This window comes from Ramlibacter albus (assembly GCF_014297445.1).
GTDB classification, from domain to species: domain Bacteria; phylum Pseudomonadota; class Gammaproteobacteria; order Burkholderiales; family Burkholderiaceae_C; genus Ramlibacter; species Ramlibacter albus.
In genome coordinates this window covers 228,677-282,727 of sequence record NZ_JACORU010000001.1, presented here as the reverse complement: position 1 = coordinate 282,727, position 54,051 = coordinate 228,677, and the positions used below count along the sequence as shown (strand labels likewise).

Sequence of the window (54,051 nt, the reverse complement as noted above, 5' to 3'; positions counted from 1 at the left end):
ACACCAAGGCCTTCGACCTTGCCGTGGAATTTCACTCGGCGTCCATACAGATCCGCTGTCAGCTCGACGGGCTGCCCAATTCGGATCTTGCGGACCTGGATCTCCTTGAAATTCGCCTCGACCCACACTTGCCGCAGCGGTACGACGGACATCAGAGGAGCACCTGCGGCCACCCTTTGGCCCAACTGCACGACGCGCTTGGCAACATAGCCGTCCACCGGCGCAGGGATGCTCGCACGACGCGCTGCGATCCACGCCTCCCGCAGCCTTGCAGCGGCGGCTTCGACCTGCGGGTGCTCTTCCACGCTTGCGCCCTGCGTCAGAGCCTGGTTGGAGGCAAGCTCCTCGCGGGCGGTGGCCGTTGACGCCTGCGCGGCCTCGAACGCGCTCTGCGCAGTTGCGAGTTGGGAATGAGCGTGCGCGAGCTCCTCCTTCGATATGGCGCCATTGGCCGCCAAGGGTGCGCGGCGGGCAAGATCATCTCGGGCACGCTGAAGTTCTGCGCGCGCTCTGTCGGCCTCCGCCTGCCGCAGTCTCACCTGCGCGGCCAGCTTGGCGTTGTTCGCGTAAACGGTCTGCACTTGGCGCACAGTCACCCCCAGATTGGCTTCAGCTTGCCGAAGCGCGATCTGCACGTCGGCCGGGTCGAGCTTCACCAGCGGCTGACCCGCCTTCACGTAATCGGTTTCCTCCGCATAGATGGCCAAGACCGTGCCGGCGATCTGCGGCGTGATCTGCACGACATTGCCCTGCACATACGCGTTGTCGGTGGACTCGTAGCGGCGCGCGACGAGCCACTCATACGCGCCCCAACCCAGTGCCATGAAGATGGAAAGTGCACTCACCAACAGCAGTCCGCGGCGCCGCCTCGGGTTGCCCAACTCGACACCACGTTCCGGCTTCGCAGCGCTGGCGTTTTCCATGGCGTCTCCTTTTCCCGAGAGGGCTTCAATGAGGCACGTCCGGGGAGCGGCCAGGAGCCTCTCGCCGCGCGATTCGGATCAAGGCAAGCAGCGGCATCGCCAGCAGCGCGAGGGCCATCATCATCCAAAAGTCGTTGACGTAAGCAATGAGGCTCGCCTGCCGCGTGACTTCGGCATAGAGCGCTGCCAGCCCTATTGGGGAGTCGACCCCCAGGCCAGGCGGCAAGTCCTGCAGGCCGTGGTTGCCCAAGTGCACGGTTGCCGCGATCTGCTCGTGTGCTTGCGCGGTGCCACGCGACAGCATCACCTGGACCATCGAGATGCCGACACTGCCCCCAATGTTGCGCAACAGACTGAACATCGGCGTGCCCTCGTTGCGAAGGTGGGGAGCAAGGGTTGCGAATGCCGCGGCAGACAGCGGAACAAAGGTAAAGCCGATGCCCAAGCCCTGCACGAAGCCGGACACTACGAACAGGGTACTGTCCGTCTGCAGCGTCACGCGCGTCATCTGCCACAAAGCCGCGGCGGTCAGCGCAAATCCAGTGGCCATGATGAGGCGCAGGTCCACGCGCTGCACCAGGCGTCCGACGACGACCATGGCGATCATCGTGCCGATGCCACGCGGCGCCGTGACTTCACCGGTGTACACCACGGGGTAGCCCATCAGGCTCTGGAGCATCGTGGGAAGAAGCGCCATGGTGCCGTACAGCACGATGCCGACCACGAAACCCAAGAACGACCCCGCGATGAAGTTGCGGTCGGTGAGCAACGCGCGGTTCAGGAACGACGGCCCGCGAACGGTAGCTGTGTGCACCGTGAACAGCGCCAGCGCACAGACGCAGGCGGCTGCCTCCAGGCGGATCTCCCAGGAGTCGAACCAGTCCTCGAGTTCGCCGCGATCCAGGAACATCTGCAGCGCTCCGATCGCCACCGAAAGCGTGACGAAGCCGAACACGTCGAGTGGCGCCGCTGCCGGCTTGTTCTCCGGCAGGTAGCGCACGATGCCCCACAGCGCGAACGCACCCACCGGCACGTTGATGAAGAACACCCAGCGCCAATCGAAGTTCTCGGTGAGCCAGCCTCCCAGCAGCGGACCGAGGATCGGCCCCACCATGATGCCCGCGCCCCAGATCGCCATGGCCTGGCCGACCTTGTGCGGCGGGTTGATGTCCAGCAGGACCGCTTGCGACAGTGGCACCAGCGCCGCGCCGAAGATTCCCTGCAGAAGTCGCGCAGCCACGATCGTCCCCAGGGACCCTGCCAACCCGCACAATGCGGATGCGGCCGTAAACCCGATGACCGAAACGATGAACACGCGCCGGCGGCCCCACTGCGCACACAGCCAGCCCGTGATGGGCAGTGCAATGGCGGCGGCGACGATATAGGAAGTCAAGACCCACGTGATCTGGTCCTGCGACGCCTGCAGACTGCCCTGCATGTGCGGCAGGGCCACGTTCGCAATTGTGGTGTCGAGTGCCTGCATGATCGTCGCCAGCATGATCGACAGGGTGATCATACCCTTGTGCGGGTGCGCAGCGTCTACGGCTTTCATCCGCGGGGCTCTTTCGGAGACTGTGCGTCGTCGCCGCGAATCAACTGCTCGCGAATTCGTCCGAGCATCTGGAGCAATTGCCTGCGCTCGGCCACCGACAGGGGCGCGAGCACCTCGAGCGTCAGCCGGTCGCCAATCTGCAGCGCGTCCTGCAAGGCCTTGTGCGCCTTGGGCCGGATCCGAAGTTCATTGACACGCCGATCGGTAATGGAAGCTTGCCGGGTGATCCAGCCACCCGCCTCGAGGCGCTCGCACATCGTCGCAATCGCCATCGCGCTCACGCCGACACGGTCCGCCAGTTCCGCCTGCGACAGGGGCGTATCTCCTTCGTGGGCGGCCAGACTGTACAGCAGCCGGCATTGAGCCTGCGACAGGCCCAGCTGGGATCGCGCCCGCTCGTCGAAGCTGCGCGCATACAGGCGCGACAGCTCGGTGACCAGGAAGCCGAAGCGGCGGGAGATTTCGGGGGCACCGCGAAAAGCCATGGTCAAAGCCGGAAAAGCGTCAGACCCAATCCGAGGGTCGTTTGCCGATGGTTTTCGTCAAGCAGCACCTGAGGCGAGTCTGCGGAAACCTCAGCGTTGCTGGCACATCGCGTCATCTCGTGGCCATCTTTCCTGCTGCCGTCGACGCGATGGAACACCTGCGCGACCCAGCCTCCGTTGCCGCGGTCGACGCTGGCGGCCGCTTGCCTCCGGTTCCCGCTTGCGGCGCCATACTGGCAGGTGCTCTGTGCCAACGCCGCACTGTTGAGAGTATCCGTCATGGGCTAGGGCCTTGAAAGCCGACCATCGTCATCCCCGTCTTTGGACTGCGCCGCGCGATGCTGCAGATAGACGTCACGCGTGAAGGTATACGGATCGAATGCGTCGCGAAGCATCGCGTCGAGGGGCAGCAGCGTTGCGCGCGTGTCGAGCAGGCGCGCCGCTTCGAGCGCATTGCGCTGAGGAACTGGATGGATGCGGGCGATGACGTCGCCCTGGCGCTCCACCGGCAAGGCGGCGGCGTCGCGCAACGTCGAAGGACCCAGCAAAGGCAGGACGAGATACGGTCCGGCCGGAACGCCCCAATGCGCCAGCGTCGAGCCGAAAGTCTCCTTGTGCCGTTCGATTCCGACCTCGCCAGCGATGTCGAGAAGGCCCCCCAAGCCAAGAACGGTGTTGAAAGCGAAGCGCGTCGCGTTCTGTGCCGCGTCGCCCAGTTTCAGCTGCGCAAGGCTGTTGACCGCCGACCAGGCGTCGCCCAGATTACCGAAGAAATTGGAGACGCCTCGCCGGATCGGCGAGGGCACGTCGCGCGAATACGCGATTGCCACTGGCTTGATCACCGCCCTGTCCAGTCCGACATTGAAGTGATGCACGCGGCGGTTGAGCGGCTCAAGCGGATCGCGAGGGTCGGCATTCGGGCCGGTTGCGCAGCCGGTACAGACTGCACAAACTGCCGCCAAGCCAACCCAAACCGAGCGTGGAAGGCTGCGCTGCGCTCTCATGCTGTCTTCCCCTCGGGCGCCGAGCCCTGGCTGGCTGGCTGTTTGTCAATCGACCACCCGAAAAAGCGGACGATCTGATCGCGCTTTTGCAGCGCATCGGCTTCGCCAAGCGTCATGAGTTCGCGCGTGAAAGGCGCCTGAAAGAGAAGGTAGCTGGCAAGTGCTTGTCCGGGCTCGTGCGCGCACGCGGCGCCGAGTGCCGATAGCAAAGCGCGGATGGTTCGGGGCAGGCTCGCGACATGCTTGGCAGCGATCTCGTCGAGACTGAGGCTGGGCGCGATCAACAGCAGCTCGACAGTGCGCCGAGGTTTGCCATCGCGGTCGCGCTCGGGCAGTTCTTGCAGGGCTTGGTTGATGCGACTGGCGCGTTCGACATCGGTGGCCAGAGCATCCAGAAAAATGCTTGAGAGCGCGTGGCCGGCGACCCTTGCGAGGGACGGGTACTCCATGGAAGGCGGCGACTCAGGCGACGACTCCTGCCTGCGGTCAGACCCAATGACAAGCAAGCGCCGAGCTCCCAGGTGGATCGCTGGAGCGATCGGCGCCGTCTCCCGCATGGTGCCGTCTCCCAGCCATTCGGCTCGCCCCTGAACGACCGCTTGTGTCGCTGGAAACACGAACGGTATCGCTGAAGACGCGAGCAGGTGAGCCACCATAAGCTCCGTGCGCTGGGACATGCGCTGGGACCGCAGCCAAGGCTGCAAAGTCGCATCCCCTTCAAAGAATGTGACGTGCCAACCGGTGGAATAGCTCGACGCGCCGATGGCCAGCGCACGAACTTGTCCCGACGAAACCATCTCGTGCAGGCGATTGAATCGGACATTTCGCGCTAGCAGGCGCTCCAGCGGGGCGTTGTCGAGCAGCGAGCGTGGTTGCCGGCGCCACCGGTCCGGCAGTGCCCAACCTAGCGCGAACATCGCCACCCATCGGGCAGCGTTCCTGATCAGGCTGGAGGCGTCGGTGCGGTAGACCTGGCCGGCATCGATACGCCGCCACATGTCAAACAGGTGCGCGACGCCGGCGTCGAAGTCGTCCGCTCGGGAAGCGAGGATGGCCGCATTGATGGCACCGGCGGACGTGCCGGTGTAGATGTCGAACGGAGGTTTCGAGGGAGCGCCCAGCTCGCGCCGGATGCGCAAGATCCCGAGCAGCACACCGACTTGGTATGCCGCACGCGCGCCGCCACCGGTCAGCACGATACCGAAACCGGTCGGGTCGGGCGATGCAGGCGCGGCGGCCGTGCCCTGACGTTCGTTGTCGCTCGTCATCGGTGTGCAGCGTACCCGAAAATGATAAACAGGCTTATCATTTTCGTGACCTCGACGGTGAAAGCGGTAAACCGAACCCCGAGCGCCACCCTCCGCCCGGTGCGCGGTAAAACTGGAGCTGGTTCTGCAGGCGGGCCAGTCGCGTCTGAAAGAGCACCAGGCCGGAGAGATCGGAACTCGCCGTGCCGATGCCGGCGGTGAGTGTGATGCGGGGAAAGAACGCGGCGCGCGCGGCCCCGATGTTGGCGTTTGCCGCAAGGAGTTGCTGCTCGGCCTGGCGCACGTCGGGTCGTTGGACGAGCACGTCCGATGGAGTGCCTGCTGGCAGGTCGGGAAGGGAAGGCGCACGGCTTGCGTCGTCGCACCTGTCTGGAACTCGGGCGGCACAGGCTCTCCGAGCAGCAAACCCAGCAAGTTCAGGTCCCTGGCGCTTCGAAAACGGCGTCGCCAGCGAAATCGACTATTGGCTGGCGCAATCTTGGCGGACCCGGCTCGTGCGACGTTGGCCCAACTGCAACGGCAGATCGCAAGCGCCTCAGGAACAATGAGTCCTCACGCGTGTGCAGGTACTTGACGATCTCGATGATCAGAATCGTGTTCTTCGCCGACACTTCGATGTGGTGCTCGCGCCGACCTGGAAATACACGTAGCGTGCGCCGAGTTGACACCCACGTCGGAGGTTCGTCGCAAGGGCCGACCGCCGTTGTGAGCAACTCTGCCCGTTGGCACGGAGTCCACTTGATCGGCGAAAGCTGTTTAGACAGGCAGGATTCGATTTGGCCGGCGCGTAGATGAAGCGTCGTTCGACGGAGGCGGCATCGTCAGCGACGGCGGAGGTTGCTGCTGAGGCAAGTGGATGGCGGCATTGGACTGACACGAGCGGCTGCGGCCGCTGTGGGAGATGGGCGCGCGCGTGGAGTGTGCAGCACGACATACGTTTTGCTGCTCGCGCAACGCATCTACGGGCTGTTGCGGCTGGGAAGACGTCCGTGACCACAACTGGCTGCGCAACGACCTGCTGCGCCAAAACAGCCGTGCGTCGAGCCGAGCCGCTCGCCTCCGGCCCGATGCCTTGGCGGCTGGGGACAAGGAGATGGGTGCGCTCAACGCGGTGCGGGTGGACAGCTTCATCGTCAGCCGGAAGCAGGCGCCGCGCGAGTCGTACTGGACTTCGATGCCACGCACGTGCTGGCTAATTGGCAACAGCAGCAAGATGGAAAGCGGCGCCTGATCGGCGAGTTCAACTACGCGGCGCGCACGTGGGATCGCCAGCGCAGGGTGATCGCCGGGCTGAAGCACGATACAAAGAGAGCCAAACCATGCTTCATCGTTACGATTACAGCAATGCAGCGAAGTTTCTGCGCGCTGTTTCGAGCTCGGGCAATAGCTGGGCGATGGCCTGCTCACGCGTCATGCGGCTTGTCGACACTGCGAGACTCATCGCCGCGATCAGCCCCCCCCTGCCATTGCGGATGGGCACGGCGATGGAGCGCAGGCCGATCTCTAGCTCCTCATCGCTGATCGAGTATCCCCGGGAGCGAACCAGCGCGATCTCGTTCATGACCTCCTGTGTACCGGTCAAGGTGTGCGGCGTGAGTGCAGGCCGCATCATGCGATTGAGCATGAACTCCACCTCACCGGCAGGCCGTTCGGACAGCAGCACGCGTCCCGTTGCGGACGCATAGGCTGGCAGCCGCGCACCGACACCCAGCCCGCTAGATAAGCTGCGCCGATGCGTAGAGCGCGCCACGAACACCGCGTCCTGCGAGTCGAGTACAGCGATCGACGATGACTCCTGCGTGCGTTCGCTCGTCATCTCGAGGATCGGTTGCGCCACCTTGGTAAGCGGATCGGATGCGACGTACGCGTGACCGAGGCGCAAGGACCGAGGCGCCAGTTGGAAGTGGCGCCCATTCTGTACTGCGTAGCCCAGCTTGCACAACGTCAGGAGGCTTCGGCGCACGGCCGCCTTCGTATGTCCGGTGATTTCAGAGGCTTGAGTCAGAGTCACGGGGCCCTTGCTGATGCCGAATGCCTCGACGATCGCAAGCCCCTTTTCAAGGCCCATTACGTACTCCTTTTCTACCTTTTGTACTCCTTTCGAATCCACGACCTCCGACATTTCAACTCCGATTGTTCGCTATTCGAACTATATTATCGAGTTTGTTGACTCAAATCAATCGCTGGTCGAGACTTGCGGCTATCGCACAACGGCCGTAAGCCCCGAGGACCAACGATGACCAGCGCGCAGACGCTCGAGCGAATCGAGACCCACGCCCCGGCTACCGACTTCGACCCATATGCGGACGAAGTCCTGGATGACCCTTACCCGCACTATGAGATGCTGCGCGAGCTGGGCCCGGTGTTCTACCTGTCCCGGTACAAGGCCTACGGCATCGCGCGTCACGCGGAAATCGACCCGGTGTTGCGTGACCCGGCTACGTTCTGCTCCAGCGCCGGGGTGGGCTTGGCCAACTTCCACACCGAAACACCTTGGCGCAAGCCCAGCATAATCCTCGAGGTCGACCCGCCGATGCATGCGCGCACGCGCAAGATCATGGCAAGCCTGCTGTCGCCTGCGTCCATCAACAAAATGAGGGGCACCTTCGAAAGTGAAGCGAAGGAGCTGGTGGAGCGCCTGCTCGCGAAGGGCAGCTTCGATGCCGTGACCGACTTGTGCGAAGCCTATCCGCTGCGCGTGTTCGCAGACGCAGTGGGCATCCCGCGAGAAGGCCGCGAGAAGTACCTGTTGCCCTACGGCGACATGGTGTTCAACGCGTTCGGCCCGGTGAACGAGCGCTTCAGGAAGTGCCTGGCCAAGGCGCAGGAGGGGGCAATCGACTGGATCGCCGAAGTGTGCAAGCGCGAGAACCTCACGCCCGACGGCTTGGGGATGCAGCTGTACAAGGCGGCGGACGAGGGCATTCTCGAGCCCGATGAAGCGCCAATGCTGGTGCGCACGATGCTGTCCGCGGGCCTGGACACGACAGTGTTCACGCTGTGCAACGCGATGCTGTCCTTCTCGCGTTTCCCCGCGCAATGGGAGAAGGTGCATGCCAGCCCGGCGCTCGCGCGCCCGGCGTTGGAAGAGGTGCTCCGCTATGAAAGCACCTTCCACTCGTTCTACCGCACCACCACGCGCGAAGTGGAAGTGGCCGGCGTGCGCATGCCCAACGAGCAGAAGGTCTGCGTGTTCATCGGTTCGGCCAACCGAGATCCGCGCCGCTGGGGCCCCACCGCCGACCAGTTCGACGTCACACGCAAGGCAGCGGGCAACCTCGCGTTCGGCACCGGCATCCACGGCTGTGCCGGGCAAATGATCGCGAGGCTCGAGGGCGAGATCGTGCTCACGGAACTGGCCAAGCGCGTGAAGCGCATCCAGCTCGAAGGCAAGCCCGTTATTCACTACAACAACTCGGTGCGCGGCTACACCTGCATGCCCGTAAGCGTCAGCGCCGCTTAAACCACTTCTCCACAGCACAGAGGCGAACATGCCCCAGATCACGTACGTCCAGCCGGACGGCGAACGTCGCTCCATTGCCGTTGACGCAGGCGCAACCGTCATGCTGACCGCCGTCGCCAACGGCGTCCCCGGCATCGTGGCCGAGTGCGGCGGCGCAGCCATGTGTGCAACGTGCCATGTCTACCTCGACGAAGCCAGCCAGCCTTTCGTGCCGCCAGTGAGCGAAGTCGAAAACGAGATGCTGGAAAGCGCCGCCGCCGGACGCCGTGCCAACAGCCGCCTGGGTTGCCAGATCGCCGTGCCGGCGGGCGTCGACGAAATAGTCGTCCACATCCCCTCCCACCAGGTCTGAAGCGCATGCAGCCGGCGGGCGTCATCGTCGTGGGCGGCGGGCAAGGCGGCTTCCAAGTCGCGGCCTCGTTACGCGATGAAGGCTACCAGGGCCCTGTCACCGTGATCGGGGACGAGCCTTGCCTGCCCTACCAACGGCCACCGCTGTCGAAGGGCTTCCTCACTGGCAAGGCCCAGCTGGCAGAGATCCAATTGCGGCCCGCGCAGTTCTATTCCGACCAGCGCATCGACATCATGCATGATCGTGTCGAAAGCATCGCGAGGTCCGCGAATCGCGTGAGGCTGGCTTCGGGCCGCGCGCTCGCCTACGAGCATCTTGTGCTTGCCACCGGTGCGCGCCCGCGAATGCCTTCAGTACCCGGCGCCCACGTGGCAGGCATCCTGCCCGTGCGCACGGTTGTAGACGCGCAAACCCTGCTGCCGCAATTGAAGCAGGCGAAACGCCTTGCGGTCGTCGGCGCCGGCTTCATCGGACTCGAAGTCGCGGTGGCGGCAATCGAGATAGGACTCGAAGTCGAGGTGCTCGAGTACGCAGACCGCGTGCTGAAGCGCGCAGTCTCGGCCGAGGCCGCCGACTACTTGGCTCGCGCGGAAATGCAGGCCGGCGTCCGGTTCCGCTTCAACACCGCTGCCTCCGGCTTCGTGGAACGCGATGGCCGAGTCGCGGGTGTGCAGACCACCGTCGGTGAAACGATCGCCGCCGACCTCGTGGTCGTGGGCATCGGCGTGCAGCCCAATGCCGAACTTGCGCAGGCGGCGGACCTCGCGGTGCACGACGGCGTCATGGTCAACGCGTACCTGTCGACCAGCGACCCGCACATTTCCGCGATCGGCGATTGCGCGCGTTTTCCGGCGACCTATTCGAAAACCCCGGTGCGGCTGGAGTCCGTGCAGAACGCGGTCGACCAGGCGCGCTGCGTCGCCGCCCGCATCGCCGGCAGAGCCGAGGCCTACGCGAAGGTGCCGTGGTTCTGGAGCGACCAGGGCGCCAACCGGCTGCAGATTGCCGGCGTGGCCGAGGCCGGCGACCTGGCCGTCGTGCGCGGCGATGTGGCTGCCGGCAAGTTCTCGGTGTTCCGGTTCCGGGACCAGCGCCTCACCGCCGTCGAGTCGATCAACAGCGCGGCCGACCACATGGCGTCGCGCAAGCTGCTCGCTTGCGCCGCGCGAATCTCTCCCGAGCAGGCCGCCGACACCCGCATCAAGCTGGGCGCGCTGACCATCCCATGCTGAATGTCCACCCACAGGATCCCATGAACTCCGAACAACCGAAGACTATCATCGTGACCGGCGGCGCCAGCGGCATCGGCTACGCCTTCTGCGAGCATTTGGCCGACCTCGGCCACAGCATCGTCATCGCCGACCTGAAGGGCGCCTCTGAAGCCGCCGATAAGCTGCGCGTCGCCGGGGCCAAGGCGATCGGCGTCACCTGCGACGTGGTCAGCGAGGACGACGTGAAGGCAATGGCCGCCGCAGCCGTCGAGGCCTTCGGCGGTATCGACGTGCTGGTCAACAATGCGGGTCTGTTCACCACGCTGGCGCTCAAGCCTTTCGACCAGATCACCAACGCCGAGTGGATGCGCGTGATGGAAGTCAACACGCTCGGGCCGTTCAACTGCGCCAAGGCGGTGCTGCCCCAACTGCTCAGGAGCGGCCGCGGCCGCATCGTGAACATTGCTTCCACCGTTCCGATTAAAGGGCCGCCAAACATGGCGCACTACGTCGCGAGCAAGGGCGCCGTGATCGCCTTCACACGCTCGCTGGCGCGCGAGCTCGCCAAGGATAAGATCACGGTGAATTCGATCGCGCCCGGGTTCACGCTGAGCGATGGTGTGCTGCAGGCCGACCTGCAGAACCGGATCGGCGATAACGCCCGCACTACCGGCCGCTGCATCCAGCGCGACCAGGTGCCGGCAGACCTCGTGGCCGCGCTCGCGTACTTCGTGGGCGACGGCGCGGGCTTCGTGACGGGTCAAACCCTGGCGGTGGATGGCGGCGGGGTTTTCCTGTGAGCTACGAGCAACTCGCGCTGTACATCGACGGGGAGTTCCTTGCCACCGACGGCCGCGTTGAGCAGGACGTCATCAATCCCGCGGATGGGCAAGCGTTCGCCAGGCTGCCGCACGCGACGAAGCAAGACCTTGATCGCGCCCTGACGGCTGCAAGCAGGGCGTTCCAGTCCTGGCGTTTCACTTCGCCGCTGGAGCGCTCGGGCATCCTTCGCAAGGTGGCCGCGCTGATTCGGGAACGCGCCCCCGCAATTGCACGCAACATCACGCTCGATCAGGGCAAGCCGCTCGCGGAAGCATTGCAGGAGGTGACGACGTGCGCTGAGCACGCCGAATGGCACGCGGAGGAATGCCGCCGCATCTATGGCCGCGTGATCCCGCCGCGTTTCGAAAGCGTGCGCCAGATGGTGATCCGCGAGCCCATCGGCGTGTGCGCGGCCTTCACGCCCTGGAACTTCCCGTTCAATCAGGCGCTGCGCAAGGCGGTCGCCGCGCTCGGCGCGGGCTGCACTCTGATCCTGAAGGGCCCCGAGGATTCACCCAGTGCGGTAGTGGCGATGGCGCGGATCTTCCACGACGCCGGCCTGCCACCGGGCTGCCTGAACATCGTCTGGGGGGTGCCGTCCGAGATCTCCTCGCACCTCGTTGCCTCGCCCGTCGTGCGCAAGATCTCCTTTACGGGATCGACCGCCGTCGGCAAGCAACTCGCCGCACTGGCCGGCTCGCACATGAAACGCATGACGATGGAGCTGGGCGGCCACTCGCCGGTTCTCGTCTTCGACGACGCGGACATCGAGGGCGCAGCGCGCTTCATGGCGCGCACCAAGGCGCGCAATGCTGGTCAGGTGTGCATGGCTCCCAGCCGCTTCTTCGTGCAGGAGAAGGCATATAAACGCTTCGTCGATGCTTTCGTGGGCGAATACACGCGCCTTCGCGTAGGTGACGGACTGGAAGCCGAAACGCAGATGGGCCCGCTCGCGCATGAGCGCCGGGTCGAGTCGATGCAGTCACTGGTGGCCGACGCGCGGGAACGCGGCGCTGCCCTCATCTGCGGCGGCGAGCGCATGCCGCGCGAAGGCTACTTCTTCCCGCCGACGGTGATGAGCGGCGTGCCGGACGACGCGCGCTTGATGAAAGAGGAACCCTTCGGGCCCGTTGTGCCCATCTCGAAATTCACGGGGACGGAAGAAGTGCTGGCACGCGCCAATTCGCTGCCGTTCGGCCTGTCATCGTACGTGTTTACAAGTTCGATCGCGACGGCGACGCATGTCACCAACCGGCTCGAAGCCGGGATGGTCGGCATCAACCACTTCGGCTTGGCGCTGGCAGAGACACCGCTTGGCGGCGTCAAGGACAGCGGCATGGGCAGCGAAGGCGGCACGGAAACCTTCGACGGCTACCTCGTGACCAAGTTCGTTTCGCAGGCATCGATGGTGCCTTGACCTTGTTGGACGCATTACAGGAGACTTCCATGTCCAAACTCTCTCTTCGAAACCTGGCGCGCACCGCCGCCGCTGTGGCGGTTGCCGCAGCCGGCGCCTGCGCCCATGCCCAGTCGGGCCCGGTGAAGGTGGGCCTGATGCTGCCCTACTCCGGCACGTTCACCGACCTCGGCAAGGGCGTCACGAACGGATTCAAGCTGTACGTGCAGGAGCAGGGCGGCAAGCTGGGCGGCCGTCCGGTCGAATACCTCCAGGTAGACGACGAATCCGACCCGTCCAAGGCCAATGAGAACGCCAACAAGCTGGTCAAGCGTGACAAGGTCGACGTGATGGTTGGCACCATCCACTCCGGCGTGGCTTCCACCATGGCCAAGGTGGCGCGCGAAACGAACACACTGTTGCTGGTGCCGAACGCCGGCGCCGGCGAGATCACGGGCGCGATGTGCTCGCCCAACGTGTTTCGCACGTCGTTCAGCAACTGGCAGCCTGGCTACGCCTCCGGCCTGCTCGCGGCGAAGAAGCACAAGACCGCCGTCACCATTAGCTGGAAGTACGCGGCAGGCGACGAGTCGGTCAAGGGCTTCCGCGAGGGCTTCGAGAAGGGCGGCGGCAAGGTGCTGAAGGACCTGAACCTGCCGTTCCCGAACGTGGAGTTCCAGCCGCTGCTGACCGAGCTGGCGACCATCAAGCCGGAAGCGGCGTACGTGTTCGTCGCGGGCGCCGGCCAGGTGAAGTTTGTCAAAGACTACGCCGCCGCGGGACTGAAGAACAGCATCCCGCTGTATGGTGCCTTCATCACCGAAGGCACGCTGGCCGCCCAGGGCGACGCTGCTCAGGGCCTGCAGACGGTGCTGCACTACGGCGACGGCCTGAAGAACCCGAAGAACGATGCGTTTATCGCCGCCTACACCAAGGCCTACGGCGCCAGGCCTGACGTCTTCGCGGTGCAGGGCTACGACGCCGCGCAGCTGTACGACGCCGGTCTGAAGGCCGTGAAGGGCGACACGAAGAAGAAGGCCGAGATGATCAAGGCGATGGAGAACGCGAAGATCGACAGCCCGCGCGGCCGGCTCACCTTCTCCAAGTCGCACAACCCGGTGCAGGATTACTACGTGCGGGTCGCCAAGGGCACCGAGAACGTCGTGACGGACACCATCGTCAAGGCGCTGGCGGACCCTTCGCCCGACTGCAAGATCCAGTGATCCGCCGCAGGACGCCATGGACCTTGCCCTCATCTCGATCCAGACGCTGAATGCCGTGCAATACGGCCTGCTGCTGTTCCTGGTCGCGAGCGGCCTCACCCTCATCTTCGGCGTCATGGGGGTGATCAACCTCGCGCACGGAAGTTTCTACATGATGGGGGCGTACCTGGCGTTCACGCTAACCTCGCTGACGGGCAACCTGCTCTTCACGATCATCGTCGGCACCGTTCTCAGCGCCCTGCTGGGCGCGGTGCTCGAATGGGCTCTCTTCTCGCACCTGTACAAGCGCGACCACCTGCAGCAGGTGCTGCTCACCTACGGCCTCATCCTCATATTCGAGGAGATGCGCAGCATGCTGGTGGGCGACGACGTGTATTCCGTCAAGGTGCCCGCTTGGCTGGACTTCGCAGTGCCGCTCGGTAGCGTCATGACCTACCCGGCCTACCGCCTGTTCATGTCGGTCGTCTGCCTCCTTGTGGCTCTCGGCCTGTATCTCCTGATCCAGCGCACGAACATCGGCGCGCGCATCCGCGCCGGCGCGTCCAACCGCGACATGGTGCAGTTGCTGGGCATAAATATCGACTGGCTCTTCAGGCTGGTGTTCTCCCTCGGTGTCGGCCTGGCCGCTTTCGCCGGCATGATCAACGCGCCCGCTTCGACCGTGTCACCCGGCATGGGTACCCAGGTGCTGATCGTGAGCTTCGTGGTGGTGATCGTCGGCGGTATCGGCTCCGTGTGGGGCGCGTTGCTGGCATCGCTGCTCATCGCCTTCGCCGATACCTTTGGCAAGGTTTTCATTCCCGACTACGCAGGCATCGCGATCTACGTCGTCATGGCCGCCATCCTGCTGTGGCGCCCGGAAGGGCTCTTCAAATCATGACCCGCCTCATCACGTCCCGCGCACGAGCAGTGATGGTCGCCGTGTTCCTGCTTGCGCTGGCCGGCTTCCCCCTGCTGAAGCAGGAGTTCTACAGCGAGCTGGTGATCCGGGTGATGGTGCTGTCCATGTTCGCGCTCAGCCTTGACCTGCTCGTCGGCTACACGGGCCTCATCAGCTTCGGCCATGCCGCCTGGTTCGGCATGGGCGGTTACGTGTTCGCCCTGCTCGGGACCAAGTACCAGCTGACCAACAACCTCTGGCTCACGCTGCCGGCGGCGATGGCGGTCACCGCGTTCTTCTCGTTCGTCGTGGGCCTGTTCGTATTGCGCACGCGCGGCATGTTCTTCATCATGGTCACGCTGGCCTTCGCGCAGATCTTCTATTTCTTCTTCCACGACGTCAAGGCGCTGGGCGGCAGCTCCGACGGCATGAACCTGCGCGGCAAGCCGGTGGCGAACATTGGCGAGTGGGTGCCGTTCGAGCTCACCGACGTCAACACGCTCTACTACTTCGTGCTGGCGCTGATGGTCGCATTGCTCCTGTTCATGGCATTGCTGCTGCGTTCGCCGCTCGGCCGCGCGCTGCAGGGCATCCGCGAGAACGAGCACAGGATGGAAGCCATCGGCTTCCCCGTGCTGCGCTACAAGCTCGCCGCCTTCACGATCGCCGGCTCGTTCGCAGGGCTGGCGGGCTACCTGTTCGCGGTGTTGAACAGCAGCGTCAACCCCGAGATGCTCTCGTGGCACCAGTCGGCCGATGTACTGCTCATGCTGATACTGGGCGGCATGGGCCAGCTGTGGGGCGGCGTGGTCGGCGCGTTCACCTTCGTGCTGCTGCAGGAAGTGCTGTCGACCTACACGAAGATGTGGCACCTCTGGCTGGGCATCGCGATCATCCTGCTGGTGCTGTTCCTGCCCGGCGGCGTGATCTCCATCGCGCAGCGTGTCCGCGGCCTGTGGCAGCGGAGGCCGGCATGACCAACGAAGTGCTGCTCAGGACCGTGAAGCTGCGCCGCACGTTCGGCGGGCTGGCGGCCAACGACCGCGTCTCGATCGAGCTCAAGCGCGGCGAGGTGCACGCGCTGCTCGGGCCCAACGGCGCCGGCAAGTCCACGCTGATCAACCTGCTGTCCGGGGACATTCCCGCCACTTCCGGCGAAGTGTTCTACTGCGGCCGCGACATCACGAAGCTCACGCCGCACGAGCGTTCGCTGATTGGCATCGGGCGCAGCTACCAGAAGACAAACATCTTTCCGGGCTTCACCGTGCGCGAAAACGTGCGCCTGGCCGCCCAGTCACGCGAGCCGCGCGCCGCGCGCATTTTCAGCGACGCCGCCGCGTTCGGCCCTTATTGCGAAGTCGTCGACGAAGCCCTGCACCTCGTGCGACTGGCCGGAGTCGCGGATCGCAAGGCCAGCGAACTCAGCCACGGGCAGCAGCGCCAGCTGGAACTGGGGATCGTGCTCGCGACGAAGCCCCGGGTGCTGCTTCTCGACGAGCCGTTGGCGGGCATGGGCCACGAGGAGTCGCTCAAGATGATCGAGCTGCTGCGCGGCCTGGTGGCTTCGCATGCCATCCTGCTGGTGGAACACGACATGGATGCCGTCTTCGCCATCGCCGATGTGCTGACCGTGATGGTCAACGGCGTCGTGCTGATAACGGGTACGCCTCAGGAAATCCGCGCCAGCCGTGAGGTGCGGGAAGCGTACCTCGGCGCCGAGGAGCAGCAGGATGCATGAACCCGTTCTCGAGGCGCGCGGGCTGCATTCGTTCTACGGCGACAGCCATATCCTGCACGGTGTGGACTTCACGCTGGCGCGCGGCGAGGCGGTCGGCCTGATGGGCCGCAACGGCATGGGCAAGTCGACGCTGCTGAAATCGCTGGTGGGCGTAGTGACGCCGCGCCGCGGTGAAGTCGTTGCCTTCGGCCGGCGGACGCGGGGCATGAAGGTCCACGAGATCGCGAGGCTGGGCATCTCCTACGTGCCCGAGGGCCGCGGCATCTTCGCGAACCTCAGCGTTCGCGAGAACCTGAACATGGCCGCGCGCGCCGACGCCGACGGCAGGTGCGACTGGACCTTCGAGCGCGTACTCGACGTTTTCCCGCGGCTGGCGGAACGGCTCGGCCACGGGGGCCAGCAGCTATCCGGTGGCGAGCAGCAGATGCTCACCATCGGCCGCGCACTGATGACCAACCCGCAGGTGCTGATCCTGGACGAGGCGACGGAGGGCCTTGCACCCCTGGTCGCGCGCGAGATCTGGCGGATCATCGGCGTCATCCGCGACACGGGCATTGCCACCATCCTCGTCGACAAGAACTGGCGCGCGGTCAGCGACATCACTGACCGCAACGTGATTCTGGTGAAGGGCCGCGTTGTATTCGAAGGTTCGGGCGGGGCGCTGCGCGCGCAACCCGAACTGCTCAGCGAGCACCTCGGCGTATGAACCCGAACGAGCTCGTCTCGTGAAACTGCATGGAGCCAATCATATGAACCCCACCCTTTCGCGCCGCGCTGCGCTGTGCCTGGCCGCGACCGTCGCGGCGGCGGCCAGCGGCCTGGCGAGCGCACAACCCGCCAAGCCGGTCAAGTTGATCGTGCCCTTCCCGGCCGGAGGGACTGCGGACGTCCTCCCGCGCATCCTCACAGAGAAAGTGCGTGCCGCCTACCCGGCGGGCATCGTGGTGGAAAACAAGGCGGGCGCCGGCGGAAACATCGGCGCGGAACTGGTCGCGCGCGGCGATTCGGACGGCACGACCTTCCTCGTATCGCCGCCGGGCCCGATCGCGATCAACCATTACCTGTACAAGTCGCTCAACTTCGATCCGACGAAGTGGGTGCCTGTGACCGTGATCGCCACGGTCCCGAACGTGCTTGCCGTCAGCAATAAGCTGCCGGCAAGGACCGTTGCGGAACTCGTGGCCTACGCAAGAGCCAACCCGGACAAGGTCAGCTACGCATCGCAAGGCAATGGCTCCACGTCGCACCTCACAGCCAGCATGTTCATGCAACAGACCGGCGTGAAGATGGTGCACGTGCCGTACAAGGGCACCGCGCCCGCGCTGGTGGACCTGCTAGCGGGCAACGTGGACGTTTTCTTCGACAACATCAGCTCCTCCGCGCAGCACCACACGGCGGGCAAGATCAGGATTCTGGCAGTGGCCGACGACGAGCGCTCGCCCCTCCTGCCGCAGGTGCCTACGCTCAAGCAGGCGGGCGTCGACATGGAGGCGGTCACCTTCTTCACGATGGTCGCGCCGCCGAATACGCCGAAGGATGCCATTGCCTACGCTCACAAGCAGTTCAGCACGGCACTAGCCGCGCCGGACGTGAAGCAGAAGTTCTTCGAGCAGGGCGCGGTGCCTGGCGGCTGGTCGCCGGAGAAGACGGCGCAGTTCATCCGCGCCGAGTCTGAGCGCTGGGGCAAGGTCGTCAAGGCAGCCAACGTGACGGTGGAGTGACATGCAGGAACAGACTATCCATTGGAAGGGCCCGGGTTTCACGCGCGTCCCGTTTCAGCTGTATGGCGACCGCGACGTCGCGCAGCGCGAGCAGCAGCGCATCTACCGCGGCGCGACCTGGAACTACCTATGCCTCGAGGCCGAGCTTCCCGAAGCGGGCAGCTATCGCACCACCTTCGTCGGCGAAACGCCGGTGGTGGTGGTGAAGGACGGCGACCGCGAGATCTACGGCTTCGAGAACCGCTGCGCGCACCGTGGCGCGCTCATCGCGCTTGAAAAGTCCGGCCGCGCCGAGAGCTTCCAGTGCGTGTATCACGCCTGGAGCTACAACCGCCAGGGTGAGCTGACCGGCGTTGCGTTCGAAAAGGGCGTTAAGGGCCAGGGCGGCATGCCGCCTTCGTTCTGCAAGGAAGACCACGGCCCGCGGAAACTGCACGTCGCCGTGTACTGCGGCCTGGTGTTCGGCAGCTTCAGCGACGACGTGCCGCCGATCGAGGACTACCTGGGTCCGGAGATCTGTTCGCGCATCGAGCGCGTGTTGCGCAAGCCGGTGGAGGTGATCGGCCGTTTCACGCAGGCGCTGCCGAACAACTGGAAGCTTTACGTCGAGAACGTGAAGGACAGCTACCACGCGAGCCTGCTGCACCTGTTCTTCACCACCTTCGAGCTCAACCGCCTCTCGCAGAAGGGCGGGGTGATCGTTGACGAGTCCGGCGGCCACCACGTGAGCTTCTCGAAGATCGACCCTGCGGCGGCCGACGCTTCATACAAAGAACAGGGACTGCGCTCCGACACCGACAATTACCGGCTGAAGGACCCGAGCGTGCTCGCGGGATTCCACGAGTTCGATGATGGCGTGACGCTGCAGATCCTGTCGGTGTTCCCGGGCTTCGTGCTGCAGCAGATCCAGAACTGCCTGGCTGTGCGGCAGGTTCTGCCAAAAGGCACGGATCGCTCGGAGCTCAACTGGACTTACATCGGCTACACCGACGACACGCCCGAACAGCGGACCGTTCGCTTGAAGCAGCTGAATCTGGTGGGGCCGGCAGGCTTCATCTCGATGGAAGACGGCGCAGTGGGCGGCTTCGTACAGCGCGGCATCGCCGGCGCGCACGAGCTGGATGCGGTCGTCGAAATGGGCGGCGACGAGACCGGCTCCAGCGAAGGCCGTGCCACCGAAACGTCCGTACGTGGCTTCTGGAAGGCGTATCGCGCGCACATGGAAGGATGATGATGATCGACCTGATGACGCTGTGCGCGTTCAACGCCGCGTACGCGCAGGCAATCGACAGCGATTCGCTGGAGGAGTGGCCGTCGTTCTTCACGGAGCGCTGCAAGTACCGCATCACCAACGTGGAGAATGAGCGCGAAGGCCTGCCCGCGGGAATCGTCTATGCCGATTCGCGCGCCATGCTGCAGGACCGGATCGCGGCATTGCGGGAAGCGAACATCTACGAAAGGCAGCGCTACCGGCACCTGCTCGGGGTGCCGCTCCTGGAATCCGCGGACGATTCCTCCGCGGTGGCACGCACACCTTTCATCGTCGCGCGCATCATGCACACCGGCGAGACAAGCGTGTTCGCCACCGGTGAATACCGCGACCTGTTCCAGAAACTCGACGGCAAGCTGCTGCTGGCCGAGCGCATCGCGGTGTGCGACAGCACGGTGACCGATACGCTGCTGGCGCTGCCGCTGTGACCACGCGCCGCATCGCCCTTTCGGTCGGCGATCCGAACGGCATCGGGCCGGAGATCGTCCTGAGGGCGCTTCAGGCCTTGAAGGGCGAAGATCGCGTACGCGTTACCGTATTCGGCCCTCCGGACGTGATGGCCGAAACGGCGGGCAAGCTAGGGTTCCAGCAGGTGCTGCGCGCCACCGAGCTTCGCCCTGCGGGTGACATGACTCAGGCTGCATTCAGGCCCGGCGCGGTCAGTGCTTCCGCAGGCGCCAGCGCCGTGGCATCGGCGACCGCCGCGATCCAGGCGTGCCGCACGGGCGATTTCGATGCCGTGGTGGCGGGCCCGCATCACGAGAGCGCCATTGCCCAGGCCGGCATTCGCTTCAGCGGCTATCCGTCGCTGTTGGCCCGCGTGTGCAAGCAGCCGGAGGACAGCGTGTTCCTGTTGCTAGTAGGCGGCGGCCTGCGCATCGTGCACGTGACGCTGCACGAGAGCGTCGCGACCGCGCTGGCGCGAATCACGCCCGAGCTGGTGGTGGCAGCGACCAGAGCCGGAGTCCGCGCATGCGCCACAATGGGAGTGCGTGAGCCGAAGGTCGCGCTGTTCGGGATCAACCCGCATGCCTCGGAAGGCACCCTGTTCGGCCCTGAAGACGAGGACCGTGTCGTGCCTGCAGCGAAGCGCCTGCGTGACGCGGGGATCGTCGTGACCGGCCCGCAAGGCGCCGACGTGTTGCTGGCGGATCGAAAGCACGATTTGTACGTGGCCATGCTGCACGATCAAGGCCACATTCCCGTCAAGCTACTCGCGCCGCAGGCCGCCAGCGCGATTTCGATCGGCGCCGAGGTAATGCTCGCGAGCACGGGCCATGGCAGCGCGATGGACATTGCGGGGCAAGGCATCGCGAAGCCGGACGCGCTCTTGCGCAGCCTCCGGCTGGTCGCGGGGCTCGGCTAACGGTTGGATGCGCGCGCGCGCTTCCAACCTCCCTACGAATTGTGTCATCCCAGCGGCGCGGGAACCCAAGGTTTCAAGAATGACTTTCAACGTTCATATCCGCGGCACCGAAGTCCGTTTCCCCTGCGAGGCGGACCAGAACATCCTGGACGCGGCGCTGAAGGCGGGCATCGAGATGCCTTACTCGTGCCGCAAGGGCGTTTGCGGCAACTGTGCGGGCGCCGTTTCGTCCGGCGAGGTGCGATGCCCGCCGGCCGGCGAAGTCACACCGGCCGGCAAGCACCTCTATTGCCAGTGCCTGCCTTTGGGCGACCTCGAGATCGTGCCCGAGGCCTGGCATCGCGTCGACCCGCGCGCACGCAAGACCTTCACGGTGAAAGTGTTCAAGAACACGCAGGCCGCGCCGGACGTGAACGTGCTCATGCTGCGGCTGCCTGCGGGTCAGCGCGCGAAGTTCAAAGCCGGCCAGTACCTGCAAGTCGCTTTGGCAGACGGCAGCCGGCGTTCGTACTCGATGGCGAACCCCCCGCATGAGAGCGACATGCTGCAGCTCCACATCCGCCACGTGCCGGGCGGGAAGTTCACGCAGATCGTGCCGCACCTAAAGAGCGGTGACACGTTGCAGGTGGAGTTGCCGTTCGGCAGCTTCGAGCTGCGGGAGGAAGCGACCGCGCAGATGCTGTGCGTGGTCGGCGGCACTGGCTTCGCGCCAGTGAAATCGGTGCTGGACGACATGGCGAAGAAAGGCATCAAGCGTCCGGTTACCTTGATTTGGGGCGGGCGCGACCGCAATGGCCTTTACCTGATGTCGGCCGTGGAGAAGTGGAAGAAGTCGCTACCGGGCTTCACGTTCGTGAGCGCGATCGAGGACGCGGACGATGCAGCGGCGCTGGGCGGCTTCGCGGGCCGCGTCGATGAAGCGGTGCGCGCGACTTGCGCGTCGCTCGCGGGGCACGAGGTTTACTGCTGCGGATCGCCTGGAATGGTGGCGGTGGTGAAAAAGGTGTGCGTCCAGGAGCGCGGGCTCGATCCGCATCATTTCTTTAGCGATGTGTTCGTACCGGGACCTGCGGCTTAAACGGCGGGATGCGCTTGCATCAACCCCGCCTTTCGGATCGCACCTGCAACCCGCACGTAGTTCACTTAAAGATCAGGGAAACTGTCCAGACAGACGGAGCCCCTTCTTTCAGGTGTGTGAAGACTTTCGTTGCCAGCAGTCCGCCGATCGGCGGATCGGCGTCGCTCAAACGTCCAACACCAGCACGCGCCCCTTGGACCTCGAGCAGCACGGCAGGATCACGTCGTTGCGGGCTTTTTCCTCTTCGGTTAGATACAGGTCCCGATGATCCGGTTCCCCCCGAAGAACTCGCGTGAGGCAGGTACCGCACACACCTTGTTCACAGGAGGTCGGCACGTAAATGCCTGCAGCGCCGAGTGCCTGGACGATCGACTGGTCTCCAGGTACTTCGATCACGGCGCCGGAACTTGCCACCACGACCTCGAACGGTGGACATGCCGAATCGCCGCCGAGCGGCGCGCCGGCGAAGAACTCGAAATGCAGTGAATCTTCGCTCCATCCCATGCCACGTGCCTGCGCAAGGACTGCATCCATGAACCCTTTCGGTCCGCAGACATACAGGTGCTTGCCATCCATCGGCGCTGAAAGGACCTCTTCCAAGCGAATGCGCTGGGTGACGTCTTGGTCGTCGAAATGGTAGTGCACACGATCCGAGAACGCGGATGCGGCAATCCGGCCGCGAAAGGCCGTCTGACTTTCGCTGCGGGTGCAGTAGTGCAGGTCGAAGTCCGCCGCGAGTAGAGAAAGGCGCTCCGCCATGCAGAGCAACGGAGTGATCCCGATGCCACCCGCGAGCAGCACCGAGCTTTTCGCCTCCGGCACCAAGTGAAAATGATTTCGCGGAACGCTGATCTCGACTTTGTCCCCAACCTTGAGCCCATGCATCGCGACGGAGCCGCCGCGGCTGTTGGGGTCCCGAAGAACCCCGACGGTGTAGTGGCCCGCACTGTCTTGCGGATTGCACAAGGAGTACTGACGGGTAAGACCATTGGGCAAGTGCACATCGATGTGGGCACCCGCAGAAAACGCAGGCAGGGGATCACCTTGGGCCGCGACCAGGTCCACCGTGCAGATGGTGTCCGTTTCCTCGGTGCGTGACGCGACGATCGCCCAGCGTGTGTCCAACCCTGTTTCCTCCTGCTCTCACTCCACCGAGCGGATTCGGCTCCGATGGAAAACGACTGGCTTGCCGCCATAGGCACGCTTGCACATCCACGCCGCCAACGCAGAGTCCAGGAAGTCGAGATGGCCTGGAAACCATCGCGCGAGCTCGGCAACGAATGCCGGTGCAGCATCGAAGTTTCCCATTCGCGACATGCTCAGAACGTCCTCGGCAGAGCGGAGCACCGCCGCATGTTCATCCATATGGCACGCCCGCGGCGGAAAGTCAGTCTCCACCATCCATTCGTCTTCATCCCTGAAGTGGCTTACCAAGTGCGACTTGAGCGTCTCAAGGGCAGCTAAGTCCAGATTCGTGCCACGACTGAGGAGGTCTGACAGCAGCGTGGCGAATTCATCGTGCGTGCGATCCATGGGATCGAAGCCGACATGTGCTAGTTCGAACGAATTTTCCGTAGAGTCGTGGGGTGCGTTACTGGCTGGCGAAGACACCGCCAAATTGTATTTCCGAAAAGTGGGTGAATGTCGAACACGTGCCGAAGGTCGAAGCGTTTGTGCGGTCATCGAACAAATTCCATTGAATGGTTAATCAACGCGCCGAGTGCCGCCGACAATATGGCCGGACGGGACTCAAGGGCTACATGGAAGCTGTCACGATGTTCCTGCCACCTGTTGCCAGACCTGCCTAAACTGCCCTGCATCGAAGCGTCGATTGCTACCGAAACGGGTTGAATGTTCGCCGCGACTGTGCGCAGGCGCTTATTCGCGCCATCAGCGTCGGCGTGGCGAGCAACTCCAGCTCGCCGACCGGCTGCGCTGCCATTGTCATCCGCGTCGAGGCCCCAGCCTGCCTTGCAAGCTCATCGAATTCGGCCCGCAATTGCGAAGCGATGTCCACATTGCCGGCGAAGATGACGTGGGCGCAAGGAGGCTTCACTGCAAACGCACTGACAGGAATCAGAGCGGGGCAGCGCAAGAGCTTTCCAAGGCTGGGGAACTCGCCCTCTAGGAATGCCTGGCTCTCGCCGAAACCATGCCACGCCGGAAGGTCCAGGAGTTGCACTACGCCGTGCTGCTGCTCGATCCACCCAGTGAGCGCCAATTCCTGAACTCGTGGACTGGATGCGGTCACCGCCCAAGCAGGAAGACGGTCCCTCGCGGCGCTGTCCAGCAGCAGCACGGAGTGCGCGGCGCTCATCGGGCCGCGAATCTCCAGAAAGCTCCACCCGCTCCACACCGCCGCGTGCCTTGCGAATTCCGCGGCGTCGTGGACTGCCAGCATTTCGCCAGCATCCAGGCCTATCTCGAAGGTGGCTGCATTGACCCGATGGTCCGTACGCACGTAGCTTTCGAGGTGCTGCGGATCTGCCTGCGGGTCTGACTCCATCTCGCAGAGCACCCGCTCGACGCCCGCACTGCTTCCGGTCAACTGCCAAAGGCGCAACATCGATTGCGCGGTGATTGCGGCCCGCTCGTAATCCCAGCTGTCGTGGGTCAGAACCTCGACGCCCCAGCGAAACAGGAGATCAGCCGCTACGGGGTGCACTCGTTCTCGCGGATCAAATGGATGCGATGGCGCCGCCGTCCACACGCAGGATGGTTCCCGTGATGTACGAGGCGCGGGCGCTTGCAAGAAACGCAGCAGCGGCCGCATATTCCTCGGGGGTGCCATAGCGTTTGGCGGGTATGGCACCTTCATTCGAATCGACGACGCTCTGGACCGGCAAGTCCTTCTTGCCGGCGGTGAATTCGTCGAGAAAGCGCAGCCTGTCGGTGAGAATCTTCCCCGGCACCAGGATGTTGGCAGTGATGCCGTGCTTCGCGACCTCGGTCGCAAGAGTCTTGGACCAGTTGACCAGTGCCGCGCGCAAGGTGTTGGACATGGCTAGCGCCGGAATGGGCGACACGACTCCGGACGATGTGGTCGTCAAGATCCGCCCCCAGCGCTGCTCGCGCATATGCGGCAGGGCACGGTCGGTGATTTTGATGACGGGCAGAACCATGGCATCGAACTGGGTTCGCCATACCTCTGCGCTCTGGCCCTCCGCGGTACTGGGCGGAGGGCCTCCTGTGTTGTTGACCAGGATGTCGACACGGCCCAGTGAACGCTCGATCGTTGCGAAGCGCGATTCGATGACGTCCAGATCCGAAAGGTCCCAGCCGATGACGCAGGCTTGTCCACCAGCCGCCGCGATCGATTGGGATGTACGTTCCAGGGCATCGATCCTGCGGCCTGCCAGCGCGACCTTGGCCCCTTCAGCTGCCAGTTCGCGTGCTATCGCCGCGCCCAATCCGCTACCGGCACCGAAAACCAATGCGGTCTTGTCGCGAAGTCCGAAATCCATGGCGTGCCCCGTGATGAACTTGGGCCGATTCTAGGCGCCGGGCGGGCCGGTTCACGCGAAGAAAGTGCCATCGCGGACCTGCTGCGCCAGTTCAGCCCAGCGCTGCCCGGACTTCTGGGCGCCTTCCAGAAGACCGGTAGGCAACTCGTGGTAGGGGCGGCGAGCCGGTCCTGCATTCATCCATCCCCCCGCATTGGCGCGCGCCTTCTCCAGTCCCACGTTGTAGCGCGCGAATTCTGCAAAGCCGCCGGGCGGCATGAAGAGCGCCGACGCGGCTGCCGCAGCATCAGACAGTTTGCGCGCTCGCTGCCAGTCGCCGGTCCCGCGTGCCTTTGCAACCTCGTCGCGCAGGCTGGTCACCAGCTCAGGCCCGCAGACGGCGCCCCCGCTCCAGAACGCTGTGCAGAAGTCTGGCTCCATCCGGGCGGCGCCATAGTAGTCGTTGTTGACAGGCAGGAACCGAATGCGCCGTTTGCTCGCGTTGATGTCCCTTAGAAGCGTTCCGATACCGAGATACTTCGCACAGATCACCTGCGGAATTTCGGCAACCTGTGCCCAGAAAGCGGCGGGATAGTCGAAGCGAAACGCTTCCGCGTTCGCATAGACGCAGATTGCCGTTTCGGGGCAGGCGTTCGCAACGTCGCGGTAGAAGTCCACCGCCATTCGCAGCGTCGGCGGGCACCACATCGGCAACCCGAGCATCGTGCCATCGGCGCCGAGCTTGCGAACGGCACGCGTATGCTCGATGGTCTCGCGCGTGCTGAGCGTGGTCGTCCCCGCAAAGAACGGTACCCGGCCGCGTGCTGCTTCCACCGCCGCGCCGACGAAGGCCTGCTTCTCGTCCCAGCTCAGCGTTGCGCATTCTCCGAGTGTCCCCAAGCTCATGATGCCATCGACGCCTGCCTGGATGAGCGCATCGACCGTGCGGGCCGTTTCATCCAGATCGACCGTATCGCGAGCGAGCGGATCGTCGGCACCCTCGCGTGCGGGTGTCGGCATGATCACCCATGCACCGCGAATGTCGTCCAGGGACAAGGTATTTCGACTCATGATTCACCTCTTGATCGGCAGCCCTCGGCAGCCAATGCCTCTTCCAGAAAGTCCAAGCGGTCGTTCCCCCAGAACATCTGTTCGCCAAAGGTCATGATGGGCACACCGAACACACCGATTTCCCAGGCGGCGTTCTGCGACGCCTCGAACTTGTCCTTCAAGAGCGGCTCTTCCACCGCGCGGAGAAATCCGTCGGCATCCAGGCCGCAAGTGATGCACGTATCACGGATCAACATTTCGTCATCTGGATCGCCGCCCAGGCCCCAGACGCGGTAAAACGCGGCGTCCACGTAAGCTTGGGCCACGCCGGCTTCCTTCGCCAGCAGCAATCCGGTATTGAGGCGGGGTGCCTTGAAACTCGCCGGATCGGCCATGGGGATGCCGTAACGTGACGCCCACGCCAATCGATCGCGGCGAATGAAGCGTGCCTTGTCGGCAATGCTGCGGGTCGACGGGGCAGTGTTGCCGGTCGCCAGTTTTGCGCGCTGGACGTCCAGTGGCCGGTGATCGATCACCGCGCCGTATCTGGCGGCGATTGCCGGCAACTGGCTGTTCGCAAGGTAAGCGAACGGACTGATGAAATCGAGGTAAAAACCAATCTGCTGCATCGCGGATTCAAACGTGATAGATGTCCAGCACGGTATCGATCACGTCGTTCATCAGGACGATCTTCTTGCGGTCGATGCGCCACCGGTCTGTGTCCCGGACGATCGAATACTCGTATGAGCCGAACAACGTCGATACCTGAGCGAACCGGCATGCCATGACCTGCCAGTTCGCACGAACCTCCAGACGCGCATCGTCTCGCTGCGCGATCCGCACGTTGGTGACCATGTGAGTCGTGCGCGGCAATGGCACTGACGCAGCGGAGAGGCCGGCCGTGATGCGCGCAACGCGCTCTTCCAGCCGCGCACGCCCCTTGAAATACAACAACGAAATTTCCCGCGTGGGTTCCGTCACGAGCGTCAGTTCGTCGCGCCAAGCAGGAATCCAGTATTCGCACTCCGGCGTGAAGAGGCCGAGCCAATCGTTCCACCTGCGTTCGTCCAGGCTTGCCGCCTCGGCAAAGAGAAGTTCACGCGCTTGGTCCAGTGCGGATTCCACGGTCACTCGCCCTCCTGCATTGCTGCCAGCCAGCGGCGATAGAAGCCGTGGTACATCGTTTCGTCCTGCGCGTCGTCGCCCTGCTTTTGCACGCCCGCCCTCGTCGCCCCGCGGTCATAGCCGTGGCGAATCTCCGGCGCAGTCTCGCAACCCCGTTGGACCTGCTCGAACACGGCGAGGTCGTCCGGCGTCGCGAACCCGCTGGCATTGAAGAAATCCTCGAATTGGCGCACGCGCTTCTCGCGTGCCGCCGCTGGCTCTCCCCGGGGCGCGAAGCAATAGCTGCGTACCTCCGTCAGGTCGGGCGCAAGCGGCACGATCACGCGGATCTGCGTCGAGTTCTGATCCATCAACTGGACATTCGGGAACAGTGAAAGATTGCGTTGGCGTTCGACCATCCAGCGCGCTCGATCGGGGCCTACGCGTTCGGCGAGCGCGTCGCGCTGTTCCCACAGGGGGCGGTCGGACGGAGCGGCGCTGACCAACCACAACAGCATGTGGCCCTGACCCAAGTCGTGCCATCCGGCCTCCTTGCCCCAAGCCTTCTGGTCGAATCCGGTGCGAACGTTGTCGTGGATCCCGCTCTTTTGCGCGCGAATCTGTCTCTGCTGCAGGATACGCACGTAGTTGTTGTGCACCACCGGGAAGTGATATGCGTCGACGCCGTTTTCGACCTGGAGCTTCCAGTTCCCGTGAAATCGATACGCCGCGCTGCCGGCCACCACCTCCAGCCCATCGGGCGCCTGGTCAACAAGCAGGTCGATGAAGAACTTTGCCTCCCCGAGGTGTTGGTCAAGAGGAGCTACGTTGTTTGCCAGCGCGCCGAAGACGAAACCCCGGTACACCTGGACGTGCGAGAGGGCCTTGAGGTCGACATCCGCGGCGTCGAAAGCCTCCGAATAAGCGCCGGTTTCCCGCCCTTTGACAAGGCGATTCTTGCCGCTCGAATCGAAACTCCAACCGTGATACGGGCAGGTCAGCATGCGCCTGTTGCCTGCAGCCGTGCGCACCAGCGCCGAGCCGCGATGGGGACACGCGTTCAGGAAAGCTCGAACCACCCCGTCGCCCCCGCGTGCCACGATGACCGACCGACGGCCTAAGGACACGTTCACGAAATCATCCGGCTGCGGCAGTTGGCTTTCATGAGCGAGATAGACCCATCCTCCTTCGAAGATGGCCGCCATCTCGCGGTCGAATACATCGTGATCCGTGAAGATGCTGCGTTCTACGAGAAATCGGCCAGGGGGTCCGCCATCCTGAACCAGGCCATCGATGCGGGATTTCAACTCTTCACTCCACCGCGATTCCGGATGCCTTGACGATTTCGGCCATCTTTGCGACTTCGACTCGTAGGAAGTCCGAGAACTCCTTGGGAGAACTACCCACGACGACTTGCCCGAGTCCATCGAGCCGCTGCTGGAGTTCAGGGGCGGCGAGCGTTGCGCGAATCTCGCGGTTCAGCCGGTCAACGATCGGCTGCGGCGTCCCTGCAGGCGCGAGGATTCCAAACCATGCTTCAATGTCATATTGAGGCACGCCGCTCTCGGCGATGGTCGGAACGTCCGGAAGTAGAGGCATGCGGCGTTTGCCCGTTACCGCCAAGGGCCGCAATGTCCCGGCATTGATGTAGGGGAGCGCCGAGGCGACATCGCTGAACATGAGCTGGATGCTTCCTCCGACGAGATCGGTCTGAGCGAGCGACGCGCCCTTGTAGGGCACGTGCAGCAGTTCGACGCCCGCCTTGTGGTTGAACAGCTCTCCCGCCAAGTGAAGGATGGTCCCATTGCCGGACGAGCCGTAGCTGAGCTTACTTGGATTGGCTTTCGCATACGCAACCAGTTCTCGGACATTCTTGGCAGAAACCGTCTTGTTGGCCACAAGCACATGGGGGCCTGACGTGACCTGCGTCACCGGCGAAAAGTCTTTCAACGTGTCGTAGCGACGCGCCTTGAAGAGACTCATGTTCGTTGCGATTCCGGTGGTCGCAAATATCAGCGTATAGCCATCCGCCGGCGATTTCGCCACGGCCTCATACGCGATGTTGCCACCGGCCCCCAGCTTGTTCTCGACCACGACCGACTGGCCGAGCCGGGTGCCGAGTTGCTGGGCAATGCCCCGAGCCACGATGTCCGGCGCACCGCCCGGCGCAAAGGGAACAACCAGGCGGATCGTCTTTGCGGGATAGTCTTGGGCGAATGCGGTCGACCCCAACACCGACAGCGAGCACGCCAACGTAGCCAGCCAAAGAAACGGTCTCATGCGATCTCCTTCAGTTTGACGATAGCGCGGAAATGGCCGTCGCAGACTCTTCAATGCGCATCCGCTCGGCCACTTGGTCCAATCGGTCATTGCCCCACCAGAGTTCACCGTGCAGAACGAACGTCGGCGTGCCGAAGACACCGGCCGCGCGCGCGCGCGCAAGGCAATCATGCAACTGGCATTCGGCTTCGGCCGAGCGGGAATAGTCGATCAAGCTTCCGGCGGGCCATGACAAGCGGGAACAGACGAGGTTCAGGAAGTCGCCGTTTGGATCAATGCTGCCGGGCGCGCAATTCCGAAGGACCGCGCGCAGGTAGTCCCTTTCAATACCGCGCTGCCGCGCAAGAAACACGCCGGCATTCAGCGCGCGGGCGAAGGCAACTGGCGGCTGAAGGTCGGAAATTCCGTCGCGTCTGGCCCACCGTGCAACGTCCTCGCGCACATAGCGTGCCTTCTGTGGGAGATCCCCGAGAGGCGGACCATCGTTGCCGGCGCCGCGCTTCACGGCCTCGACGTCCACGGGGTGCCAAGCCACAGGGTGGCTTGCGAACCCGGGATGCGTCAGCAAGCGGTGGACCGACAGCAGGCTATACGGACAGGCAAAATCGAAGAAGCAGTCCAGCGTCATGGTCGCGCCGACTCTACGGCCGACAAGGCGTGCCACGAAGGATCGTTTGGTTATCTCGCCATGCCTGCGGGTTATGGTCCGGGTGTCCCATAACGGGGGATGCTAGGGCGATAACGATCGGTTCCTGTGCAGCGCGAAACGACCGCCCGAGAATCCCCAGCACCATCAGAAGCCCAGGGCGAACTCCCGTGCCGGTCCAAGTCGAATTCGTCTTTGATTTTCTCAGCCCTTATGCCTACCTTGCGCGGTTCGGCCTCACGCGACTGGCTGACCGCTACGGCGCGCAGATCGCGTACACGGCGGTGGATCTGCAAGTACTCAAGCGGCTGGTTGGCAATACCGGGCCTGCCAACCGGGACATTCCCGTCAAGCACCGCCACCTGAGGCTGGACTTGAAGCGATGGGCCGATCTCTACCGCGTGCCTTTTGTCCCGCCTTCCGGCTACGGTTCGGGGCCGCTGAATTGCGGTGCCTTCTTTTCCGCCGACGCTGGCGCGGTCGCTCGCTACGTGGAACTGGCTTGGGACGAAGTGTGGGGAAAGGGCGGAAACATGGCCGATGACAAGCTGCTTGCACGGGTAGCTGCGAGGATGGGCTGGAATCAGGCCGAGTTTCTGGACTTCGTCAACTCCCCGGCAGCGGCCGACCGCCTGCGAAAGCAGACCGATATGTCCGCCGACCGAGGCATTTTCGGCGTACCGTCGATGCTGATCGATGGGGAGATGTGGTGGGGCAACGACCGGCTGCAGTTTGTTGAAGAGTATCTGAAGAAAGGGTCCCATGCCGAAAAAGCGTGATCGTCTGCAAGCGAGTGATGTTCAAGGCGCATGGGCGATCCTGCCCACGCCGGCAACTCCCGACGCGTCGGATTGGAGGTCTGAAAGAACGGTGAGGGTCGACGAAGCCACACGCGCGGCCGAAGCAATGATCGCCGCCGGGATCGACGGAATCCTCACGTTGGGAACGTTCGGCGAAGGTGCCACGCTCACCTGGGAGGAAAAGGTTGAATTCATGGGCGCCCTGGCCGAAACGGTTCGGGGACGGATTCCGCTGTTCGGGGGAACGACCAGCCTGAATACCCGCGAGACCGTGCGCCAGACGAAGGCGGCTTCCGAGCTGGGCCTCGACGGCACGATGCTTGGCGTACCCATGTGGTGCAAGTCCGATCTGCCCACCGCGGTTGGTTTCTTCCGCGACGTCGCCGAGGCTGTGCCAGACATGGCAATTTGCATGTATGCCAATGTGGAAGCCTTCAAGTTCGAGTTTCCCAGGCCCTTCTGGGCGCAGGTCTCCGAGATTCCGCAGGTCATCTGTGCGAAATACCTCAACATCTCGCAGCTGATGACCGACATCAAGTTGACGAAGGGGCGCATCCGGTTCCTGACGACCGAAGGCGATCACTACCCCGCCGCAAGGATCGATCCCGAGGAGTGCACGGCGTTCTGGACAAGCGGGGCATGCTGCGACCCCAAGGTGTCCGTGATGCTTCGCGATGAGGTGCGGGCAGCGAAGCGCTCCAACGACTGGACACGCGCCAAATCGATCGCCGACGACGTCAAGGCCGCCAACGCCACGTTGTTCCCGCGGGGCGACATCGCTGAATTCGCGAAATACAACATCGGCCTGGAAAAGGCACGCATCGACGCGGCAGGGTGGATGCAGGCCGGCCCGTGCCGGCCTCCCTATCATCTCGTTCCTGAAGAGTTTCTGGCGGGTGCCCGCAAGGCTGGGCTGGCTTGGGCGGAACTCGGACGCAAATACGGAGGTTGACGGCCATGAGCACACATTCGATGGAGCAGGCGCTTTACGACATTTCCACCGCGCCGCCCAATGCGCAGAGATTCAAGGAGAACCCCCGGGCTTTTCTCTCCGCCTATGCGCTGGAGCGTGAAGAGGAGCTGATCATCCTGGAGATGAACGTTGCGGAAATGATCCGCCGTTCCCTGAACCCCATGCTGGCCATGCGCGCTTTCCAGAGCGTCGAGGGGCGCGACCAGATGCCCGAGTATCTTCGTCGAATCCAGGGGACTTGAATGGCAACAATCGTCGCCGGCTTCTGCGTGCCGCACGACCCGCTGATTACCGGCAAACCGGACGCCGCGAGCCCGCAGCAGTCGGGCGCCGTTCATGCAGCATTCGCTCATGTGCGTAGCAGGCTCGAGGAACGGGAAGTGGATACCGTCGTCGTGATCGGCGACGACCATTACGCGATGTTCTCGCCGGGATGCCTTCCGTCCATCCTCATCGGAATAGGCGACCTGCAGGGTCCCCTGGAGCCGGAATCCTTCCTGCGGATACCGCAGCGGCGTGTACCCAATCATCCGGCCATGGCAGAACACATCATGTCGTTCGGCTTCGATAAAGGGTTCGACTGGGCGGTGGCAAAGACGCTCAAGCTGGACCACTCCACCATGGTTCCGATCCATCTGGCCGTACCCGAGGCCGTTCGGACGATCCCGGTGTACATTGGATGTGGAGTGGTTCCTTTCATCCGCAGCCAGCGGTGCAGGGAGCTCGGTCGGATGCTGCTTGACGCAATCTCCGCCTGGCCAGGCAAGGAACGCGTTGCGATCCTTGGTACAGGCGGAATCAGCCACTGGGTCGGGATGGCGGATTATGGCCGCGTCAACGAGGAGTTCGACAGGGGGGTTCTCGAAATGGTCGCCAACGGCGACATCGAGGGGCTCATTCGCATGAGCGATGAGCACATCCTCGGACATGCCGGCAACGGCGCGCTGGAGCTCAAGAACTGGATCGTTGCCATGTCGGCGATGCCGGAACTCAAACCGCGCATCATCGCCTACGAGCCCGTCGAGCCGTGGATCACCGGGCTCGGGTTTGCGGAGCTGGGCGCGACTGCCTGAGGTAGCCACATGCGAACAAGACCCATCGTTGCGACCACCATTGGAGATCCCTGCGGGATCGGACCCGAAATCGTGGTCAAGGCATTGGCCAAGGGGATTCCTGACGCCGACCACCTTCTGATTGGGGACGCGCGAGCAGTCGCCAGTGCGGTCGAGCTCACGAAGTCATCCTTCGAGGTGCGAGCTGTCGGCAGCTTCGAGGATGCGCGCTTCCATCCCGGATGCCTGACCGTCCTGGACCCCGGAACCCTGGATGCTTCAGACATCACCGTCGGCCGTCTTTCGGCTTCGTGCGGCCGCGCGACGGTGGACTGGTGGGACATTGCGACGTCGCTGGCGCGCGCCAAGGCCGTCGATGCAATCGTCAAGGGGCCCGTCAACAGCGAGGCCATACGGCTGTCCGGGAGGGTCGCGCAAGGCGCGGTACAGGCCGGAAGAACCTTTCTATTTTTGATCACCGGTCCTCTTCGAGTGGTGCATCTGACCGACCACATTCCGTTGCGAGACGTGTTTGGCCACATCACACGACAGTCCGTGCTCGACCTGATCCGGCTGACAGACCGTTCTCTGCGCAGCTGGGGCATGACGGCGCCGCGGATCGGCGTGGCGGGTATCAACCCCCACGCGTATGGAGAAGAGGAGAAGGTGCACATCGAACCGGCGATCGCGGACGCCAGGGCCGAAGGCATCGTCGTGGATGGGCCTGTGTCGCCCGACACCTTGTTCCGCCTTGGCACCGAGGGTGTTTACGATTGCATCGTCGCGCACTATCACGACCAAGGACATATCGCGGTGAAGACATGGCGATTCGAGGGCAACTGCGCCCTCATCCTGGGCGAGCCCTTCATTAGGGTCTCGGTCGCTCACGGCACCGCATTCGACATCGCGGGCAAGGGAAGTGCCGACGCTCGCAGCATGGTATCGGCAATCGAGACGGCGACCTCGCTGGCCGCGGGCCGCGGTTTTGCGGCAGCAGGTTGAGCAGAAGGTCGCAATCTCGCGTCATCTAGAATCGGCGCAAGCGTGCGAAGTCGGGATTCCCTGACTACGCCGCAGCGAAGAACCTGCCCGATGACGCTAACCCAGCTGCGGTATCTCGTTGCTATCGTCGACCACGGCTTCAACATCTCGAAGGCCGCCAACGCCGTTCACACTTCGCAGCCCGGGGTCAGCAAACAGATTCGCCTGCTGGAAGCTGAACTGGGCATCAACATCCTCGAACGCAGCGCCGGCCGCATCGTCGGCCTGACCGAGCAAGGGTTGAACGTCGCCGAGTCGGCCAAGGCGATCCTCAAGGAAGCCAACCGCCTCAGAGCGATGGGCGAAGACGTTCTTCAGCAGGACGTCGGCGAGCTGCGCATTGCATGTCTTCATGCGCACGCGGTTTCCGTCCTACCCGGCGCGGTCGTCGCCGTGCAAAAGGCATTTCCCGAAGTCAGTGTGCAGGTTCAGCAGGCCTCGGCCGCCCGGTGCTACGAGCTGCTCAAGTCAGGCGACATCGACTTCGGCATCACGATCGAGCAGCCACCCGCTCCCTACCAACTCATGTCGATACCTCTCGGGTCGAGCCCTCGGATCCTCCTCGTCCCGGAGGGGCACGAATTGCTCGGCAAGGGGCCGGTCGCGCTGCAGGATATTGCGGCACACCGGATGCTGATCTCCCGCGACACCGGCGCGAACTGGGATGTCATGCGTGAGATCCACCGCCAAGGCATCGAGTTGCGCCCGACGGTTTCGTTGACCGATGGCGCCGTAATCAAGGCTTTCGTACGTGCGGGTGCAGGCATCGCGATCATTTCGAGTGCTTCGTTCGACGAGCGCGAAGACGCGGCACTGCGGGCGATCGACATTGGGCATATCTTCGGGCCCGGACAGACGTTCGCGGTGTTCGACCCGTTCCGGTATATGCGCGGCTTCGGCTATCACTTCATCGAACAGTTGGCACCCCATTGGACGCGACAAAAAGTCGAATCGGAGATCCGAAGCTTCATCTATGCGTGATGGGCCTCATTACAGCAGGTAGATGTCGAGGACGGTCGGGATGACGTCATTCATCAGCAGGATTTTTTTCTTGCGGATGGCCCATCCCGCAGCCGAGTTCGATCGTTCGATGAGGTATTCATATCGACCCCAGAACACTGTTGTCTTGCCGTCGCGCCAGCTGTTCACCTGCCAGTTCGCTTCACAAGCGACCGTGTCATCGGCGCTTGCGACACACAGCACATTGGTCACGAAATGGCAGGTCCTGGGCTGCGGCTCCGAGGCCAGCGAGCGTTCGAGCCGCAAGCGGAAGACGCGGTCTTCCAAGCCCTGGCGCGAGTCGTAATAGATCAGCGACAGTTCATTGTCCGGGTTGCTCGTGGGTCGCGACCCGTCCCATGCCGGAACCCAATACTCGACATCGGAGGCCATCAGGGCGAGCCACTCGTCCCATCGCCGCTCGTCGACGAGTTTCGCTTCCAGGACCAGCAGGCGCGAGATTTCTTGTTCCAGGTCCGCCATCATTCCTCCTGCAGGAAACCGGCCCACGCCCGGTACATTCCGACGTAGATTCCTTCGTCGTGAATCCACGACCCACTGGACACAGGCTCGATGCCGAGCTCCCGTGCGAAGGAGTTTGCTCCTTGGACCTGATGTCTGGCGCCCCGGCTGAGGTCGCTGCTTGCTGCGGCGCGCGCATGGAACGCACGCTGCGAACGGTTGAAGAGTTCGAGGTCGTCCGGTGTGGCCATGCCGCTCGGGTTGAAAAAATCCTCATAGAAGCGCAGCCGCTTGCGGCGATCCGCGCCGGACTCGCCCTTGGGCGCGATCGCAAGGCCGGTCACCTCCGTGTGGTCGACCGTCACGGGGCGCAACGTTCTCAGCTGCGTGCTCATCTGGTCCATGATCATGAGGTTCGGGAAAATAAGCAGGTTGCGCAGTCGCCCGACCGCCCACTTTGCGCGCGTCGCCCCCATCCGCGCTTCGAAATCTGGCAACTGGTCGTAGTTGAACCGGTCTTCAGGGTTGTCCCAGTCGCGCCAGATCATCACATGACCGCGCCCGAAGTCGAAGTAGCCTCCGGCCATCTTCGCGGCATCGTGGCGCACGGCCATCGAGGTAACCTGGCCTCCTGCGGAATTGGACTTCTTGCGGTTGTCGATCGTGGCCGAGAAGTTTCCATGCACGACAGGCGCGTGATAACCATCAACCGCGTTTTCCGCCTGGAGCTTCCAGTTGCCCTCGTAGGTATAGGTGGATCGACCCTTCAGGACCTCCCAGCCCGCGGGAGATTGGTCCATCAGCAGGTCGATGGCGACCGCGGCATCGCCGAGGTGTTCCCTGAGTGGCATCACATCCGGATCGAGCGACGCAAAGATCAAGCCCTTGTAGGCCTCGACTCGTGGAACCGCCTGGAGGCCAAGAGCCTCCTTGTGGTGGGACGGCGGATATGCGCCGAGCTTCTCGGCAGTGATTCCGAGCAGTTCGCCCCGTGTGTTGAAGCTCCATGCGTGGTACGGACACACGATGTTGCGCACCGTGCCAGACGGCTCCGCCAAGAGGAGCGCCCCGCGGTGCGAGCAAGCATTCAGGAAGCCGCGCAGCTGACCCCCCTCATCCCGCATCAGGATGACCGGCTGGCGTCCGATGTGCGCGGTGACGTAGTCGCGCGCGTTCGGTAACTGGCTTTCGTGGGCCACGTAGAGCCAGTTGCGGTGCCACAGCCGCTCCATCTCCAGCTCGAAAATCGCAGGGTCCGTATACACCTTGCGGTCGAGCCGCGCGAGGCCGTCGGCATCGACTCTGAGCATCTCACCGGCGGCGTTACCAGGCATGGCTATTCCTCCAGCACGAGGCCGGAAGCCTTGATGAGGGGAACCCACTTGTCGCGGTCGGCCTTGATGATGCGCTCGAACTCGGCCGGAGTCGTTCCTGTCGGGGTGTAGAAGATGGCTTTGAGCCGTTCGACAACTTCCGGGTCTTTCGCTGCCTCGGCGATTTCCTTCGCCAGCGACTGGACAAGGGATGCAGGAGTTTTTGCCGGGGCGAAGAAGCCGAACCAGCCGGCGCCCTTGACATCGGGGTATCCGAGCTCGGCGAACGTCGGAACCTGGGGGAGGTAGGGAGATCGTCTCGCGCCGGCTGTGGCGAGGATCTTGGCACCGCGCGCGCGCACCTGGGCATCCAGAGTGTCGATACCCGCGGGAACCTGGCTGGACATGAGGTCATTGGTTAGCGGCGCGGAGCCCTTGTATCCAATGTGCGTCAAATCTACCTTGATGGAGCGGGCGAACTCCAACCCCAGGAAGTGCGCCAGGCCGCCGACCGCGGGCGAACCGAAGGAGGCGTTCTTCGGATCTGTCCGCACCCATGAAATGTAGTCCTTGAGGTTATTCACCGGCGCATTGGGCGCCGCAGCATAGGCGAGTTCGTATTCGATCACGTGCGACACGGGAATGAAGTCGGCGACGGGATCGAAGCCAGGTGACTTCCATACGCTCGGCCCGATCACCATCGTCGCGATATTCGTCATCAGTAACGTCAACCCGTCGGGCGGAGCACGCCTGACGAATTGAGTCGCCACGCGACCGCTGGCGCCCGCCCGGTTGTCCACGATCACCGGCTGACCTGTCGCGCCTGACAGGCGCTTGCCGATGAGGCGAGTGGCGATGTCCGCGATGCCCCCTGCCGGATAGCTGACGACAAGCCGGATCGTGCGGTCCTGGGCCGATGCGTTGAAAGGAAATGCGGATGCCACCACTGCGGCGCTGCTGGTTACTTGCAGCAAGGACCTTCTGGAAAGAGCCATGATGTCTCCTTAAAAACATGCTTGAGAAACTGCGGCGTCGGTGCGACAACGACTCGCCCCTCCTCAACTTACGCAGGGCCGGGTTCCAACGCGGTTTCGCGACAGCGCCATCGTAGAAAACCACGCAAATCCGTCAAAGCGTCATTAGTTATTCGCGTATGACGGAAAGTTATCCGCCGATTCAGGCTGCCGTGCATAACTCTCGGATATTCCACCATAACGACGCGTTCCTGTTCTTGGGTGCCACGGGGACGTAACGTGGCGCTTTCGAGAAAACATGATGAACCCCCACGCGTACCTCTGGATCGACGGCGAGTGGACCGGCGAGAGCCCGGCATCCTCTTCCTGCGGCGAGTGCATCGACCCTTCGAGTGGCGAAAGGGCGGCGACCTTCGCCCCTGCGGCAAGGCAGCACGTCGAAGCGGCCATCTCGGCGGCGCGACGAGCCTTCGACAGCACGGACTGGGCCCGTGCACCTCGGGTGCGCGCGCAGGTTCTTCTCGACTTTGCGAACTGCCTCGCCGCACGAAAGCAAGAGATTGAGAAGTTGCTGACGCTCGTCAACGGCAAACTCCTGCGGGAGTCGGCCGGCGAGATGGGAGCTGCCATCTCGGAGCTCAGGTATTACGCGGGTATTGCCCGCAACCTGTTTGGGCGGATCGTCGAAACCGAACCCGGCTGTTATTCGCACCTTGCGCGCGAGGCCCTGGGCGTCTGCGCCATCATTCTTCCGTGGAATGCACCAATCGCGCTGCTGGCGCGGTCGCTGGCCCCCGCGCTCGCCGCCGGCTGTACGGTCGTCATCAAGGCCGCGCCGCAAACGTCGCCTGTGACGTCGCAGGTCCTTGCCTGTCTCGAGAGCGCCGGGTTGCCTCGCGGAGTGGTGAACGTGTTCACCGAAACAGGTTCGGACGGCGCCGAACTGCTGGTTCAGTCTCCGGCCGTCGACGGCATCAGCTTCACCGGATCCAATGCGATCGGCAAGAAGATCATGGCGGCGGCTTCCGGCACCATGAAGCGGCTGTCGCTCGAGCTCGGCGGCAAGTCGCCCTCGATCATTTTCGGTGACGCGGATTTGGCGAGAGCGGTGTCGATCCTGACTGCAGCGTCTACCGTGATGGCGGGACAAATGTGCACAGCGGCGACGCGCGTGCTGGTTCATGAATCGATCGCGGCCGAGATGCGGCAGGCGTTCAAGGCTGCCCTCGGGTCCGTCCGGGTGGGTGCCGGCGCGGATCCCGCGTCCCAGATGGGCCCCTTGATCGACGTCCGCAGCCGCGACCGCGTCGCCGGAATCATCGAGCAGGCGGCCGATGAGGCGCAGATGCTGCTCAGGGGCGCGCCGCTTGCCGGCATGCCTGGCGGGGCATTCCTGACCCCTACGCTGGTCGAAGTGAAAGACACCGGTTCGGCGTTGATCCAGGAAGAGGTCTTCGGGCCCTTGCTGGTCTTCGAGACGTTCTCAGACGAGGACGAGGCGATCGAGAAGTCGAACGCCACTCGTTACGGGCTCGCGGCGAGCGTCTGGAGCGGCGATCGGGCGCGCGCGCAGCGCGTGGCCGCGCGGTTGGCGACCGGCACGGTCTGGATCAACAGTTACAACAAGCTGATGGCCGAGGCGGAGACAGGGGGCTATCGCGAGAGCGGGCTGGGACGCCTGCACGGGCTGGAGGCCATGAACGATTTCATGCAGACCAAGCACATCTACTACGAAGACCAGGTTTGATGGAACCGAAAGCACAACGCGCGTCCGAACGAGGCCGCCGGCTGACACCGAAGCCCTTCGATACCGACGTCGTCCTGGTGGGGGGCGGGCCCGTGGGAACCGGCTTGGCCATCGAACTGGCCCAGCGCGGCGTGCGCTGCATCCTCGTTGAGCGCTACGAAATGCCTCAACCGATCCCCAAGGGCCAGAACCTCACGCAGCGGACGATGGAGCACTTCCACTTCTGGGGAGTCGAAGAGCAAGTGCGGCAGGCACGGACGATTCCGCCCGAATATGGAATCGGCGGTTTGACGGCTTATGGAACTCTACTGGGTGAGTACTCTTACGACTGGCTTCAGCGGGAGCGTGTCCAACAGTACTACTTCTGCCGGAACGAGCGGCTGCCCCAGTATGCGACCGAGGCGGCATTGCGAAAACGTCTCGCACAGCTTGAGAGTGCGAAGACGATGTACGGCTGGAGCGCCGATGCGGTCCGTCAGGGCAATGACGGTGTCGAAGTCGACGTCGTCGCGAGAGGCGACGGGGAGAGGCGCACGTTGCGCGCCAAGTATGTAGTCGGCTGCGACGGCAGCCGATCCGTGATTCGACAGCTCGGCGGGATCTCGCAGACGCTCTCCGATCACGACCGGACCATGGTGCTGCTCGTCTTCCGCTCGACCGGCCTGCACGATCTGCTGGCGCGATATCCCGGCAAGTCCTACTACAACGTGCTGCAACCCGAGCTCGAGGGCTATTGGAAATTCTTCGGCCGAGTGGACCTCGGCAGCACCTGGTTCTTCCACGCTCCGGTTCCCGCGGGTACAACGAGCGACAACTTCGATTTCCGGCAATACCTGATCGATGCAGTAGGGGCACCGTTCGATGTCGAATTCCGGCACATCGGTTTCTGGGATTTGAGGTTCGCGCTGGCCGATAGGTACCGCAACGGCCGGGTATTCATTGCAGGCGACGCGGCGCACAGCCATCCTCCTTATGGCGGTTATGGCGTCAATACGGGTTTGGAAGACGCGCGAAACCTCGGGTGGAAGATCGCAGCCGATTTGCAAGGTTGGGCGGGCCCGCACCTGCTGGACTCTTATGAACAAGAGCGCAGGGCAGTGTTTGAATCGACGGCCCGTGACTTCATTGCGAAATCGATCGAAGAGGACCGCAAGTTTCTGAGGCGGTTCGACCCGAAAAAGGACCGAGACGCATTCGAGAGAGCGTGGTCGGACCGGGCGTCAGGCGCATCCGACGAGGTGAACGCGTTCGAGCCGAACTACGAGGGTTCGATGATCGTCTGCGGCGCGGAGAGGAATGCCGGGGGCAGTGCGGTGGGAAGCCACGCCTTCAAGGCTCGGCCCGGACACCACATGGCGCCGGCGGCGCTGTCTTCGGGCAAGAACGCATTCGAGAGTCTCGGAGAAGCCTTCACTCTCTTCGGCTTCGGCGCAGAGAATGAGGAACTCGATGCGTTTGGGATCCAGGCTCAGGCGATGCGCGTGCCGCTGCGCGTGGTCCCGGTATCGGCAGAGGGGGAGGCGAGCCGCTTCGAGTCTCGCCTGATGCTCGTACGGCCGGACCACTTCGTGGCCTGGAGCGGAAACTGCGCGGGCGCAGACGCCGCTAGACGCATTCTTGAGCAGTCGGTGGGAATGATCATGCGTTGAGTCGCGCGGGTTACCCCTCGCGCCATCGTGTTTCAGAAATCACCCACGGAAACTGCTCGGGTTTCGCGAGGACCTGCTGCTTGAGAAGCAGCTTGTTTGTCTTGCCGGTGCTTGCCTTCGGAATTTCAGGCATGAAAACAAAGGCCTTGGGACATTCTGGCTTGCTCAGTCTCTGCTGGCAGAACGCGAGCAGGTCCGTCGCATCGGCCGCAGCGGGTTCCTCCAGACGCCGCTGCACAACGGCGACAACCGCTTCGCCCCACTCGGGATGGGGCACGCCGAATACAGCGACATCGGCCACGGCTGGATGCTGTGAAAGGACCGCTTCGACCATGGCGGGAAAGACGTTGACCGCTCCGGTGATGATCAAGAACTTCTTTCGGTCCAGCAGGTACAGATAGCCCCGACTGTCCACCCGTCCGATATCGTTCGTACAAAGCCAGTCGCCCCGCATAACCTCTGCCGTCTGCGTGGGAAGATTCAAGTAGCCTTTCATGACCCCTTGTCCCCGAATCCAGATCTCGCCGCGCTGGCCGGCGGGAACGACGTTGCCCTGCTCGTCGCGAACAGTCAGTTCATAAGTGACGCCGACGCGGCCCGCGGAGCCCAGCAGTTCCGGCTCGTGTGCCAGTGCATACCGGTGATCCGCTTCAGTGAGATGCGTGACCCATCCCGCCTCTGTCATGCCGTAGGCCTGCAGCATTTCGCAGCCGAAGGTTTCGTAAGCGTCGCGGATCAGGCCGGGTGTGGCGGGCGCCGACCCATACGAAATGACGCGCAGAGACGAAGTGTCTCGCGGGTTTGCACGCTGTTCCTGGATCGCCCTGCGCATCATCGTGGGAACGAGTGACGCCGCCGTCACACGAAACCGCTCGACGTCAAGCAAGTAGGACGCCACGTCGAAGTCGCCGTCGGGAATGACATGGGTCATGCCATTTCCCAGGCCCAGGACGAGCATGATCACCGTCATCCAGGACGATTGGCCGGCCATGTAGAACACGTCGTCCGTCCGCAGGCCACGGCCGACGATGGACTGGAAAATTGTGTTGGACACGGAGCCGTTCGTGATCACCACGCCCTTCGGCTTGCCTGTGGTGCCAGAAGTGTAGGTAAAGAGCAAGGGATCGTCAGCGTCGAGCGCTGGCAGGGTCGGCGCCACGTCCTGGTTGACCAAGGCATCGTAGTCGCAGGCCAGTCCGTGCGCGCCTGCATACCCGACGAGACGGATGTCCGCCGACTCGAGCTCGTGGCGCAGCGGCCCGAGGAGGTGAACGCAAGAGGCCTGAACGAGCAGGACGCGAGCGCCGCTGTCATGCAGCACGTGCGAGAGCTCGGCGGGCGGATAACGCCAGTTGACCCCGACACGAACAGCGCCGATCTTCATGCATGCCATAAAGTGCTCGTAAATCTCAACGCATTCATGGCTGAGGATGGCGACTGCATCGCCTTTCGCAACACCCATTGATTGCAGCCCTGCAGCGAGCTTGTCGGATCGAGCGTCCATCTCTTGCCACGTGCGGGAAATGTTGCCGCAGTGATAGGCAGCCTTGCAAGGGTAGGCGGCCGCGCAATTCCGGATCAGATCGCGGGGAAGCATGAGCATCGTTGTCTCAAGACTGCGGGGTAGCCTTTACTTTCGAGACGCGTCGGGCGAACCTGCCCGGATCTTGCGGACAACCCCGGTCCACTTGGAAGTCTCCGATGCGATCAGCGCGTCGAACTCTTCCGGCGAGGAAAGCTTCGGCTCCATGAAGAGCTGCATGATGGCCTCTCGCAAATCTCCGGACTGCATTGCCTTGTTGAGTTCGCGGTAGATGCGCTGAACGATATCGGTTGGCGTCGCTTTGGGGACCACCAAGCCCATCATTCCACTCGCAACGAACGACGGTACCGTTTCCGAGGCCAAGGGATAGTCAGGCGCCAGCTTGGAGCGGCCGCTCCCCGCCAAAGCAAGCACCTTGAGTCGCTTGGCCTGAACCAGCTGCATGTCTGCAGCAGTGAGCGGATCGAACGAAAGGTCGATTCGGCCCGGGATGAGATCGTTCTTGACATCTTGCGCGCCCTTGTAGGGCACGAATCTCAACGATGCGCCCGTCAGCGTGTTGAGGAACTCCCCCGCGAGGTGCCCTCCGGTCCCCGGCACGGTCGCGAAAGTGATTTCTCCGGGCTTCTTCTTCGAAAGCGCAATCAGTTCGGCCAGGTTGTTCGCCTCGAGCTTGGGCGTGGCGAGGATTGCGATGTGAAGATCGACGATCTGTGTCACGCCGCGCAGGTCGCGAATTGCGTCGTAAGGCAGCTGGCCCTCGAACCAGGAGGGATTGGTCACATGGGCCATGGTGACGATGCCCATCGTATAGCCGTCAGGTGCTGCCTTCGCGACGGCGGCTGTCCCGATTTGAGTTGCGGCGCCTGGACGGTAGTCGATGATCACCGGTTGCTTCCACGCGGAGCGAAGCCGCTCCGCAATGACGCGCGCGAGCACGTCCCCAGGGCCGCCTGTCGAGAACGGCACGACGATGTGGATAGGGCGGTTCGGGTAGCCGCCCGCGTCCTGCGCGAGGAGCTGCGGTGCGCAGCAAAGGGACGACAGCAGTGTGAGAACTTGAAACAACAACTTCATGGAATTTCTCCGCGGTGGGGGATGGCTAGCTCGGGCGAGGCTTCAGATAATGAATGCAAGGCTCGGCAGCGGTTCGCTGGCATTCACCAACGTCACTTTCTTGAAAAACATCAGCAGTCCGGAGCCCTTTCTCCGGATCCGGTATTCGGCGCGGCCCGGCCAGACCAGCAGCTGGCCGGTCGACTGGACCCTCAGCTCGTACAGCACAAAATTGCATCCGGCCTCGAACTCGTCCACCGCAGCCTTTCGAATCTGGATGTTCGACAGTACTCGCCGCATGGGCGACGCCGGGGACTGCGCCGGCCGTTTACCCGTCGCGAGCTGCTTGATCCGGTTCGCCAGTCTTTGGCGGTTGTCGCGAGTGATCGAAATCTGGCTGGCAGGATTCTCGCTTCCGTCACCTAGTGGAACCCAGTAGAGCATGTCATCATCGACCAGTGACTCCCATTCGAAGTACCTGGCCTCGTCGGCGAGTCGCGCTTCCTCAAAAAGGAACTGCTCGACCTCCACGCGTTCTTCAATGGTCGGCGCCATCAATCAACCCTCCGCTTCGCTGCATGACATCGACATAGTGCTTCCAGAAGCCCCTGTTGCTCACCTCGTCCGTACCGTGGCTCACCACGACGCCATCCCTGTACTCCTCGCGGTTGAGACCGCGGCTGAGGTCGAGCCATCCCCCTCGTCCGGACATCGCCATCTGCTGCAGCTCTGACACGACGCTGTCGTCGGGCAACAGAAATGCCGATGGTCCCATCGCGCCTTCGGACTGCCGGATGAACCGCGTGTTCAGACTCTCCTCTACGCCGTCCAGGAGAATGGGCGTGTGCCATTGCACGCACGCATTCGCCGACAAAGGCTGAAAGATGACGACATTCGTTTCGCCGATGAAGAGGTTGGGAAAAATGGAAGCGTGCGGCGGACCTTCCAGCAGGATTTTTCTGGCCTCGGTGTCTCCGTAAGCGCGCCCCATCTCTGCGACGTAATTCGGCAGTCGCTCCTCGCTCGACCCGAGCCATTCCAGAGGCTTCGTGTAGCGCTTGGCGAAATTCAGCTCCACATGGCCGCCTCCCCAGTCGATGGTTTCGGCGACGCGCTCCTTTTCCTGTGCCATCGCGCTGTCGTATTGAGTCCTGAACACCTTGAAGAACGATGAGTGCAGGGCCGTCGCGTGATAGCCGTCCGTCGCGTTCTCGGGCAGCATTTTCCAATTGCACGACATGTGGTGCCGCACCCACCCCGCCGTGAGGCGGAGCTTGCCGGCCGGAGACATCCGGGCTGCGCGGTCGAGGATTCGTGCGCCGCGGCCCAGATGCGCGGAAAGCGGTCCCGCTTCGGCGGAGAAACTCGCGAATACGAACCCCTGATGGCTGTCGACGAGTTCAGGGCGAGCCAGATTCAGTGCGGCGCGGTCCGCGGCAAAGCCACTCGGGAACGGGAAGGACTTCAATTCGCCCGAAAGCGTGAATGTCCAGTTGTGGTAACTGCACGCGAGGACTTTCGCATTTCCGCGGTCCGCTTTGCGCAACATGTTTCCTCGGTGCGTGCACCGGTTGCAGAGAACGCGAACGGTACCGTCCAGATCTCGCACCATCAGGACGGGCTCCAATCCGATTGTGCGTGTGACGAAATCTCCGGCGTTGGGGACCTCCGACTCGTGCCCGACGTAGACCCAGCCTTCATAGAAGATCCGGCGCAGTTCCTCGTTGAACACCTCGTCACTGGTGTAAACGCTGCTGTGGATCCGGTCGCGAAGCACCAGCGACCGATAGTCCGCATGAAAGGCTTCCCGGGGGGGCGAATCCCCGTTCCGCGGGGACTGGATTTGCGGCTTCATTGCGGTTTGAGGTTGAGAGTTCGCACCAACGATGCCCAGAGCTTGCGTTCGCGCTGGAGCGAACTTCTGAACGCCTCCGGCGTGCTCCCTTCAAATTCGACCGCCTGAGCGGCGAAGTCGCGGTTCAGCGCCGGATCCTCGAGTGCCTGTCGAACGGCGGCTGCAATCTGTTCCGTCAGAAGCTTGGGCATCCCTTCCGGGCCCGCGAGTCCGAACCAGACTTCGACCACGTAGTCGCGCAGACCGGCTTCGGCGATGGTCGGAACATCGGGAGCCGCAGCCGAGCGGCGTCCGCTGGTCACCGCCAGAAGCTTGAGTCTGCCGTCCTTGACAAGCGGAAGGCTGCCGACCGCGGGAAAGAACACGAGCTGGAGCGTACCGTTCATCAGGTCGATGTTGGTCTGCGAAGTGCCTTTGTAGGGCACGTGCGTCATCCGGATACCGGCCATCTGGTTGAACAGTTCCACCGCGAGGTGTGAGGAACTGCCTTCGCCATTGGACCCGTAAGCCAGTGCTCCTGGCTTCGACTTGGCCAACGCAATCAGCTCCGGGATGGAGTTCGCAGGAAGTTTCGGTTCTGTCAGGACGAAGAATGGTGAGGTGGCGACAGTGCTGATCAGCGTGAACTTGTCGGCGTCATAAGGGATCGCCTTTTGCAATAAGGGGTTGAGGATCAGGTTCGTAGGGCTTGCGAGCAGCAGCGTGTGACCATCCGGTGCTGAGCGGCCCATAGCGGCAGTCGCGGGAATCTGGTTGCCGCCCGGCTGGTTTTCGACGACAAAAGGCTGCCCCGTCTTCGCAGAGAGCCGCAAAGCCAACGCTCTCGCGATTCCATCGCCGATGCCGCCCGGCGGGTAGGGAACGATCAGCTTCACCGGGCGGGAGGGCCAGCCTTGAGCGTGCGCAAAGCCGCTTGCAGCGAAGCAGGCTACGACCAGCGGGAAAACAAGCCATCGGGCAAGACGTGTCATGGTGTCTCCAGGTTATTTGCGACGCCGGATCGATGCGCCGGCTCTTCGGGAACGAAGTAGGGCAACCAGGTGTCGTTGGCCGATTCGAACGCAACGACCAGAGGCATGCCTGGATGCGGTCCGCGACGGCGTTCGTCGCGGAATCCGGCGATGAGGTGCGGTCCCTCGGCCAAAGCCACCAGGACCACGTCGTAGGGAACGTGTGACTCGAATGCAGGGTGATAGGCCAGATGGACTCGTGTATGGGTATAGACCACGCCGCGGCCGCTCGCCGGTTGCCACTCCACCGCATGCCTGCAGGTGCGGCAACGATAGCTGCCGAGTGCGTAAAGACCGCAGTGGACGCAACGCTGCACGAGCAGTCGTCGATCGCGCAGCGCCTGGAAAAACGGCGTGCTGGCCGAGTCGGGCTGCGGAAATGGTTTGGTGGGCGTGGAGGGCATCGAACGGTCTAAAGCGTGGCTGCCGAGCCGAGAACCAGGCAAGCGTGGTGGTCGAAATAGCCCCCGGTGTTGGTTACGGCGGCAACGTCGCTACGCGGACATTGGCGCGCGCCGGCCTCACCTCTGAGTTGGAGTACTGCCTCGACAATGGGTGTCATCCCTTGCAAGTAGAAGCCCGAGAGATGGCCGCCGCCCGTGTTGACAGGCAGGGGGCCTCCCGGAGATGTCTGGCCGTCGGCGACGAAGCCGCCGCTCTCCCCCGCCGCGCAGAAGCCGAAGTCTTCGAGGGCCTGCAGGGTCATGAAGGTAAATGCGTCGTAGCACTGCAGCATGTCGACGTCGCTTTTGGCGACCCGCGCCGACTCGAGCGCGGCGCGGAATGCGCGTGTTGCCGCCGAATCGGGGCCATCGCCCGAGTCGTGCGGCCATGCTGCCGGCTCGTGGGCCTGTGCGCAACCCATCACCTGGACGGGCGGCTTCCGATACGATCCGGTCCCCGGTCCAAGCAACACCGCCACTGCGCCATCCACCGGGACTGCGCAGTCGAACAACCCGAAGGGTTCTGCCACTTTCCGGGCCGAGAGGTAGGCCTCCATCGTCAACGGCTCCCGAAACAGGGCAGACGGATTCATGCACGCCCACTGGCGCGTCGAAATGGCCACTGCTCCAAGGTGCGCACGGGTGGTTCCGAATCGGTCCATGTGGCGTTGTGCCGCCATCGCGTAGATGGAAGCCGCACCGAAAGCCCCGCTGCTGTAGCGCAGGCCCCCAATTCCACGAGTGACGCGCGTGGTGCCGAACGCTTGCGACCCGCGCTTTCCGCCCCGAAGCGGCGCATCGGCGAAGACGCAGATGACATTCGTTGCCGCGCCGTGGGCGATTGCTTGTGTGGCGGCTTGGATCATCTGCAGGGCGCTGGTTCCCTCGCCATCCAGGACCTGCAGCAATCGCAACGCCGGCAAGGCCGCGGCGCGATGCAGTCCGAGGCCGGGCGCAGGGTCCGATGCGACGGGACTGCGGCTGATCAACAGGCCATCGACGTCGCTCGCAGCAAGGCCACTGTCTCTCAGTGCATCGTCGATCGCGCCGATGGCGAGTTCGTTGGCGTCCAGCGGTTGGGCGCGCGACAGACCCGCGGTGCCCAAGCCGCGGATGATGACGGTGCGACGAGGATGCATTGTCAAATCAGAAATGCCAAGGTCGGAATCGGCGCTTCCACATCGACAAGCGATACCTTTTTCACCAACATCCGGAAGTCCGAATCGACAGGGCGCAAGACATGAAGGGTCCTCCCGGCCCATTGCCGGGTGGTGTCTCGGCGGTGTTCGATCAGCAGGAAGTTGGATTCGACGCGAACAGTGTCCCCGTCGAATGATCCGACTTCGATATTGCCAATCACGCGGCGCATGCGCGATGCCGGGCTCTGGGCGTGGCGACGCCCGGTCATCAACTGGCGCACACGGCCGGCGATCCGCGCTCTGTTGTCGTTGATGATCGAGATCCTGCTCTCCGGCTCCCCTTCCTCCCCCAGCGGCACCCAGTAGTGCGCTTCCTCCGCCCACAGCGCCTCCCACTCCTCGTAGCGGTGCTCGTCCTGCAGGCGGGCCTCCTTGAACAGGAAGCGGTGCACGGCCGCTTCGTCGAACGACGCCGTCATTCGCACGCCCTCGACATCACGTGGCGATAGTGCCTCCAGAATCCTCTCTGGGGCGTTTCATCCTTCAGGTCGCCGCTGCGCGAGCCATCCGGGTCCGTCACTTCGCTCTGCATGCCACGCCGCAGCAACAGCCACTCCGGCTGGGCACTTGCCATACCCTGCCGCTGAAGGTCCGCGATCTCCGCGTCGTCTGCGACAAGCATGCCCGCCGGGCCAAGCGCCCCTTCGCACCGCCTCAGCGTGCGCGAATTCATCTCGGCCCCGCCTTCCAGGATCACCGCGGTGCTGTGCTGGATGGTTTCGTGGGGTCCCACCGGTTCGATCATCATGACGTTCATCTCGGCCAGGAAGAGATTCGGAAAGACGACTGCGTGAGGCGGTCCATCGGTCAGGCGTCTGACGGCCTCCTCGTCACCGTATGCCTCTTTCATTGCAGCGACGTAGGCCGGAACCCTTTCAGGAGCGACATCCCCGCTCCAACCCAGCAGCGCCTGCCTGCGGCGAAAGTCGGGAGCAAAGTCAATCTCGACGTGCCCATGCCCCCTGTCTCGCAACCGCGTCGCGGACTCGTCGGAGCGGTCGCGCATCGTCGTGAAGTCGCGATTGGCACGCAGGAGAGAGCCATGGACATGCGCCAGGTGATAGCCGTCGACCTGGTTTTCCGCCAGCCCTTTCCAGTTGCCCGCGATCCTGTGTTTCATCCAGCCGGCATCGAGCCGTATCCGCCCCGTCGGTGAAAGTCCGTTGAGCATGTCGATCCACTGGCGTGCGTTGCCAAGGTGGTCCTCGAGAGACTCGCCAGTCGCGGCCAAGCTCGCGAAGATGAACTTGCCGTAGGTTTGAACTCGGGAAGCCGCACGCATGTGACGCTCGTTCTCGCAGCCATGCGGAAAACTCGCAGGGGCCGGCATGCTCAGAAACTGCCCGCGTGCGTCGAAGGCCCAGCCGTGATAGCTGCACACCAGGTTGCGCATGTGGCCTTTGTCTCGCTGCGTGAGACGGTTGCCTCGATGCGGGCAGCGATCATGCAGCAGATGCACCTGCGAGTCCGTGTCCCTGATAAGGATCATGGGCTGGCGTCCGATGCGCCGCGTCACGTAGTCACCCGGATTGGGGATTTCGCTCTCGTGCCCGACGTACACCCAGCTGGAGTAGAAAATGCGCTCCATCTCGTCGGTGAAGACGGCGGGGTCGCAATAGACACTCCCATGCACGCGGTCGTCCTGGACGATCGCGGCGTAGTTCAATTCCCGCTTCACGGCCTTGTCCACTTGTTCCACGGTCATACCTCCACGTTCCACGGCAGGCCGGCTGATATGAGTTGCGCGCGTGCTGCCTTCTTGTCGACCTTGTCGGTGAAGCCATGGGGAAGAGCCGCAGTAATGCCGACGTGCTTCGGCACCTCCCACCGCGGCAGGGCCCTGCGGCAATGCGAAACGAGCTCCTCCGGGGCTACCGTGGCTCCGGGCCAAAGCGTGACCAGTGCGACGACCGCCTCTCCCCATTCGGGATGAGGAACTCCGACCACGACCGCCTCGCTTACTGCGGGATGCTCGGCCAAAGCGTTTTCCACGCTTGCCGGATAGACATTCATCCCGCCGCTGATGATCATGTTCTTCTTCCTGTCACCGAGAAAGATGTAGCCGGATCCGTCCATGCGCCCGAGGTCGCCGGTGCGCAGCCAGCAGCCGTGAAGCGACGCGGCCGTCTCATCGGGAAGATTCAGGTATCCCGACATGATCGTCGGCCCACCCAGCCACACTGTTCCCAGTTCTCCGCGCGGCACTTCGCGTCCCGCATCGTCCCTGATCGAAACCTCCGCATGCGGGAGTGCGCGTCCGACCGACGCGAGAAGTTCGGGCTCGCTAGCGATGGCTCGCCGGTGCTCGCTGTCGCGCAGCGCCGTCACCGGGCCACTCGACTCGGACGCGCCATAGAGCTGGAGGAAGGTGCAATCCAACGCGTCGTACGCCTGGCGAATCAGCGCGGGCGGAGTGGGCATCGTGCCATACATCACCTGACGCAACGAGCGAATGTCTGTGTTCCCGCGTCGCACCACATCGATGACACGCCGAAGCATGGTCGGGGCCAGGCTCGCGCAGGTGACGACGTGCTCGGCCACGAGCCTGGGGAAGTCTTCCGCATTGAACTCCTCGATCACGGTAGTCATCCCCGTGACGAGATTCGCGCAGGTGTTGGCGATGTTCACACCCGCTGGATTCATGAACGGCAAGCGCACGTCATCCTTCACGAATCCTGCGGCGAGGCTCAGGTGGATCGCAAATTCACGTACATTGCGCTGTGTCAGGAGCACCCCTTTCGGCAACCCCGTGGATCCGGACGTGTAGCCAATCAGCGCGGGATCTTCCGAAGAGAGCTCCGGAGCCTGCGAAGGATGCTGCTGTGCGATCAGCGCTTCATAGTCGAACACCATCCCATGAGCGGATCCGAATCCGATGAGATGCGTCCCATTGGTTCGCAGCGTCTCGAAATGGCTCGAGAGCAGCGGCGCGCAATCGGCATCGACGAGAACCGCACCCGCCGCGCAATCCTCCAGGAGATGCAGGACCTCTTTTTCAGAGTACCGTCGATTGATCCCGACGCGCAACATACCGGCCTTGAGGCACGCAAGCCAATGCTCGGCGATCTCCAGGCGGTTTCTCGAAAGGATCGCGACCGTGGAGCCTTTGCGAAGGCCCAGTGACTGAAGCGCGCCAGCAAGCGCCGTGCTGCGACGATCGGCCTCGCCCCAGCTCAGCGAACGTTCACCGCTCTTGTAGGCAATGTCGTCTGGGAATGTGGCGGCGCACCGCCCGATGTAGTCGCGAAGGAACATTGGCGAAAGTGTTTGACGTATCGGCGACGGTAATTTCTTTTCGGGCCCTTCACCAGCGCAGCCAACATTCGGTTCACAATGTGAACCATGCCGAACAGCAATACGTACCGCCATGTGCAGGGCCTGACGCGGGGGCTTGCGGTCCTTTGCGAATTGAACAAGCTGAGTAGCGGCGTCGCATCTGCTGTCGAGCTTGCGAGGGCCACGGGACTCCACCGATCCACGGTCAAGCGGTTGCTCGAGACGTTGAGCGCGACAGGATTCGTGCACCCTGCGGAAGACGGGAATCATTACCGGCTGAGCTTTCGCGTCCAGCAGTTGTCGGCCGGCTTCCGCGACGAGACCGGTGCATGCACAGCAGCGGCGCCGGCGCTGCGCAGGCTGACCCAAAAGATTCTTTGGCCAAGCGACTTGGTGACGCGCGAAGAGGAGAGGATGGTCATTCGTTTCTCGACACATTCCTTCAGTCCCCTGAGCTTTCACCCCGGAACGGTGGGCGATCACACTCCTCTGCTGCCGACGGCTACCGGCCGGGCCTACCTTGCGTTCTGTCCTGACGATGAACGCGAATTGCTCCTGGAAATGATGGCTTTGCGTGATGACAGATATGGAGAAATGGCCAGGGATACACGTACGCTCAGGCGCGTGCTGCAGACCACGCGCGAGCGCGGTTTTGGCGCCAACGATGGCGAGTGGACGCGCCAACCTGGCTTCGGGGCGCTGGCGGCCCCGGTGCTTCACCAGGGCCGGGTGGTCGCGTGCTTCAACGTCATCTTCTCCCTCAAGGCCTTGTCCATGGCCCTGGCGATCAAGCGCTACGGCGCCGATGTCCTGGCGACCGCCCGGGAGATTGAATCGAGTTTCGCGGCCGCGCGCACAGTCGGCGTCCCGTCCTGACGGGCGCGACATGGGAGCTCAACATCCTGATGCTGGATGCTGGCGCCCTCGCTCGCGGCTTAGTGTCCGTCTTGAATTCGCGTTCACCTCCTAGAGCGCGAAATGGTTAGCCAGCTAATTATGAGCATGCTATCCTTTAGGCTCAAACAAGCTGTGCAATGCACAAATGGAATCGCGTTCGAGAGCCCATGAGCAGTTCGGAAACTCGCTAGGTCGGGTATCGAGGCTTTGGCGTGCCGAAATCGATCGGCGACTGGCGGAGCACGGCTCGACCGACGCCCAGTGGTTGGCGCTGCTGCGGCTTCAGACCATGGACCAGCCCGTGACGCAAGCCGCTCTGGCTGCCGCAATCGGCGTGCAAAACCCCAGTATGGTCCGCATGCTCGACCGGCTCGAGGCGGAGGGGCTGATAGAGCGCACGGCGGTGCCCGGTGACCGCAGGGCGAAGGCCGTCAGACTGACGGCGAAGGCAAGGCCCCGACTGGCGCGCATCCGCACGGTGACTGACTCCCTGCGGACAGAGTTGTTCCGTGGGATTGACGCGCGGGAACTCGACGCATGCATGCGGGTGTTCTCGCTGCTGGAATCCAAGTTGCGCGGCTTCGGGGCGTTCGGCGAGGCCGACGCGGCGCCCTCCAGCAGGATGATCGTACCGTGAGCGAGGCTACCGGGGGCCATGCGGCCGCCGCAGAGCTCGAACGTCGAGCCGGATGGATGACGCGCGGTGGGCCGCGTGCTGCGGGCCGCAGGTGGGCGATTCTTGTCGTCGCGACAGCGACCGTGTTACTGGTGGCCGCTTGGCTCTACGACCAAATGACCTGGGTGACTGTCGATGACGCGCGGGTGGCAACCGACATGGTCGCGATCAGCAGTCGCGTTCCCGGCGGGGTGGTGAGTGTTCGCGTCATCTCGGGCGACCATGCAGCGAAGGGGCAGCTGCTGGTGGAGCTCGATGGGAGGGATGCTCGGCTGCGCATCGAGGAGCTTGAAGCAAGACTGGCGGGCATGGCGTTGCGGCGAGAGGAACTGCGTGCGCGCCTTCGCATGATCGACATGCGTACGGCCAGCAAGGTTCGCGGGCAGGCCGCGGCCGTGACGCAGGCACAGGCGTTACTGGCCGGTGCGCAGGCAAATGAGGATCTTGCGCAGCGCGATGCACGACGCGCCGAACAGCTTGCTCCCGGCGGGGCGATCGGGCGGGATCAACTCGACCGCGCTCGCGCGGCGCTGGAGACGGCGCGTCAGCAGGTCCGCGGATCCGTCGCCAACCTCGAAACCAATCGTTCGTCATCTGCGCAAGCCCAAGCTGAACGAGAGGAAGTCAAGGTACTCGCGCGGCAGCTCGCGCAACTCGATCCCGAAGAGGCTGAACTGCGCGCGCAGCGTGAGCGGGCCACTCTGGATCTGAAGGAGCGGACGGTTGTCATGCCTTTCGACGGTGTGGTCGACCGCACCTTCGTTCACGCCGGTGAATACGTGGTTGCCGGTCAACGATTGTTGTTGGCACA

58 protein-coding genes (2 of these 58 only partly in view) are annotated in these 54,051 nt (G+C 63.4%); 27 read left to right on the top strand and 31 right to left on the bottom strand.

What is annotated here, in order from left to right; genetic code table 11:
• The 7 genes in view from H8R02_RS01315 to H8R02_RS30940 are tightly spaced (at most 37 nt apart) and all read right to left on the bottom strand, a layout consistent with a single transcriptional unit that may run on beyond the window.
• A protein-coding gene (locus H8R02_RS01315) for an HlyD family secretion protein (RefSeq protein ID WP_187079538.1) crosses the window boundary here: on the bottom strand, nt 1-923 show its 5' portion. 313 nt of this gene lie to the left of the window's left edge; only the first 923 of its 1,236 coding nucleotides appear in the window; it begins with the start codon at nt 921-923; its stop codon lies beyond the left edge, outside the window.
• Between the two features lie 25 nt (nt 924-948).
• A complete protein-coding gene (locus H8R02_RS01310) occupies nt 949-2,475 on the bottom strand; it encodes a DHA2 family efflux MFS transporter permease subunit (protein WP_255429119.1) in 1,527 nt (508 codons plus the stop codon).
• A complete protein-coding gene (locus tag H8R02_RS01305; RefSeq protein ID WP_187079537.1) occupies nt 2,472-2,960 on the bottom strand; it encodes a MarR family winged helix-turn-helix transcriptional regulator in 489 nt (162 codons plus the stop codon). Before H8R02_RS01305 ends, H8R02_RS01310 begins: the two co-directional genes overlap by 4 nt.
• Nucleotides 2,961-2,962: 2 nt before the next feature.
• Nucleotides 2,963-3,241 carry a hypothetical protein gene (locus H8R02_RS01300; protein ID WP_187079536.1) on the bottom strand — a complete coding sequence of 93 codons (279 nt, stop codon included), beginning with the start codon at nt 3,239-3,241 and terminating at the stop codon, nt 2,963-2,965.
• 3 nt (nt 3,242-3,244) lie between these two features.
• Nucleotides 3,245-3,964, bottom strand: coding sequence for an MlaA family lipoprotein (locus tag H8R02_RS01295; RefSeq protein WP_187079535.1), 720 nt, complete (start codon nt 3,962-3,964; stop codon nt 3,245-3,247).
• Entirely contained in the window at nt 3,961-5,232 is a 1,272-nt protein-coding gene (locus H8R02_RS01290) for a patatin-like phospholipase family protein (protein ID WP_187079534.1), read from the bottom strand. The genes H8R02_RS01295 and H8R02_RS01290 overlap by 4 nt, the downstream gene beginning before the upstream one ends.
• A gap of 37 nt (nt 5,233-5,269) precedes the next feature.
• Entirely contained in the window at nt 5,270-5,515 is a 246-nt protein-coding gene (locus H8R02_RS30940) for a TolC family protein (protein WP_435531250.1), read from the bottom strand.
• Nucleotides 5,516-6,325: 810 nt separating this feature from the next.
• Between H8R02_RS30940 and H8R02_RS01280 the strand changes: the two genes are divergently transcribed.
• A complete protein-coding gene (locus tag H8R02_RS01280; RefSeq protein ID WP_187080632.1) occupies nt 6,326-6,463 on the top strand; it encodes a hypothetical protein in 138 nt (45 codons plus the stop codon).
• 105 nt (nt 6,464-6,568) lie between these two features.
• On the opposite strand, the gene H8R02_RS01275 is transcribed toward H8R02_RS01280, so the two are convergent.
• On the bottom strand, nt 6,569-7,300 hold the full coding sequence (locus H8R02_RS01275) for an IclR family transcriptional regulator domain-containing protein (RefSeq protein WP_187079533.1): 732 nt from the start codon (nt 7,298-7,300) through the stop codon (nt 6,569-6,571).
• A gap of 168 nt (nt 7,301-7,468) precedes the next feature.
• On the opposite strand from H8R02_RS01275, the gene H8R02_RS01270 reads away from it, so the two are divergent.
• The 15 genes from H8R02_RS01270 to H8R02_RS01200 are packed head-to-tail and all read left to right on the top strand — an operon-like array spanning nt 7,469 to nt 21,752.
• Nucleotides 7,469-8,695 (top strand): cytochrome P450, encoded by a 1,227-nt coding sequence (locus tag H8R02_RS01270; RefSeq protein WP_187079532.1) that lies wholly within the window; start codon nt 7,469-7,471, stop codon nt 8,693-8,695.
• 28 nt (nt 8,696-8,723) lie between these two features.
• A complete protein-coding gene (locus tag H8R02_RS01265) occupies nt 8,724-9,047 on the top strand; it encodes a 2Fe-2S iron-sulfur cluster-binding protein (RefSeq protein ID WP_187079531.1) in 324 nt (107 codons plus the stop codon).
• A 5-nt stretch (nt 9,048-9,052) separates the two neighbouring features.
• Entirely contained in the window at nt 9,053-10,279 is a 1,227-nt protein-coding gene (locus H8R02_RS01260; RefSeq protein WP_187079530.1) for an NAD(P)/FAD-dependent oxidoreductase, read from the top strand.
• 20 nt (nt 10,280-10,299) lie between these two features.
• A complete protein-coding gene (locus H8R02_RS01255) occupies nt 10,300-11,058 on the top strand; it encodes an SDR family NAD(P)-dependent oxidoreductase (RefSeq protein ID WP_187079529.1) in 759 nt (252 codons plus the stop codon).
• Entirely contained in the window at nt 11,055-12,497 is a 1,443-nt protein-coding gene (locus tag H8R02_RS01250; RefSeq protein WP_187079528.1) for an NAD-dependent succinate-semialdehyde dehydrogenase, read from the top strand. Before H8R02_RS01255 ends, H8R02_RS01250 begins: the two co-directional genes overlap by 4 nt.
• Nucleotides 12,498-12,526: 29 nt before the next feature.
• The gene (locus H8R02_RS01245) at nt 12,527-13,699 is read left to right on the top strand and encodes an ABC transporter substrate-binding protein (protein WP_187079527.1); all 1,173 of its coding nucleotides are present in this window, start codon (nt 12,527-12,529) and stop codon (nt 13,697-13,699) included.
• 16 nt (nt 13,700-13,715) lie between these two features.
• Nucleotides 13,716-14,579, top strand: coding sequence for a branched-chain amino acid ABC transporter permease (locus H8R02_RS01240; protein ID WP_187079526.1), 864 nt, complete (start codon nt 13,716-13,718; stop codon nt 14,577-14,579).
• The gene (locus H8R02_RS01235) at nt 14,576-15,556 is read left to right on the top strand and encodes a branched-chain amino acid ABC transporter permease (protein ID WP_222622301.1); all 981 of its coding nucleotides are present in this window, start codon (nt 14,576-14,578) and stop codon (nt 15,554-15,556) included. Before H8R02_RS01240 ends, H8R02_RS01235 begins: the two co-directional genes overlap by 4 nt.
• A complete protein-coding gene (locus H8R02_RS01230) occupies nt 15,553-16,317 on the top strand; it encodes an ABC transporter ATP-binding protein (RefSeq protein ID WP_187079525.1) in 765 nt (254 codons plus the stop codon). Before H8R02_RS01235 ends, H8R02_RS01230 begins: the two co-directional genes overlap by 4 nt.
• A complete protein-coding gene (locus tag H8R02_RS01225) occupies nt 16,310-17,023 on the top strand; it encodes an ABC transporter ATP-binding protein (protein ID WP_187079524.1) in 714 nt (237 codons plus the stop codon). Before H8R02_RS01230 ends, H8R02_RS01225 begins: the two co-directional genes overlap by 8 nt.
• A 43-nt stretch (nt 17,024-17,066) precedes the next feature.
• Nucleotides 17,067-18,038: a Bug family tripartite tricarboxylate transporter substrate binding protein gene (locus H8R02_RS01220; RefSeq protein ID WP_187079523.1), complete on the top strand. Its 972-nt coding sequence runs from the start codon at nt 17,067-17,069 to the stop codon at nt 18,036-18,038.
• A gap of 1 nt (nt 18,039) precedes the next feature.
• Nucleotides 18,040-19,269, top strand: coding sequence for an aromatic ring-hydroxylating dioxygenase subunit alpha (locus tag H8R02_RS01215; protein WP_187079522.1), 1,230 nt, complete (start codon nt 18,040-18,042; stop codon nt 19,267-19,269).
• A complete protein-coding gene (locus H8R02_RS01210) occupies nt 19,269-19,736 on the top strand; it encodes an aromatic-ring-hydroxylating dioxygenase subunit beta (RefSeq protein WP_435531249.1) in 468 nt (155 codons plus the stop codon). The genes H8R02_RS01215 and H8R02_RS01210 overlap by 1 nt, the downstream gene beginning before the upstream one ends.
• Nucleotides 19,733-20,674, top strand: coding sequence for a PdxA family dehydrogenase (locus tag H8R02_RS01205; RefSeq protein WP_187079521.1), 942 nt, complete (start codon nt 19,733-19,735; stop codon nt 20,672-20,674). Before H8R02_RS01210 ends, H8R02_RS01205 begins: the two co-directional genes overlap by 4 nt.
• Nucleotides 20,675-20,681: 7 nt before the next feature.
• Nucleotides 20,682-21,752, top strand: coding sequence for a 2Fe-2S iron-sulfur cluster-binding protein (locus H8R02_RS01200; RefSeq protein WP_290427770.1), 1,071 nt, complete (start codon nt 20,682-20,684; stop codon nt 21,750-21,752).
• Between the two features lie 165 nt (nt 21,753-21,917).
• On the opposite strand, the gene H8R02_RS01195 is transcribed toward H8R02_RS01200, so the two are convergent.
• The 10 genes from H8R02_RS01195 to H8R02_RS01150 form a co-directional block, all read right to left on the bottom strand.
• The gene (locus tag H8R02_RS01195; RefSeq protein WP_187079520.1) at nt 21,918-22,877 is read right to left on the bottom strand and encodes a PDR/VanB family oxidoreductase; all 960 of its coding nucleotides are present in this window, start codon (nt 22,875-22,877) and stop codon (nt 21,918-21,920) included.
• Between the two features lie 18 nt (nt 22,878-22,895).
• Nucleotides 22,896-23,285 carry a bacteriohemerythrin gene (locus H8R02_RS01190; protein ID WP_187079519.1) on the bottom strand — a complete coding sequence of 130 codons (390 nt, stop codon included), beginning with the start codon at nt 23,283-23,285 and terminating at the stop codon, nt 22,896-22,898.
• Nucleotides 23,286-23,586: 301 nt separating this feature from the next.
• Complete coding sequence (locus tag H8R02_RS01185; protein WP_187079518.1) at nt 23,587-24,417, bottom strand: hypothetical protein; 831 nt, start codon at nt 24,415-24,417, stop codon at nt 23,587-23,589.
• 13 nt (nt 24,418-24,430) lie between these two features.
• On the bottom strand, nt 24,431-25,216 hold the full coding sequence (locus H8R02_RS01180) for an SDR family oxidoreductase (RefSeq protein ID WP_187079517.1): 786 nt from the start codon (nt 25,214-25,216) through the stop codon (nt 24,431-24,433).
• 51 nt (nt 25,217-25,267) lie between these two features.
• Nucleotides 25,268-26,266, bottom strand: a complete 999-nt coding sequence (locus tag H8R02_RS01175) for a dihydrodipicolinate synthase family protein (protein ID WP_187079516.1) — start codon at nt 26,264-26,266, stop codon at nt 25,268-25,270.
• Nucleotides 26,263-26,874, bottom strand: coding sequence for a 2-hydroxychromene-2-carboxylate isomerase (locus H8R02_RS01170; protein ID WP_187079515.1), 612 nt, complete (start codon nt 26,872-26,874; stop codon nt 26,263-26,265). Before H8R02_RS01170 ends, H8R02_RS01175 begins: the two co-directional genes overlap by 4 nt.
• Nucleotides 26,875-26,881: 7 nt before the next feature.
• A complete protein-coding gene (locus H8R02_RS01165; RefSeq protein WP_222622300.1) occupies nt 26,882-27,370 on the bottom strand; it encodes an aromatic-ring-hydroxylating dioxygenase subunit beta in 489 nt (162 codons plus the stop codon).
• A gap of 2 nt (nt 27,371-27,372) precedes the next feature.
• Nucleotides 27,373-28,656 (bottom strand): aromatic ring-hydroxylating oxygenase subunit alpha, encoded by a 1,284-nt coding sequence (locus H8R02_RS01160; RefSeq protein ID WP_187079513.1) that lies wholly within the window; start codon nt 28,654-28,656, stop codon nt 27,373-27,375.
• Between the two features lie 4 nt (nt 28,657-28,660).
• Entirely contained in the window at nt 28,661-29,629 is a 969-nt protein-coding gene (locus H8R02_RS01155; protein ID WP_187079512.1) for a Bug family tripartite tricarboxylate transporter substrate binding protein, read from the bottom strand.
• A gap of 10 nt (nt 29,630-29,639) precedes the next feature.
• Nucleotides 29,640-30,257, bottom strand: coding sequence for a DsbA family protein (locus H8R02_RS01150; protein ID WP_187079511.1), 618 nt, complete (start codon nt 30,255-30,257; stop codon nt 29,640-29,642).
• Between the two features lie 188 nt (nt 30,258-30,445).
• Here H8R02_RS01150 and H8R02_RS01145 point away from each other — a divergent pair, with 188 nt between their 5' ends.
• The 6 genes from H8R02_RS01145 (at nt 30,446) to H8R02_RS01120 (ending at nt 35,122) form a co-directional block, all read left to right on the top strand.
• Nucleotides 30,446-31,054: a 2-hydroxychromene-2-carboxylate isomerase gene (locus H8R02_RS01145; protein ID WP_187079510.1), complete on the top strand. Its 609-nt coding sequence runs from the start codon at nt 30,446-30,448 to the stop codon at nt 31,052-31,054.
• Nucleotides 31,038-32,027, top strand: coding sequence for a dihydrodipicolinate synthase family protein (locus H8R02_RS01140; RefSeq protein WP_187079509.1), 990 nt, complete (start codon nt 31,038-31,040; stop codon nt 32,025-32,027). The genes H8R02_RS01145 and H8R02_RS01140 overlap by 17 nt, the downstream gene beginning before the upstream one ends.
• A gap of 5 nt (nt 32,028-32,032) precedes the next feature.
• Nucleotides 32,033-32,290, top strand: coding sequence for a hypothetical protein (locus H8R02_RS01135; protein WP_187079508.1), 258 nt, complete (start codon nt 32,033-32,035; stop codon nt 32,288-32,290).
• Nucleotides 32,291-33,121: a DODA-type extradiol aromatic ring-opening family dioxygenase gene (locus tag H8R02_RS01130; RefSeq protein ID WP_187079507.1), complete on the top strand. Its 831-nt coding sequence runs from the start codon at nt 32,291-32,293 to the stop codon at nt 33,119-33,121. It abuts the gene before it with no gap.
• A 9-nt stretch (nt 33,122-33,130) separates the two neighbouring features.
• Complete coding sequence (locus H8R02_RS01125; RefSeq protein WP_187079506.1) at nt 33,131-34,102, top strand: PdxA family dehydrogenase; 972 nt, start codon at nt 33,131-33,133, stop codon at nt 34,100-34,102.
• 90 nt (nt 34,103-34,192) lie between these two features.
• Nucleotides 34,193-35,122 carry a LysR substrate-binding domain-containing protein gene (locus tag H8R02_RS01120; protein ID WP_187079505.1) on the top strand — a complete coding sequence of 310 codons (930 nt, stop codon included), beginning with the start codon at nt 34,193-34,195 and terminating at the stop codon, nt 35,120-35,122.
• A 9-nt stretch (nt 35,123-35,131) separates the two neighbouring features.
• Here H8R02_RS01120 and H8R02_RS01115 read toward each other — a convergent pair whose 3' ends face one another.
• Genes H8R02_RS01115 through H8R02_RS01105 form a run of 3 tightly spaced genes read right to left on the bottom strand, consistent with a single transcriptional unit; the run spans nt 35,132 to nt 37,910 of the window.
• Nucleotides 35,132-35,623, bottom strand: a complete 492-nt coding sequence (locus tag H8R02_RS01115) for an aromatic-ring-hydroxylating dioxygenase subunit beta (RefSeq protein WP_187079504.1) — start codon at nt 35,621-35,623, stop codon at nt 35,132-35,134.
• Nucleotides 35,623-36,936 carry an aromatic ring-hydroxylating oxygenase subunit alpha gene (locus tag H8R02_RS01110; protein WP_187079503.1) on the bottom strand — a complete coding sequence of 438 codons (1,314 nt, stop codon included), beginning with the start codon at nt 36,934-36,936 and terminating at the stop codon, nt 35,623-35,625. Before H8R02_RS01110 ends, H8R02_RS01115 begins: the two co-directional genes overlap by 1 nt.
• Before the next feature lie 2 nt (nt 36,937-36,938).
• Entirely contained in the window at nt 36,939-37,910 is a 972-nt protein-coding gene (locus tag H8R02_RS01105) for a Bug family tripartite tricarboxylate transporter substrate binding protein (RefSeq protein ID WP_187079502.1), read from the bottom strand.
• Between the two features lie 277 nt (nt 37,911-38,187).
• Here H8R02_RS01105 and H8R02_RS01100 point away from each other — a divergent pair, with 277 nt between their 5' ends.
• The gene (locus tag H8R02_RS01100; protein WP_187079501.1) at nt 38,188-39,636 is read left to right on the top strand and encodes an aldehyde dehydrogenase family protein; all 1,449 of its coding nucleotides are present in this window, start codon (nt 38,188-38,190) and stop codon (nt 39,634-39,636) included.
• Complete coding sequence (locus H8R02_RS01095; protein ID WP_187079500.1) at nt 39,636-41,285, top strand: FAD-dependent monooxygenase; 1,650 nt, start codon at nt 39,636-39,638, stop codon at nt 41,283-41,285. Before H8R02_RS01100 ends, H8R02_RS01095 begins: the two co-directional genes overlap by 1 nt.
• Before the next feature lie 10 nt (nt 41,286-41,295).
• On the opposite strand, the gene H8R02_RS01090 is transcribed toward H8R02_RS01095, so the two are convergent.
• Genes H8R02_RS01090 through H8R02_RS01045 form a run of 10 tightly spaced genes read right to left on the bottom strand, consistent with a single transcriptional unit; the run spans nt 41,296 to nt 51,646 of the window.
• On the bottom strand, nt 41,296-42,888 hold the full coding sequence (locus H8R02_RS01090) for a class I adenylate-forming enzyme family protein (RefSeq protein ID WP_187079499.1): 1,593 nt from the start codon (nt 42,886-42,888) through the stop codon (nt 41,296-41,298).
• Between the two features lie 27 nt (nt 42,889-42,915).
• Nucleotides 42,916-43,905: a tripartite tricarboxylate transporter substrate-binding protein gene (locus H8R02_RS01085; protein ID WP_187079498.1), complete on the bottom strand. Its 990-nt coding sequence runs from the start codon at nt 43,903-43,905 to the stop codon at nt 42,916-42,918.
• A gap of 42 nt (nt 43,906-43,947) precedes the next feature.
• On the bottom strand, nt 43,948-44,439 hold the full coding sequence (locus H8R02_RS01080) for an aromatic-ring-hydroxylating dioxygenase subunit beta (protein ID WP_222622299.1): 492 nt from the start codon (nt 44,437-44,439) through the stop codon (nt 43,948-43,950).
• Nucleotides 44,423-45,739: an aromatic ring-hydroxylating oxygenase subunit alpha gene (locus H8R02_RS01075; RefSeq protein ID WP_187079496.1), complete on the bottom strand. Its 1,317-nt coding sequence runs from the start codon at nt 45,737-45,739 to the stop codon at nt 44,423-44,425. The genes H8R02_RS01080 and H8R02_RS01075 overlap by 17 nt, the downstream gene beginning before the upstream one ends.
• Nucleotides 45,736-46,710, bottom strand: a complete 975-nt coding sequence (locus tag H8R02_RS01070; RefSeq protein ID WP_187079495.1) for a Bug family tripartite tricarboxylate transporter substrate binding protein — start codon at nt 46,708-46,710, stop codon at nt 45,736-45,738. The genes H8R02_RS01075 and H8R02_RS01070 overlap by 4 nt, the downstream gene beginning before the upstream one ends.
• Nucleotides 46,707-47,153, bottom strand: coding sequence for a Zn-ribbon domain-containing OB-fold protein (locus H8R02_RS01065; protein ID WP_187079494.1), 447 nt, complete (start codon nt 47,151-47,153; stop codon nt 46,707-46,709). Before H8R02_RS01065 ends, H8R02_RS01070 begins: the two co-directional genes overlap by 4 nt.
• Nucleotides 47,154-47,161: 8 nt before the next feature.
• A complete protein-coding gene (locus H8R02_RS01060; RefSeq protein ID WP_187079493.1) occupies nt 47,162-48,331 on the bottom strand; it encodes a thiolase family protein in 1,170 nt (389 codons plus the stop codon).
• Nucleotides 48,332-48,333: 2 nt separating this feature from the next.
• Nucleotides 48,334-48,810, bottom strand: a complete 477-nt coding sequence (locus H8R02_RS01055) for an aromatic-ring-hydroxylating dioxygenase subunit beta (RefSeq protein ID WP_187079492.1) — start codon at nt 48,808-48,810, stop codon at nt 48,334-48,336.
• The gene (locus tag H8R02_RS01050) at nt 48,807-50,090 is read right to left on the bottom strand and encodes an aromatic ring-hydroxylating oxygenase subunit alpha (protein WP_187079491.1); all 1,284 of its coding nucleotides are present in this window, start codon (nt 50,088-50,090) and stop codon (nt 48,807-48,809) included. Before H8R02_RS01050 ends, H8R02_RS01055 begins: the two co-directional genes overlap by 4 nt.
• Before the next feature lie 2 nt (nt 50,091-50,092).
• Nucleotides 50,093-51,646 carry a class I adenylate-forming enzyme family protein gene (locus H8R02_RS01045; protein ID WP_187079490.1) on the bottom strand — a complete coding sequence of 518 codons (1,554 nt, stop codon included), beginning with the start codon at nt 51,644-51,646 and terminating at the stop codon, nt 50,093-50,095.
• An 87-nt stretch (nt 51,647-51,733) separates the two neighbouring features.
• Here H8R02_RS01045 and H8R02_RS01040 point away from each other — a divergent pair, with 87 nt between their 5' ends.
• From H8R02_RS01040 to H8R02_RS01030, 3 genes are all read left to right on the top strand, one after another.
• Nucleotides 51,734-52,543, top strand: coding sequence for a DNA-binding transcriptional regulator (locus tag H8R02_RS01040; RefSeq protein ID WP_187079489.1), 810 nt, complete (start codon nt 51,734-51,736; stop codon nt 52,541-52,543).
• Between the two features lie 166 nt (nt 52,544-52,709).
• Nucleotides 52,710-53,201 (top strand): MarR family transcriptional regulator, encoded by a 492-nt coding sequence (locus H8R02_RS01035; RefSeq protein WP_187079488.1) that lies wholly within the window; start codon nt 52,710-52,712, stop codon nt 53,199-53,201.
• Nucleotides 53,198-54,051: the 5' portion of an HlyD family secretion protein gene (locus tag H8R02_RS01030; RefSeq protein WP_222622298.1), read on the top strand. It continues 298 nt past the right edge of the window; the window shows 854 of its 1,152 coding nt (coding positions 1-854); it begins with the start codon at nt 53,198-53,200; its stop codon lies off the right edge, out of view. The genes H8R02_RS01035 and H8R02_RS01030 overlap by 4 nt, the downstream gene beginning before the upstream one ends.

What these genes read in the sequence shown, in the direction of transcription:
- H8R02_RS01310 (WP_255429119.1), bottom strand. Translation starts at nt 2,475, where the DNA reads ATGAAAGCCGTAGACGCTGCGCACCCGCACAAGGGTATGATCACCCTG.
- H8R02_RS01305 (WP_187079537.1), bottom strand. Translation starts at nt 2,960, where the DNA reads ATGGCTTTTCGCGGTGCCCCCGAAATCTCCCGCCGCTTCGGCTTCCTG.
- H8R02_RS01300 (WP_187079536.1), bottom strand. Translation starts at nt 3,241, where the DNA reads ATGACGGATACTCTCAACAGTGCGGCGTTGGCACAGAGCACCTGCCAG.
- H8R02_RS01295 (WP_187079535.1), bottom strand. Translation starts at nt 3,964, where the DNA reads ATGAGAGCGCAGCGCAGCCTTCCACGCTCGGTTTGGGTTGGCTTGGCG.
- H8R02_RS01290 (WP_187079534.1), bottom strand. Translation starts at nt 5,232, where the DNA reads ATGACGAGCGACAACGAACGTCAGGGCACGGCCGCCGCGCCTGCATCG.
- H8R02_RS01280 (WP_187080632.1), top strand. Translation starts at nt 6,326, where the DNA reads ATGGGTGCGCTCAACGCGGTGCGGGTGGACAGCTTCATCGTCAGCCGG.
- H8R02_RS01275 (WP_187079533.1), bottom strand. Translation starts at nt 7,300, where the DNA reads ATGGGCCTTGAAAAGGGGCTTGCGATCGTCGAGGCATTCGGCATCAGC.
- H8R02_RS01270 (WP_187079532.1), top strand. Translation starts at nt 7,469, where the DNA reads ATGACCAGCGCGCAGACGCTCGAGCGAATCGAGACCCACGCCCCGGCT.
- H8R02_RS01265 (WP_187079531.1), top strand. Translation starts at nt 8,724, where the DNA reads ATGCCCCAGATCACGTACGTCCAGCCGGACGGCGAACGTCGCTCCATT.
- H8R02_RS01260 (WP_187079530.1), top strand. Translation starts at nt 9,053, where the DNA reads ATGCAGCCGGCGGGCGTCATCGTCGTGGGCGGCGGGCAAGGCGGCTTC.
- H8R02_RS01255 (WP_187079529.1), top strand. Translation starts at nt 10,300, where the DNA reads ATGAACTCCGAACAACCGAAGACTATCATCGTGACCGGCGGCGCCAGC.
- H8R02_RS01245 (WP_187079527.1), top strand. Translation starts at nt 12,527, where the DNA reads ATGTCCAAACTCTCTCTTCGAAACCTGGCGCGCACCGCCGCCGCTGTG.
- H8R02_RS01240 (WP_187079526.1), top strand. Translation starts at nt 13,716, where the DNA reads ATGGACCTTGCCCTCATCTCGATCCAGACGCTGAATGCCGTGCAATAC.
- H8R02_RS01235 (WP_222622301.1), top strand. Translation starts at nt 14,576, where the DNA reads ATGACCCGCCTCATCACGTCCCGCGCACGAGCAGTGATGGTCGCCGTG.
- H8R02_RS01230 (WP_187079525.1), top strand. Translation starts at nt 15,553, where the DNA reads ATGACCAACGAAGTGCTGCTCAGGACCGTGAAGCTGCGCCGCACGTTC.
- H8R02_RS01225 (WP_187079524.1), top strand. Translation starts at nt 16,310, where the DNA reads ATGCATGAACCCGTTCTCGAGGCGCGCGGGCTGCATTCGTTCTACGGC.
- H8R02_RS01220 (WP_187079523.1), top strand. Translation starts at nt 17,067, where the DNA reads ATGAACCCCACCCTTTCGCGCCGCGCTGCGCTGTGCCTGGCCGCGACC.
- H8R02_RS01215 (WP_187079522.1), top strand. Translation starts at nt 18,040, where the DNA reads ATGCAGGAACAGACTATCCATTGGAAGGGCCCGGGTTTCACGCGCGTC.
- H8R02_RS01210 (WP_435531249.1), top strand. Translation starts at nt 19,269, where the DNA reads ATGATGATCGACCTGATGACGCTGTGCGCGTTCAACGCCGCGTACGCG.
- H8R02_RS01200 (WP_290427770.1), top strand. Translation starts at nt 20,682, where the DNA reads ATGCGCGCGCGCGCTTCCAACCTCCCTACGAATTGTGTCATCCCAGCG.
- H8R02_RS01190 (WP_187079519.1), bottom strand. Translation starts at nt 23,285, where the DNA reads ATGGATCGCACGCACGATGAATTCGCCACGCTGCTGTCAGACCTCCTC.
- H8R02_RS01180 (WP_187079517.1), bottom strand. Translation starts at nt 25,216, where the DNA reads ATGGATTTCGGACTTCGCGACAAGACCGCATTGGTTTTCGGTGCCGGT.
- H8R02_RS01175 (WP_187079516.1), bottom strand. Translation starts at nt 26,266, where the DNA reads ATGAGTCGAAATACCTTGTCCCTGGACGACATTCGCGGTGCATGGGTG.
- H8R02_RS01170 (WP_187079515.1), bottom strand. Translation starts at nt 26,874, where the DNA reads ATGCAGCAGATTGGTTTTTACCTCGATTTCATCAGTCCGTTCGCTTAC.
- H8R02_RS01155 (WP_187079512.1), bottom strand. Translation starts at nt 29,629, where the DNA reads ATGAGACCGTTTCTTTGGCTGGCTACGTTGGCGTGCTCGCTGTCGGTG.
- H8R02_RS01150 (WP_187079511.1), bottom strand. Translation starts at nt 30,257, where the DNA reads ATGACGCTGGACTGCTTCTTCGATTTTGCCTGTCCGTATAGCCTGCTG.
- H8R02_RS01140 (WP_187079509.1), top strand. Translation starts at nt 31,038, where the DNA reads ATGCCGAAAAAGCGTGATCGTCTGCAAGCGAGTGATGTTCAAGGCGCA.
- H8R02_RS01135 (WP_187079508.1), top strand. Translation starts at nt 32,033, where the DNA reads ATGAGCACACATTCGATGGAGCAGGCGCTTTACGACATTTCCACCGCG.
- H8R02_RS01130 (WP_187079507.1), top strand. Translation starts at nt 32,291, where the DNA reads ATGGCAACAATCGTCGCCGGCTTCTGCGTGCCGCACGACCCGCTGATT.
- H8R02_RS01125 (WP_187079506.1), top strand. Translation starts at nt 33,131, where the DNA reads ATGCGAACAAGACCCATCGTTGCGACCACCATTGGAGATCCCTGCGGG.
- H8R02_RS01120 (WP_187079505.1), top strand. Translation starts at nt 34,193, where the DNA reads ATGACGCTAACCCAGCTGCGGTATCTCGTTGCTATCGTCGACCACGGC.
- H8R02_RS01115 (WP_187079504.1), bottom strand. Translation starts at nt 35,623, where the DNA reads ATGGCGGACCTGGAACAAGAAATCTCGCGCCTGCTGGTCCTGGAAGCG.
- H8R02_RS01110 (WP_187079503.1), bottom strand. Translation starts at nt 36,936, where the DNA reads ATGCCTGGTAACGCCGCCGGTGAGATGCTCAGAGTCGATGCCGACGGC.
- H8R02_RS01105 (WP_187079502.1), bottom strand. Translation starts at nt 37,910, where the DNA reads ATGGCTCTTTCCAGAAGGTCCTTGCTGCAAGTAACCAGCAGCGCCGCA.
- H8R02_RS01100 (WP_187079501.1), top strand. Translation starts at nt 38,188, where the DNA reads ATGATGAACCCCCACGCGTACCTCTGGATCGACGGCGAGTGGACCGGC.
- H8R02_RS01095 (WP_187079500.1), top strand. Translation starts at nt 39,636, where the DNA reads ATGGAACCGAAAGCACAACGCGCGTCCGAACGAGGCCGCCGGCTGACA.
- H8R02_RS01090 (WP_187079499.1), bottom strand. Translation starts at nt 42,888, where the DNA reads ATGCTCATGCTTCCCCGCGATCTGATCCGGAATTGCGCGGCCGCCTAC.
- H8R02_RS01085 (WP_187079498.1), bottom strand. Translation starts at nt 43,905, where the DNA reads ATGAAGTTGTTGTTTCAAGTTCTCACACTGCTGTCGTCCCTTTGCTGC.
- H8R02_RS01080 (WP_222622299.1), bottom strand. Translation starts at nt 44,439, where the DNA reads ATGGCGCCGACCATTGAAGAACGCGTGGAGGTCGAGCAGTTCCTTTTT.
- H8R02_RS01075 (WP_187079496.1), bottom strand. Translation starts at nt 45,739, where the DNA reads ATGAAGCCGCAAATCCAGTCCCCGCGGAACGGGGATTCGCCCCCCCGG.
- H8R02_RS01070 (WP_187079495.1), bottom strand. Translation starts at nt 46,710, where the DNA reads ATGACACGTCTTGCCCGATGGCTTGTTTTCCCGCTGGTCGTAGCCTGC.
- H8R02_RS01065 (WP_187079494.1), bottom strand. Translation starts at nt 47,153, where the DNA reads ATGCCCTCCACGCCCACCAAACCATTTCCGCAGCCCGACTCGGCCAGC.
- H8R02_RS01060 (WP_187079493.1), bottom strand. Translation starts at nt 48,331, where the DNA reads ATGCATCCTCGTCGCACCGTCATCATCCGCGGCTTGGGCACCGCGGGT.
- H8R02_RS01055 (WP_187079492.1), bottom strand. Translation starts at nt 48,810, where the DNA reads ATGACGGCGTCGTTCGACGAAGCGGCCGTGCACCGCTTCCTGTTCAAG.
- H8R02_RS01045 (WP_187079490.1), bottom strand. Translation starts at nt 51,646, where the DNA reads ATGTTCCTTCGCGACTACATCGGGCGGTGCGCCGCCACATTCCCAGAC.
- H8R02_RS01040 (WP_187079489.1), top strand. Translation starts at nt 51,734, where the DNA reads ATGCCGAACAGCAATACGTACCGCCATGTGCAGGGCCTGACGCGGGGG.
- H8R02_RS01035 (WP_187079488.1), top strand. Translation starts at nt 52,710, where the DNA reads ATGGAATCGCGTTCGAGAGCCCATGAGCAGTTCGGAAACTCGCTAGGT.